This window comes from Cellulosimicrobium sp. 4261 (assembly GCF_040546915.1).
GTDB lineage: Bacteria > Actinomycetota > Actinomycetes > Actinomycetales > Cellulomonadaceae > Cellulosimicrobium > Cellulosimicrobium cinnabarinum.
Window position 1 is genome coordinate 1 of the sequence record NZ_JBEPOQ010000007.1, and the last position, 57671, is coordinate 57671.

Sequence of the window (57671 nt, forward strand, 5' to 3'; positions counted from 1 at the left end):
AGCATGGATCCACGAGTACAACCACCACCGCCCCCACACCGCCTGCGGGAACAAGCCACCGATCACCCGATTGACCAACCTGTCCGGTCAGTACATCTAGCGCGCCACCGCCGGCCCCGGGGCGGTCCGCGCACCGAGCGGGCGGACGCCGCAGGCCCGGGGACGTTCGACCCGGGACGGCGCGGGCGGCCCCCGATAGGCTCGCCGCGCACCCGCCGTCCCCACCGGTCGCGCGCGTGCCGACGACGCCCGACGAGGTGAGGAGCCCGCACGTGAGGATCGGTGTCCCCCGCGAGGTGAGGGACGGGGAGCGGCTGGTCGCCGCGACCCCGCGCACGGTCGAGCGCCTGCGGGCGCTCGGGTACGAGGTGGTCGTCGAGCACGACGCGGGCGCGGGGGCCACGTTCTCCGACGCGGCGTACGAGGCCGCGGGCGCCGCGGTGGTCGACGCCGCGACGGCGTGGGGGGCCGACGTCGTCACCGCCGTGAACGCGCCCACCGACGCGCAGGTGGCGCTCCTGCGCCCGGGCGCGACCCTCGTCGCGATGCTCGGTCCCGCGAACGACCCGGGCCTCGTGCGGCGCCTCGCCGACCACGGCGTGACCGCGCTCGCGCTCGACGCCGTGCCCCGCATCTCGCGCGCCCAGGCCCTCGACGTCCTGAGCACGCTGTCCAACGTCGCGGGCTACCGCGCCGTCGTCGAGGCCGCGGCCGAGTACGGCGGCATGTTCGCGGGGCAGGTCACCGCCGCGGGCAAGACGCCGCCCGCGAAGGTCTTCGTCATCGGCGGCGGGGTCGCGGGCCTCGCCGCGGTCGGCGCGGCCGCGAGCCTCGGCGCGCAGGTCCGCGCGTTCGACGTCCGGTCCGAGGCGGCCGAGCAGATCGAGTCCATGGGCGGCACCGCCGTGCGCGAGCCCGCGGCGCAGCAGGGCATGTCGGCCGACGGCTACGCGAAGCCGCTCACGCCCGAGCAGGAGGCCGCGGCCCTCGCCGTCTACGCGCGCGAGGCTGCCGACGCGGACGTCGTCGTCACGACGGCGCTCGTGCGCGGCCGGGCGCCGCGCACCCTCACGGCCGAGGCGGTCGCCGGGATGCGGCCCGGGAGCGTCGTCGTCGACCTCGCGGCCTCGGGCGGCGGCAACTGCGCGCTCACCGTGCCGGGCGAGCGCGTCGTCACCCAGAACGGCGTCGTGGTCGTCGGCTGGACCGACCTCGCGGGCCGGCTCCCCCAGCACACGTCGCAGCTCCTGGGGACGAACGTCGTGCACCTGCTGGAGCTGCTCACGCCCGGCAAGGACGGCGTGCCCGTGCTCGACCTGGACGACCCGGTCCAGCGCGGCATGACCGTCGCGCGCGCCGGCGAGGTGCTCTGGCCGCCGCCGCCCGTCGCGGTGAGCGCCGCACCGTCCCCCGCCGCGCCACCGCCACCGGACCCCGCCCAGGAGGCCGCGGACCGCGAGCGGGCCGCCGCGGAGGCCGCCGCGGCCGCGAGCCTGCGGCGCCGCCGTCGGACCGTCGGTGCCGCGCTCGCCGCGGTGCTCGTCACGCTCGCGCTGTCGTTCGCCCCGCCGTCGCTCGTCGGGCACGTCACGGTGTTCACGCTGGCGGTGATCGTCGGGTACTACGTCATCTCGAACGTCACGCACTCCCTGCACACGCCGCTCATGGCCCAGACGAACGCGATCTCCGGCATCATCCTCGTCGGTGCGCTCCTGCAGCTCGGCTCCGACGACTGGGTCGTCACGACGCTCGCGCTCGTCGCGGCGACGCTCGCGAGCATCAACGTGTTCGGTGGCTTCCTCGTCGCGAACCGCATGATCGGCATGTTCCGCAAGGACGTCCCCGCCCGCGCGCAGGGGGTGGCCCGATGACCGCCACGTCCGTCGCCCAGGCCGTCTACGTCCTCGCGGCCGTCCTGTTCGTGCTGAGCCTCGCCGGCCTGTCGAAGCAGGAGTCCGCGCGCCGCGGCAACGTCCTCGGCATGGTCGGCATGGTCCTCGCGCTCGCCGCGACGATCGTCCTCGCGCTCGGCACGAGCGCCCGCCCCGTGCTCGTCACCGCGCTGCTCGTCGCCGTCGTGCTCCTCGTGGGCGCCGCCGTCGGGACGTGGCGGGCCCGCCGCGTCGAGATGACGCAGATGCCCGAGCTCATCGCGATCCTGCACAGCTTCGTCGGGGCCGCGGCCGTGCTCGTCGGCTTCAACTCGTACCTCACCGCGCAGGCCGCGGGGCACGACGACGTCGCGCACCTCGTCGAGGTCTCGCTCGGCGTGCTCGTGGGCGCCGTGACGTTCACCGGCTCGGTCGTCGCGTTCCTCAAGCTGTCCGGCCGCACGCGGTCGGCGCCGCTCCAGCTCCCCGGCCGGAACCTGCTCAACCTCGCCGCGCTCGTCGCGAGCCTCGGGCTCGTCGCGTGGTTCGTCGTCGCGCCGTCGGTGTGGCCGCTGCTCCTGCTCACCGTCGTGTCGCTCGCCCTGGGCTGGCACCTCGTCGCGTCGATCGGGGGCGGCGACATGCCCGTCGTCGTCTCGATGCTCAACTCGTACTCCGGCTGGGCCGCCGCCGCGGCGGGCTTCATGCTGGGCAACGACCTGCTCATCGTCACGGGCGCGCTCGTCGGCTCCTCCGGTGCGATCCTCAGCTACATCATGTGCCGGGCCATGAACCGGTCGTTCGTGTCCGTCATCCTCGGCGGCTTCGGGGCCGAGGAGGGCACGGCCCCCGCGGGCGGCGAGGGCCCGCAGGGCGAGCACCGCGAGGTGAGCGCCGACGACGTCGCGGCCCTCCTGCGCGACGCCCGGAGCGTCGTCATCACCCCCGGCTACGGCATGGCGGTCGCCAAGGCGCAGTACCCCGTCGCCGACCTCGTGCAGATCCTGCGCGACGGCGGCGCCCAGGTCCGCTTCGGCGTCCACCCCGTCGCGGGCCGGCTCCCCGGGCACATGAACGTGCTGCTCGCGGAGGCGCGCGTCCCGTACGACATCGTGCTCGAGATGGACGAGATCAACGACGACCTGGCGGGGACGGACGTCGTGCTCGTCATCGGGGCGAACGACACCGTGAACCCCGCCGCGCTCGACGACCCGGGCTCGCCCATCGCGGGCATGCCCGTGCTGCACGTGTGGGACGCGAAGCAGGTCGTCGTCTTCAAGCGGTCCATGGCGGCCGGCTACGCCGGCGTGCAGAACCCGCTGTTCTTCCGCGAGAACACCGGGATGCTCTTCGGGGACGCCAAGCAGCGGGTCGAGGACATCGTGGCGGCGCTCCGCGTGGCCTGAGGGGCCGCGGGCGACCGGGACGGCGCGGGGCCCGCGGAGCGCGCGCCGGCGATCAGCCGGGCACGCGCTCCCGGGCGGGGGCGAACGTCAGCGACGGCAGCGTTCCGAGGGTCCGGTGGGCGGCGACGTAGTCCTTGAGGTCCCCGCGGAAGACGACGCGGCCCGGCAGGTCGAGCAGCGTCTGGGGCCGCACCTGCCACCGCTCGACCCCGAGGTCCCACACGCCCGCGCCGTGCAGCACGTGGTAGACGAACTCCGAGCAGAAGAACCGGTCCTCGGCCTCGTGCCCGCGGCCGAACCGCGCGCCGACGAGGCCGCGCACGTTGTACGAGAACGCGTGCGAGTCGAGCAGGAACTCGGTGATCCGGACGCGGATCGCCTCGTGCTGCTCCGGGGTCACGGGCACCGCGAGCACGACCCCCGGCACGACGTCCATGCCGCGGTACAGGCCGTCGTCGAACCGCTCGCGCCGGAAGCAGCCGACGAACGGGTTGCCCGCCCGGCGCCGGCCGAAGCTGAACATCAGGTCGAGGCCCTGGTCGAGCGCGAGGGAGGAGTGCGTGAACTCGTCGCGGGTCGCCAGCGCGATCGTCCGGGACAGGACCGTACGACTGCGGGACAGGACGACGTAGACGTTCACGCGAGTGACCATACGATGCCCGAGCCCGCAAGCGGAACGGGCGGAGCGGGGTATTTGTCCGGTCGGCCGCGCTCGGGCGCCTCCGGCCCGGCCCGCGAGCGCGGGCTCCCCCGCGCTCACCCGTCCGACGGCACCCGGCTGAGGACCGCCCGCGCGTGCCGGAGGACCGGCTCGTCGACCATGCGGCCGTCGAACGTGAAGACGGCGCCGGGGCCGCCCGGGTTCGCGGCCGCGGCGTCGAGCAGCGCGCGGGCGTCGGCCACCTGCTCGGCGGTCGGCACGTAGGCGGCGCGGATCACGGGGACGTGGCTCGGGTGGATGCACGCCGTCGCGGCGAACCCCGACGCGGCCGCGTCCTCGGCCTCGGCGCGCAGTCCGTCGAGGTCGCCCACGTCGAGGTGCACCGCGTCGACCGCGGCCTTCCCCGCCGCGCCGGCCGCGAGCAGCACCGCGGCGCGGGCGTGCCGCGCGACGTCGCGGTACGTGCCGTCCGGGCGGCGGCTCGACGTCCCGCCGAGCGACGCGACCAGGTCCTCCGCGCCCCACATGAGCGCGACGACCTCGGGCCTGCGGGCGAGCTCCGGCGCCGCGACGACGCCGGCCGCCGTCTCGCACAGCGCGAGCACCCGCACCCCGGGCAGCGTCGTCGCGAGCGCCCCGAGCGACGCGAGCAGCTCCGGCCCGGCCTTGGCGACCATGACCGTGCGCAGGCGCGTGTCCGCGAGCGCCGCCACGTCGAGCGCGTGCTCGGGCGTCCCGACGGGGTTCACGCGCACGACCGTGCGCGCCGGGTCCAGCGTCACCGACGCCTCGACGACGGCACGCCGCGCGGCGTCCTTGGCGTGCGGGGCGACGGCGTCCTCGAGGTCGAGGATCACGGCGTCGGCGCGGTCGGCGGCCTTGGCGAACCGGTCGGGACGGTCGCCGGGGCAGAACAGCAGCGCGGGCCCGAGGCCGAACCCGCCCCCCGGCGGGACGGCGCGAGCGTGCCCGACGTCGTCGGTCACCACGCGCTCTCCTCGTCGCCGCGCTCGAGCACGGGCTCGTGCTCCCCGCCCCGTCCCGACCCGGGCTCGGCCGCCGCCACGGCCGCCCCACCGCCGTCGGGCGACGACCCGTCGGGCATGGAGCGGGCCGCGTCCTCGTGCGCGGCGCGCGTCCAGAAGAGCGCGGTGCGGACGGCGCGCGCGACGAGCACGCCGTCCTGGTTGAGGCCGCGGTGCTCGAGGGTCACGACGCCCTGCCCCGGCCGCGACGCGGACAGCCGCTTCTCGACGACCTCCGTCTCGGCGTAGAGCGTGTCGCCGTGGAACAGCGGCTTCGGGAACTCGACCTCGCGGAAGCCGAGGTTCGCGACGATCGTGCCCTGCGTGACCTGCCCGACGGACAGCCCGACGAGCGTCGACAGCGTCATCATCGAGTTGACGAGCCGCTGCCCGAACGGCTGGGTCGCGGCCCACGCGGCGTCGAGGTGCAGCGCCTGGTGGTTCATCGTGAGCGTGGAGAAGACGACGTCGTCCGCCTCCGTGAGCGTGCGGCCGGGACGGTGGCGGTAGACCACGCCCGTCTCCAGCTCGTCGTAGTACAGGCCCCGCTGGACCACCTCGCGCATGCTGCTCCTCCCCTCGTCCCTGACGTCGCCAGCCGCCGACCACGAGGTTGCTGTCGGGATGACCGTCAGAACGACAGCAACGTCGTGGTCGGCGTCGGTGCCGCGCTAGCCGTCGAGTCCCAGGCTCCTCGCGATGACCATGAGCTGCACCTCGGTCGTGCCCTCGCCGACCTCGAGCACCTTGGCGTCGCGGTAGTGGCGCGCGACGGGGTTCTCGTTGAGGAACCCGTAGCCGCCGAAGATCTGCGACGCGTCGCGCGCGTTCGCCATCGCGGCCTCGCCGCCGACGAGCTTCGCGACCGACGCCTCCGCCTTGAACGGCTTGCCGCGCACGAGCTTCTGCGCGGCGTCGAGCCATGCGAGGCGCGCGGTGTGGACGCGCGCCTGCATGCGGGCGAGCGTGAACGCGACGTGCTGGTTCTCCCCGATCGACCGCCCGAACACGACGCGCTCGCGCGCGTACCGCAGCGCCTCCTCGAGGCAGCCCTGCGCGGCGCCGGTCGCGAGGGCGGCGAACGCGATGCGGCCCTCGTCGAGCGCGCGGAGGAAGTTCGCGTACCCGCGGCCGCGCTCGCCGAGCAGGTTCCCGGCGGGCACGCGCACGTCGGTCAAGGTGAGGGGGTGCGTGTCGGAGGTGTGCCAGCCGACCTTGTCGTACGACGGCCCGACCTCGAGCCCGGGCGTCCCCGCCGGGACGATGATGCTCGACAGCTCCTTGCGCACCTCGCCGTCCTGGCTGACCGTCTCGCCCGTCACGGCGGTGATGGTGACGAGGCTCGTGATGGGCGTCCCCGAGTTGGTGATGAACTGCTTCGACCCGTCGATCACCCACTCGTCGCCGTCGAGGTGAGCGGTCGTGCGCGTCCCGCCCGCGTCGGACCCGGCCCCGGCCTCGGTGAGCCCGAACGCCGCGAGCGCCCGCCCGGCGAGCAGGTCGGGCAGCCACCGCTCCTGCTGCTCGCGCGAGCCGTGCCGGTAGAGCGGGACGATCCCCAGCCCGACCCCCGCCTCGAGCGTCACCGCGATCGACTGGTCGACGCGCGCGAGCGCCTCGACCGCGAGGCACAGCGACACGTAGTCCTGGCCCTGGCCCCCGACGTCGCGCGGGAACGGCAGCCCGAACAGCCCCAGCTCCCCCATCTGCGCGATGATCTCCATCGGCAGGCGGCGTTCCGTGTCGTAGCGGTAGGCGGCGGGCGCGACGACGCTGTCCGCGAAGTCGCGCACCACCTGGCTGAGCTTCCGCTGCTCGTCGTCGAGCAGGACGTCGGCCTCGATCATGATGCTCCCTGGGTGTCGGGTTGCGGGACCGGGGCGGCGGGTTGTGCCGCACCGGAGTCGTGGGGGTGGACGACGGCGACCACCTGGTCCCGGCGCACGAGGTCGCCGGGGCGCACGCGCACGTCGGCGACGCCGTCGTGCGGGGCGAGGAGCGGGTGCTCCATCTTCATGGCCTCGACCGTGACGAGGACGTCCCCGGTGGTGACGGGCTCGCCGTCCGCGGCGGCCGACACGACCGTGCCGGGCATCGCGGCGCGCACCTCGGGGTCGGTCGCGCCGGGCGCGTCGCCCCGGGCCCGACGGCGGTCGGCCCGCGCCCGTGCGGCGCGCTGCTCCCGGTCCGGGGCGGCCAGGGCGACGGTCCGCCCGTCGTGCCACACCCACACCGTCGCGGGCTCGCCGTCGCCGGCAGGCGCGTCGAGGGCCAGCCGCACGCGCTCGCGGACGCCGTCCACCGTGAGCCACCACGCGCCGTCGGCCCCGGGGTCGCGGGCGAGCGACGCCCGCACCGCGTGGGTCGTCGAGCCGGGCCACGCACCGTCGTCGGGTGCCGGCACGTGCACGACGGTGTCCCCCACCACCCCGGACACCCGCACCTCGTGCGCGCCCCCGCCGGCGTCGATGAGCAGAACCCGCCGCGCTGCCGCGTCCCCGTTGAGCCGCCACCCGTCCCCCACCCGCCAGGGATCGCCGTCACGACCCCCCGTTCCCTCGCCGAGCATGCGGTTGTGCCCCGTCCCGCCCCCAGGACGAGCCACAACCGCATGTTCGGCGAGGAACAGGGCTGCCGCGGCGAGGGACCGACGAACGTCCGCACCCCCCGGTCCCTCGTCGGGCCCCGTCACGGACCCCGAACCAGGCACCGACCCCACGAGACGATCGATCAGGCCGGTGTCGAGCCGACCCGCACGGACGTCGTCGTCCGCGAGCAGGGACCGCAGGAACGCCGTGTTCGTCTCGACACCCAGCACGACCGTCCGCGCGAGCAGGCCGTCGAGGCGCTCCACCGCCTCGTCGCGTGTCTCGGCCCACGCGACCGCCTTGGCGAGCATCGGGTCGTAGTGGCCGCCGACCACCGTGCCCGCGCAGATGCCGGAGTCCAGGCGCAGCGGGGACGCGCCGGGCCCCGACGGGGCGCCGCCGTCGTCGTAGACGAGGACCGACCCGGTGGCCGGGAGGAAGCCGCGCTCGGGCGACTCGGCGTAGAGGCGCGCCTCGACGGCGTGGCCGCGGAGCACGACGTCGTCCTGGGCCAGGCCCAGCGGCTCGCCCGCGGCGACGCGCAGCTGGAGCGCGACGAGGTCGAGGCCGGTGACCATCTCGGTCACGGGGTGCTCGACCTGGAGGCGCGTGTTCATCTCGATGAAGAAGAACTCGTCCGGACTCGCGGCGGGGACGAGGAACTCGACCGTCCCGGCGCCCACGTACCCGACGGACCGCGCGACCTCGCACGCGGCCTCGCCCATGCGGGCACGCTGCGCGGTGGTGAGGAGCGGCGACGGCGCCTCCTCGACGACCTTCTGGTGGCGGCGCTGGAGCGAGCACTCGCGCTCGCCGAGGTGGACCACGGTCCCGTGCGTGTCGGCGAGCACCTGCACCTCGATGTGGCGCGGCGCCTCGACGAGCCGTTCGAGCAGGAGCGTGTCGTCGCCGAACGACGACGCGGCGACCCGCCGCGCCGACGCGAGCGCGCCCGGCAGGTCGGCCTCCGCGCGCACGACGACCATGCCCTTCCCCCCGCCCCCGGCGGACGGCTTGACGAGCAGCGGGAACCCGACGGCGCCCGCGGCGGCGAGGAGGTCGTCGTCGGACATCCCGGGCTCGCCGGCCCCGGGCACGACAGGCACGCCCCGCGCGCCGACGATGCTCTTCGCGGCGAGCTTGTCGGCCATCGCCTCGAGCGCGTCGACGCCCGGCCCGACGAACGCGATCCCGGCGCGCGCGCACGCCCGGGCGAGCGCGGGGTTCTCCGAGAGGAAGCCGTAGCCGGGGTGGACCGCCTCGGCCCCGGTCGCGACGGCCGCGGCGACGACGGCGTCGACGTCGAGATAGCTCTGCGCAGCCGGCGCGGGCCCGAGCCGGACCGCGACGTCGGCCTCGCGCACGTGGCGAGCGTCGGCGTCGGCGTCGGAGAAGACGGCGACGGACCGCACGCCGAGGTGGCGCAGCGTGCCGATGACGCGGCACGCGATCTCGCCGCGGTTCGCGACGAGGACCGTGCGGAACCCGGGACCGCCGGTCGGGCGGGCGGTCGCGTCGTGGAGGGTGCGGGAGGTCATCGGCTCACATCCGGAAGAGGCCGAACCGGTCACCGGTCCAGGTCTCGGCGAGGGGCGTGCGCGCGCACACGCCGAGGGCGAGGCCGAGCACGCGGCGCGTGTCGGCGGGGTCGATCACGCCGTCGTCCCACAGCCGCGCGGTCGCGTAGTAGGGGCTGCCGTGCTCGTCGTAGTCGGCGCGGATGCCGGCGGAGAACGCGGCCTCCTCGTCGGGGTCCCACGCCTCGCCGCGCGCCGCGAGCTGGTCGCGCTTGACCGTCGAGAGCACGGACGCGGCCTGCGGGCCGCCCATCACGGAGATGCGGCTCGCGGGCCACGACCACAGGAAGCGCGGCGAGTACGCGCGCCCGCACATCGAGTAGTTGCCCGCCCCGAACGACCCGCCGACGATCACGGTGAGCTTCGGGACGCGCGTCGTCGCGACGGCCGTGACCATCTTGGCGCCGTCCTTCGCGATCCCGCCCGCCTCGGCGTCGGTGCCGACCATGAAGCCGGAGATGTTCTGCAGGAACAGCAGCGGGATGCCGCGCTGGTCGCACAGCTCGACGAAGTGCGCCCCCTTGAGCGCCGACGCCCCGAAGAGCACGCCCTGGTTCGCGAGGACCCCCACCGGGTGCCCGTGGATGCGCGCGAAGCCCGTGACGAGCGTGTCGCCGTACTCGCGCTTGAACTCGTCGAACCGGCTCCCGTCGACGAGCCGGGCGACGATCTCGCGCGGGTCGTAGGGGGCCTGGACGTCGACCGGGACGGCGGCGTACAGATCCTCCCCCGGGTCCTGTACGGCGGCCCCCGCCACGCGGGGAGGCTCGCTGGTCGCGACGTCCCACGCGGGCTCCGGGTCGGGCGGGAGCGTCGCGACGATGCGCCGCACGGTGTCGAGCGCGTCCTCGTCGTCGTCGGCGAGGTGGTCGACGACGCCGCTGCGGCGCGCGTGCAGCTCGCCGCCGCCGAGCTCCTCGGCCGTGACGACCTCGCCGATCGCCGCCTTCACGAGGGGCGGCCCGCCGAGGAAGATCGTGCCCTGCCCGCGCACGATGACCGTCTCGTCGCTCATCGCGGGCACGTAGGCGCCGCCCGCCGTGCACGATCCGAGGACGGCGGAGATCTGCGGGATCCCCGCCGCCGAGAGGCGCGCCTGGTGGTAGAAGATCCGGCCGAAGTGGTCGCGGTCCGGGAACACCTCGGCCTGCCGGGGCAGGAACGCGCCGCCCGAGTCGACGAGGTAGACGCACGGCAGCCGGTTCTCCAGCGCGATCTCCTGCGCCCGCAGGTGCTTCTTCACCGTGAGCGGGTGGTACGTGCCGCCCTTCACGGTCGCGTCGTTGCACACGACCATGACCTGCCGCCCGCTCACCACCCCGACCCCGGCGACGGCGCCCGCGGCCGGCCACGCGCCGTCGTCCACGCCGTACCCGGCGAGCGGCGCGATCTCCAGGAACGGGCTGCCCTCGTCGAGCAGCCGGTCGACGCGGTCGCGCGGGAGCAGCTTGCCGCGCGCCACGTGCCGGTCGCGCGCCGACGCCGGGCCGCCGCGCGCGACCTCCGCCGTGCGCTCGCGCAGCTCGTCCGCGAGCCCGCGCTGCGCGGCGTCGTTCGCCCGGGCCGCGTCCGACCCGGGCTCGACGGCGCTCGTCAGGACGGTCACGCGACCACCTCCTGCCGGCTCCCGGCGAGGAGCGCGAGCGCCGGGTCCTCGAGCAGCGCGCCCAGGTCGGCGAGGAAGCGCGCGCCCTGCTCGCCGTCGACCACGCGGTGGTCGAACGACAGGCTGAGCGTGACGACGTCGCGCAGAGCGACCTCGCCGTCGTGCTCCCAGGGCCGACGCCGCACCGCCCCCAGGCCGAGGATCGCCGCCTCGCCGGGGACGAGGATCGGGGTGCCCGCGTCGACGCCGAACACCCCGACGTTGGTGATCGAGATCGTCCCGCCGGTCAGGCGCTCGGGCGTCGTGCGACCGTCGCGCGCGGTGGTCGTGAGGTCGGTCAGCGCGGCGGCGAGGTCGGGCAGGTCGAGCGCCTGCGCGTCGGGCACGTGCGGGACGACGAGCCCCCGGTCGGTCGCGACCGCGATCCCCAGGTGCACCCGCCGGTGCCGCACGATCTCCGCCGAGCCGTCGGGGAGGTCGCGCCACGCGCTGTTGAGCGCGGGGTGGCGCGGCAGCACGAGGCACAGCGCGCGGGCCGCGAGCGCCAGCACGGTGATCCGCGCGCCGCGCGCGAGGCGGTGGGTGCGCAGCCGCTCCAGGAGCTCGACGCTCCGCGTCACGTCCACGGTGAGGAACACCGTCGCGTGGGGCGCCGTGAACGCGCTCGCCACCATCGCCGCCGCGGTGTGCTTGCGCACGCCCCGCACGGGCACGACCTCCGGGTCGAGGCCGGCCGCGCGGTCGGCGGCCACGCCCGCCGCGGCACCCGGCGCCGAGAGGGGAGAAGTGGCCCCGGGGACGCGGTCCGGAAGGGCCGGTTCTCGCTTCTCGCCGCTCGGTGCCCCCGGGCCGGCGGCCGGCGCGGGGTGGACGCTCGCGCTGTGCTCGTCGCGCGGTCGGCGCGCGACGTCGCGGTGGCAGCTCACCGCCGCGAGGACGTCCTCGCGCGTGATGAGCCCGTCGCGGCCGGACCCCTCGACCCGGTCGATCCGCACGCCGAGCTTCTTCGCGAGCGCGCGCACCGGCGGCGTCGACCGGGGCCGCTCGCCGGTCACGGTGGTGCGGCGGGGCGCCTCGGCGAGGTCGGGCGGTGAAACCTGGGTTTCAGTCACCGCCCGCCGGGGTCGACGCGCGGGCCGCCCGACCCGGTCGGGGCGTGCCCCGTAGCCGACGAGGTTCGGCTCGGGCTCGTCGGTGGGCTCGGCCGCAGTGGCGGCCGGGGCGACCCCCGACCCGGCGACCGCCCCGACCAGGGCGGGGACGGCGTCGGGCACCCGGGCCGGGACCCCGGCGGACGAGCCCTCCGGACCGCCGCCGGACGCGGTGGCCGCGCCGTCGTCGACCTCGAAGGTGACGAGCGGCTCGCCGACGCTCACCGTCTGGCCCTCCTCGGCGTGGAGGGACGCGACGACGCCCGCGTACGGGGACGGGAGGTCGACGAGGGCCTTCGCGGTCTCGACCTCGGCGATGACCTGGTTGAGCTCGACGTGGTCGCCCGCGTGGACGTGCCAGCTGACGATGTCGGACTCGGTGAGGCCCTCGCCCAGGTCGGGGAGGCGGAACTCGCGCAGCGCCGTCATCGGGTCACCTCCGCGACGGGACGCCCGGACGCCGGCACGAACGGTTCCACCCGCCCCAGGACGCGGTCGACGCCGTCGAGGATGCGGTCGAGGTCCGGGAGGTAGTGGCCCTCGAGCTTCGCGGGCGGGTACGGGATGCCGTGGCCCGTGACCCGCACGGGCGGGGCCTCGAGGTGCTCGAAGCAGCGGTCCGTCACGGTCGCGGCGATCTCCGCGCCGAGCCCCGCCTGGCGGGGCGCCTCGTGCGTGACGACGACCCGCCCCGTCTTGCGGACCGACGCCGCGACGGTGTCGTGGTCGATCGGCGACAGCGAGCGCAGGTCGATCACCTCGACGGACACGCCGTCGTCCGACGCGGCGACGGCGGCGTCGAGCGCGGTCCCGACGAGGCCGCCCCACGTGACGAGCGTGACGTCGTGGCCCTCGCGCACGACGCGGGCCCGGTCGATGGCCGGCGGGTCGACGGGGTCGAGGTCGACCTCGCCCTTGAGGTGGTAGCGCCGCTTGGGCTCGAAGAAGATCACCGGGTCGTCGCACGCGACGGCCTGGCGGAGCACGGTGTACGCGTCCTGGGGGTTCGCGACCGACACGACCCGCAGCCCGGCCGTGTGCGCGAACAGCGCCTCGGGCGACTCCGAGTGGTGCTCGGCCGCGCCGATGCCGCCGCCCACGGGGATGCGGATCGTGATCGGCAGGCGCACCTTCCCGCCGGTGCGGGCGTGCATCTTCGCGAGCTGGGACAGGATCTGGTCGAACGCGACGAACACGAAGCCGTCGAACTGGATCTCGCACACCGGCCGGTAGCCGCGGTACGCGAGCCCGACGGCCGTCCCGATGATCCCCGACTCCGCGAGCGGGGTGTCGAGCACGCGCCGCGGTCCGAACTCCGCCTGGAGCCCGTCCGTCACGCGGTAGACGCCGCCCAGGCGGCCGACGTCCTCGCCCATGACGACCACGCGGTCGTCGTCCGTCATCGCGCGGTGCAGCCCGGCGCCGAGCGCCTTCGCGAGCGTGAGGGTCGTCATCGCGCCTCCTCCCCGTCGAAGCCGGCGAGGTAGTGCGCGTACTCCGCGCGCTCGCGGTCCAGCGCGTGGTGCGGCTCCGCGTAGACGTGGTCGAAGAGCGAGAGCGGCGGCGGGTCGGTGAGCGCGACGCACCCGGCGCGCAGCTCGGCGGCCGCCGCGTCGGCGACCTCCTGCACGTGCGCCGCGCCCGCGTCGTCGAGCACCCCGACGGCGCGCAGGTACGCCTCGAAGCGCGCGATCGGGTCGCGGCGCGTCCACTCCTCCACCTCGGCCGCGTCGCGGTACCGCTTCGGGTCGTCGGCCGTGGTGTGCGGGCCTATGCGGTAGGTGACGGCCTCGATCAAGGTGGGGCCGCCGTCGTTCCGGGCGCGGTCGAGGGCCGCGCGCGTCACGGCGAGCACCGCGAGGACGTCGTTGCCGTCGACGCGCACGCCCGGCAGGCCGAACCCGCGGGCGCGCTCCGCGAGCGGGACGCGCGACTGGAGCGCGACCGGCTCGGAGATGGCCCACTGGTTGTTCTGGCAGAAGAACACGACCGGCGAGCGGTACGTGGACGCGAAGACGAACGCCTCGTTGACGTCGCCCTGGCTCATCGCGCCGTCGCCGAAGTACGACACCCCGACCGGCAGCCCGGCGCCGGCGTCGACGCGGCCCGCGTCGACGTCGTTCTGCACGCCCATCGCCCACCCCGTCGCGTGCAGCGCCTGGGCGCCGATGATGACCTGCGGCGACGCCATGCCGATCGCGTACGGGTCCCAGCCGGAGACGGCGACGCCGCGCCACACGCGCACGAGGTCGACGAGCGCGGCGCCGCGCACCCGCGCGACGGCGTGCTCGCGGTAGGAGGAGAAGACGAAGTCGTCGTCGCGCAGCGCGCGCGCCGAGCCGACCTGCGCCGCCTCCTGCCCGAGGAGCGGCGGCCAGAGCGCGAGCTCGCCCTGCCGCTGGAGCGCCGTGGCCTCAGCGTCGATGCGACGCGCCACGACCATGTCCTCGTGGAGCCGCAGCAGCGCCGACCGGGCCGACGCGCGCGCGGCGTCGTCGGGCGCCGTCGGGTCGAGGTCCGCGAGCCACCGGTCCAGGTCCGGGTCGCGGTGGCGGGTGCCGCTCTCGTCGAGCACGCGCAGGGTCGGCGTCGGCCCGGCGCCCGGGTCGGGCGGGTCCTGCCGCGGCGCGTCCTTGCGCACGTCGCGCACCACGTTCTTCCGGTCTGCTCGTGCGTCGCGCGGGGTTGCCGCCCGGTGACCGTCGTACGCCTTCGGCGGGGTCGCCGCCGTCGGTCCGGTCCGCACCGCAGGTTCGCTGGGCATCGTCGCCACCTCACCTCGGGGAGCCGGTCCTCTCCGTCGAGGACCGAGGTAGGGGGAACGTAACCCGCGTCACGCACATGGCTCCACCGACGCCTGACGCACCGTGCACTGTGACCGCCGTCACTCGGTTAGGGTGAGCACCATGCACAGCGCCGACGCTGTCGACCTCGACCTCCTGCTCGCGCTCGCCGACGACCCGCGGGCCACGATCGTCGCGCTCGCCGACCGGCTGCGGCTCTCCCGCAACACGGTCGCGGCGCGGCTCGCCCGCCTCGAGGCCGAGGGCGCGTTCCTCGACCTCGACCGGCGCATCGACCCGCACGTGCTGGGGCACCCCCTCACCGCGTTCGTCGAGGTGCAGCTCCGGCAGAAGGAGCTCGCGCGCATCGTCGACGACCTCGCGCGCATCCCCGAGGTCGTGCAGGCGTTCGGGCGCAGCGGCACCGCGGACCTGCGCGTCACCGTCGCGTGCCGCGACACGGACCACCTGTTCCGCATCGACGCCGCGATCCTCGCCATCGACGGCGTCGAGCGCACGGAGACGTCGCTCTCCATGGGCGAGCTCATCCCCTACCGGCTGCGGCCGCTCATCGAGAAGCAGCGTCGCGGCCCGCGGTGACGGGGACGGGGACGAGGGCTGTCAGCTGAAGCCGATCGCACGCTGCGCGACCCGGTAGGCCAGGACCGACACGCGCCGTCCCGCCGGACCGGGAAGGTTGGCGATCTGCCCGAGTCCCGACCAGCGCACCTGGTGGTAGAGCTGGGGGTCCTGGGCGCGCAGGCGTGACCAGAGCCGCTCCTTCTCCACGAGGCACGCGGGCGTCCCCGCGCGCACGAGCAGGATGGACGACACCGCGCAGATGATCTCCACGTAGTGCAGGAGGTAGCGGCGCAGGCGCCGGTCGGCCACCGGGGTCCGGGAGACGTGCTCGAGCATGAGCCAGTTGACGCGGAGCTGCTGGTCGAGGCGCTTGAGCATGACCGCCTCGTGCACCGACTGGTCCTCGCGGCCGATGAAGTACCGGTAGAGGTCGACGTCGAGGTAGTACAGCGTGCGCACGTGCGCGAGCGGCACCAGCGCGTACAGGTTGTCCACGTAGAACGTGTGCTCGGGGAGCCGCAGGCCGGCGTCGCGCAGCACCTGGGTCCGGTACATCAGGGCGTGCATCATCATGTACTGGCGCTTGGCGAAGCGTCTCGTCTGCGACCACGTGAGCACGCGTCCGCGCGGCAGCGCGCCGCGGTACCGGACGGCCGTCTTCACGCGCTTGCCGACCTTCTCGTACACGAAGTTGCTCACCAACAGGTCGACGGGCTCCCCGCCGGGGGTCCCGGCGTCCACGAACCGGCGCACGAACCCGCGCAACGTCGCGAGCACCTGGGCGAGCGCGGCACGGTCCACCCAGTCGTCGGCGTCCACGACCTTGAGGTACTCCCCTCGCGCGTGGTCGAGGCCGGTGTTGATCGCCGACCCGTGCCCGCCGTTGGCCTTGCGCAGCACGTGCACCTCGCCCGGGTACCGGTCCGCGTAGCCCTGGGCGAGCGCCGCCGTCCCGTCGGTGGAGCCGTCGTCGACGACGAGCACCTCCACCTCGGGACCGAACCCGACGAGCGAGTCGAGCGCGCGCGCCAGGTACGGCTCGGCGTCGTACGCCGGGACCACGACGGTCAGGAGCGGGGTCACGACGCACGCACCTCTCCGGCGTGCTCCGCCTCCGGCGTGGCCGGCGTCTCGGGCACCTGCTTGAAGATGACCTTGAAGATCGGGAAGAACACCCAGAACGAGATCGCGGCGTTGATGATCATCGTCGTGAAGTCCGCCAGGGTCTCGCCGGCGCCTCCCAGGCCCCACGTGTCGATGAACAGCTCGTAGATCGGCGTCTTGTACAGGCCCTGCGCAGCGGCGGCCGCGATCGAGATGACGACGTACGCGATGGTGTACCAGAGCGCGGCCTTCGCGACCGACGAGTTGGACTTGAACGTGATGGTGCGCTGAGCGAAGAAGTTGATCACCTGCGCCACCAGCAAGGTGATCTGCACGGCGAGGAAGTATGCCAGCCCCCCGCCGCCGCCCGGGAGCGGACCGGCGGCGTAGTCGAAGACGTAGTAGGCCGACCCGTCCGGGTTGGCCCCGACCGGCCAGACCTGGAACGCCACGTCCACCAGGGCGGTCATGCCGAAGACCCACTTGATGAGGGGCATGAGCGCGAGCTGCAGCACGGTGATGCCGTTGCTCAGCACGAAGAACACGACGAACTGCGCGGTCCCCGGTCGCTTCTCGGAGAACCGGCGCCAGGCGTCGCGGAGGCGGGTGAGCATGGGTCTTCCCTTTCGAGCGGGTCAGGAGTCGCCGCGGAGCGCGCGGGCGGTACGGCGGTCGGCGCGGCGGTTGCGGACGAACCCGCGCACGACGGCGCCGGTGCCGCGGAAGAGGTGGCCGTTGACGATGCGGACGATGCCGTCGACCATCGCGTCGTCGACCATGCCGCCGGTCATCTTCCCGATGGCCCGGAACGGCATGTTGAGCAGGAACAGGACGTTGAGGTCCGGCGCGCCCTTGCGGTCCGCCGCGTCGCGCCGCCAGGACAGGACGCGGAACGCGAGCCGGGCCAGGGGCGAGCGCGCCTCGGCGAGGCGCGAGAGCGGGTCGTTCACGCCGAGCCCCCCGGACCACGCCGCGGTCGGGACCGGTCGGCCGAGGAGCGCCGCGAACTGCGCGTCCGACACGTCGTGGACGCGTCCGGTGCGGTACGGCTCGGGCAGGTCGTCCTCGGTGCGCGGAGGCACCGTGCCGTCGAGCTCGACCGTCGCGCGCAGCGGGAGGTCGTCGACGTGGGGGCCGACGAGCACCGACCAGGCGCCCTCCTCGACCTGCCACGCGCCGGTCGCCACGTCCCAGTGCCGGAACGCCGCGTCCCCGAGGGGGACGGTGACCGTGCGCGACTCGCCCGGGTCGAGCTCGACGCGCGCGAACCCCGCGAGCGTGCGGTCCGGGCGGTGCACGCCCGGCGTCTCCCGACGCACGTAGACCTGCACGACGTCCGCCCCCGCGACCGGCCCGGTGTTGGTGACCGTGACCGTCACGTCGACGGCTCCCGCGTCCGCGTCGACCACGAGGTCGGAGTGCGCGAACGTCGTGTACGACAGCCCGAAGCCGAAGGGGAACGCGACCGGGACGTCCGCGCTCGTGTAGTACCGGTAGCCGACGTACAGGCCCTCGCGGTAGACGGCGGTGCGCCCGGTCGCGGGGAACGACGCGGCGGTCGGGGTGTCCGCGAGCCGCACGGGCAGCGTCTCGGCGAGCCGTCCCGACGGGTTGACGGCGCCGGTGAGCACGTCGAGGACGCCTCCGGCCCCGGCCTGCCCCCCGAGGTACCCGTGCACGAGCGCGCGGGCCGCGCCGAGCCACGGGGTGGAGATCGCGCCCCCGCCCGCGAGGACCACGACGGTCGCGGGGTTGACCGCGGCCACGGCCTCGAGGACCTCGACCTGCGCCGGGTGCAGCGCGAGCGTCGTGCGGTCCAGACCCTCGGACTCGGCGATCTCGTCGAGACCGAGGAAGAGCAGCACCGCGTCCGCGCCCTGCGCGGCCGCGACCGCCTCCTCCCGCAGGGCGGCGTCGGGCGTGCCGTCGCGCCGGAAACCGGGGGCGAACGTCGTCAGCTCGAGCCCCGAGCCCTCGATCACGTCGAGCACGCTGTCGAGGCGGGTCGGGTTCACCGCGGAGGAACCGGAGCCCTGGTAGCGCGGGGTGCGCGCGAAGTCGCCGACGACCGCGACCCGGGTCCCCGCGGCGAGCGGCAGGATCGCGTCCTCGTTCTTGAGCAGCACCGCCGAGCGCGCCGCGACCTCGCGGGCCAGCGCGTGGTGGGCGTCGGCGTCCACGGCCGGGGCGGTGCCCGGCTCGCGGGCCGCGGCGACGAGCCGCAGCACCTCCTCGGCGCGCGCGTCGAGGTCGGCCGCGTCGAGGCGGCCCGACCGCACCGCGTCGACGAGCCGGCGCGCCGAGCTCAGGCCCGCCGCCGGCATCTCGAGGGTGCCACCGGCCGCCGCCGCGGCGACGACGTCGTTCGAGCCGCCCCAGTCGGAGACGACGGCGCCGTCGAACCCCCACTCCCGGCGCAGGACCTGGGTGAGGAGGAAGGGGTCCTCGTGGGCGTAGACGCCGTTGACGAGGTTGTACGACGACATGATCGTCCGCGGGCTCGCCTCCGCGACGACGATCCCGAACGCCGTGAGGTAGACCTCGCGGAGCGTGCGCTCGTCGACCACCGAGTCCGAGACCATGCGGCGCAGCTCCTGGGAGTTCACCGCGAAGTGCTTGGGGCACGCGGCGACGCCGCGGGACTGGATCCCGCGCACGTAGCCGGCGGCCATCCGGCCCGCGAGCAGCGGGTCCTCGGAGAAGTACTCGAAGTTGCGCCCGCCGAGCGGCGACCGCTTGATGTTGAGGCCCGGCCCGAGCAGCACGTCCACGTCCTGCGCCGCGGCCTCCGCGCCGAGGGCGGTGCCCACGCGCTCCGCCAGCTCGACGTCCCACGTGTTCGCCACGGCGGCCGCCGTCGGGAAGCACGTGGCCTCCTGCGAGGCCGCGATGCCGAGGTGGTCGGCCGCGCCGAGCTGCTTGCGCACGCCGTGCGGGCCGTCGGCCAGCCAGAGGGAGCGGACGCCGAGCCGCGGGAGGTCGTGCGTCTCCCACACGGTCTTCCCCGTGAGCAGGGCCGCCTTCTCCAGGAGCGTCAGGCTCGCGGTCGGGACGACGCCGGTCGTCGCGGGCGTCGTGCCCGGGGCCGCGGCCGTCTCGCCGGCCGCGGCGGTGGTCTCGCCGTGGAGCTGCACGGTGCTCTCCTTGCGTGGTCGTGGGGTCGTGCGGGGTGCGTCCGAGCGGTCCCGGGCATGCCGGGGCCGGCCGTCGGCGGTGCGCCGCGGACGGCGGCTGCTCGCGACGTGCGGTGGGGGCCCGGTGCCGGACGGCGGTCCGGGCCCCGGCGTCGGGCCGGCGGTGGTGGGCGCCACCGGCCCGACGGCGCCGGGTGCCGGGTCTCCCGGGCGGTCGCCCGCCCGGGAGACCCGTGGTCACCGGCTACCGGGCGGCGGGGACCGCCGGCTCGGAGGCGGGTGCGGCGACCTCCTCGGCCGCCGACCGGTGCCGGCGGACGCGCCGGACCACGAGGAAGGCGCCGACCAGGACGAGCAGCCCGAGGAGGACCGACACGCCGATCTGGACGTAGACCCAGGTGGGCGGCGTGTAGGTGACCGTCGCGCCGGGGGCGAGCCCGTTCATGGCGTTCGAGTTGGCCACCGTGAACAGGATGTTGTGGGTCGCGTTGCGGATGTCCGTGACCGCCTTCGCGGACGTCGTGTCGCCGAACGACTTCGACGGCTGGAAGGTGAGCGTCAGGTCCGTACCGCCGTCGAGGCCCTCGTTGGGGTTCATGTACGGGTACAGGTTGAAGTCCGTGATGGCGAAACCCTCGAAGCCCCACTCCCCGCGCAGCACGTCCGTCATGAGCGGCTTCGAGCCGCCCGTCCACGTCGCGCCGATGCGGTTGAACGAGCTCATGATGCCGAGCGCGCCGACCGTCGTCTCCTCGATCGTGCCCTCGTCGTCCGCGATGTACCGGACGTCCAGGGAGACGTCCTTGATCGCGAGCTCGAACGGCTTGAGGTAGATCTCGCGGATCGTCTGCTCGGTCGCCCAGGTCGCGGGGCCGTTGTCGACGCGGTTCGTCTCCTGCTCGTTGAGCGCGAAGTGCTTGAGCATCGTGTAGACGCCCTTGCTCGCCGCGCCGTTCGACACGGCTGCGGCCATCCGGCCCGAGAGGAGCGGGTCCTCCGAGTAGTACTCGAAGTTGCGGCCGCCGAACGGCGAGCGGTGCAGGTTCACCGCGGGCGCGTACCAGCCGTTGAGCCCCTTCTGCAGGGCCTCCTCGCCGATCATCGTGCCCATCGCGGTGCCGAGGTCGACGTCCCACGTCTGCGCGATGAGCACCTCGGACGGGTAGGCGACGCCGTTGATCGACGAGTTGATGAAGGACGAGAAGCCCGCCGGACCGTCCGGCTCGACCGTCTGCGGCTTGGCGATCGAGGCGATCGCGGCCGTCTGGTACGCGCCGTTGAGGAGCATGTCCGTCATGTCGCCGACCGTCAGGGAGTCGAGCAGCTCCTCCCACCGCGGGTCGTCCTTGGGCAGGCCGCGCAGGTCGACGAGCGTCAGGTCGGAGCGCTCGCCCGTCGCCGGCATCTCGCCGTCGAACGCGGCGGCCTCGGCCTCGTGGTCCCAGGCGGCGAAGCCCTCCTGGGTGGCCTCGTCCGCGACCGACTGCTCGGCCGTCGGGGCCTGCGGGAACGTGCCCGCGAAGTCGGCGCGGGACATCGGGACGACCGTGCCGTCCGCGCCGTCGGCGCTGAAACGCGCGGAGACGTCGTCGAACCGGTTCGTCACCTCGGCGAGGTCCGACGCGCGGTGCTCCTCGCCCGTGTACACGACGTCGGACGCGACCGGGTAGGTGATCGGCTCGGTGCCCGCCGCGACGGTGTGGGAGTCGGTGCGCAGGCTGAGCGTGTAGTCGCCCGCCTCCAGGACGTACGCCTTCGCGCCCAGGTGGTCGTAGGACGCCATGTCCTCGACGGCGAGCTCGAGGGTCACCGTCTCGCTCGCGCCCGGCGCGATCGTCCCGGTCTTGGCGAAGTCGCCGAGGACGACCTCGGACTTCTCGATCCCGCCGGGCGTGTACGGCGCGGAGTAGTAGAGCTCGACGACGTCGCGTCCGGCGACCGTGCCCGTGTTCGTCACCTCGACCGTGACCGCGACGGTCCCGTCGACGTCGCCCGCCTCGGTGCCCGTGACCGCCCACGCGAAGTCGGTGTAGCTGAGGCCGTAGCCGAACGGGTAGACCACCGCGTCGTCGTAGTCGATGAAGCCCTCGGCTGCCGCGGTCTCGTAGTAGCGGTACCCGACGTAGATGCCCTCGCTGTAGTTCACGAACGGCGCGTTGCTCGTGACGGTCGCGTTGGAGGTCGCCTTCTCGACCGCCGAGACGGGGTAGGACGCCTCGACGTTCGAGTAAAAGAAGCTCCCGAAGTTGGCGAACGTCGGGTCGGCCGTGAAGTCGGCGGCCCACACGTCGACCGTGCGGCCGGACGGGTTGACCTCGCCCGTGAGGACCGACCCCAGGGCGTTGAAGCCGGTGGCGCCGGGCGAGCCCGCGAGGAGGATCGCGTCGACCTCCGGGTCGGCCTGCAGCTCGCCGAGCTCCAGGGTCGTGGACGCGTTGACGACCACGACGACCGTCTCGAAGCTCGCCTTCGCGAGCGCGATCAGGTCCTTCTCGTCCTTGTTCAGCTCGAGCTGGTGCTGACCCGGCTCGGCGTGGTCGTCCCAGCCGGTCATGTCGCGCGTGAGGTCGCCGCCCTCGCCGCCGGGGCGGCCGATCGTGACGATCGCGGCGTCGCCGAACTCGGCGAAGGTCCCGGACCGCGCCTCGTAGTCGCCGACGGGCAGCTCGCCGACGGTGTAGCTCGACGCGTCGGGGTTGTCCATCTCGATGTGGCCGCGCGGGTTCTCCGCCGCGAACGCCTCGATCGTGGCGTAGACCTCGTCGTTGACCGTGAGGCCCGCGTTCTCGAGGCCCCCGCGGACGGTCACGGCCGAGTTCGTGTCGACCGAGCCGGAGCCCGATCCGCCGAACACCGGGTCCGCGGACGCGCGGCCCAGCATGGTCACGCGGGCGTCGGGCGTGAGGGGCAGCGCGCCGGCCTCGTTCTTCGCGAGGACGATGCCGCCGGCCGCGATCTCCTCGACGAGGGTCTTCGCGGCCTCGTCGACGGACTCCTGGCTGTCGTGCTCGGCCGTGTAGTACGCGGTGTCCCAGCCCGAGGACTCCTCGGAGTTGGTGAACGTGTAGGTGCCGGACCCGAGCTGGGACGCGACCCAGCCGCCCGCGACGTTGAGCGCGACGTTCGCGACGACGACGAGCACGGTCACCGTCGCGAGCACGGGGACCCAGATCCACAGGAACTTCTTGTTCGACATCGGTGTCCTGGCACCGTCGGCGTTCTTCGCCCTGGCGTTCACTGCATTCCTCCTCGAGTGCGGCCCGTTCCTCAGGCTAGGAGCGGGGTACGGCGCCGCCCGCCGCGGCTGCACGATCGGTCGTTTCTGCGGCACGGACGGTCGTCCGTGCTCGACCCGTGCCGTCCGGTGCCCCCGCCGTCCGCCTCGCCGTCCGCCCGGCGAGGCGGGCGGGGAGGCGGACGGCGGGGAGCGGTGCGGCTACTCCCCGGCCGGGGTGATGGTGCCGTCCTGGTCGATCTGCCACGTCTCGCCGGTCTCGGCGGAGTCGGCCTCGATCGTGTACTTCCCGTCCTTGATGTCGACCGTGCCCTGGACGCGCGAGGCGGCGTCGGAGGGGACGAACGGCACCACGAGGAGGCCGTACTTGACCGTCGGCTCCTTGACGTCGCTGGCGAGCATGATCTGCGCCCAGCTGTCGTCCTCCGCGAGCGCGTCGGCGACCGCCGTGCGCGCGTTCTCGAGGTCGGTCGCCACGTCGACGTCGGTCGCCTGGCTCTCGGACGACGACGGCCCGGCGGCGGAGTCGTCGCCGTTCCCGCACGCCGTCAGCCCGAAGGCCCCCGTGACGGCGACGAGCAGCCCGATCCCCGTGGTCAGCGCCTTGTTCCGCTTCACTTCCTGCTCCTTGGTTCGTTCGTGCCGCGGGCCCACCCCGCGGCGTGGTCGGGGTCGGACGGCGCCGGACGGGCGCCGTCCGCCCCGGGCGGGCGGCCGCTCGTGCGACCGCCCGCCCGTGCGGTCCGTCAGTCCGTGATCGGCCCGCCGTAGCTCAGCCCGAAGCCGTAGTCGTAGGCGTTGCCCGCGGCGTCGGTGTAGGGCGTCATGTCCTTCGCGACGTCCTCCTGCTGCGCCTCGACCGTGTCCATGTCCTTCGGGAACTGGACGGGCAGGCGGCCCTGGGGCTCGTGGAGGCCGAGCACGACCTCGAGGAGCGCCTGGTCGCTCGTGCCGAAGCCGACGACGATCGCGTCGGACGCGGCCTCGAACTCGGCCGGCACGATCGGGTTGGTCGCCTTGAGGACGGTGACGACCGGGATGTCCTTGCCGGACGCTTCGACGGCCGCCACGGCGCGCTCGAACGCGTCGAGGTCCGACTCGTTCGCGATCTTCGACGTGCTCCCGAAGTAGGAGCGGTTCTGGCGCGTGCCGTCCGGGAGCAGGTCGCCGGAGATCGAGGTCTGCCGCACGTTCGGGCCGTCCGCGGTGTACGGGCGGTACTGCAGCGACAGCGGGTACCAGGTGTCGTTCTCGAGGTCGTGCCCGATGTTCGAGAACGTGCCGCCGTTGTCCGGGCTGTCCATGCCCACGAGCACGAGGTCGACGTCCGACAGGTCGGGAGCGGTGTAGCTCGTGACCTTGTCGTCGGCGTCCGTGACGGCCTCGTCGGTGAGCACGGTGCCGAAGTACTGCTCGGCCACCTCGAGGTCGATCCCGGCGCCCTCGGTGTACTCGCCCGGACCGAACGAGCTCGCGAAGCCGGTGTTGTCGCTGCGCGGGATGTAGACGGTCTTGTCCTTCCACGCCTCGGCGTCCGCGGCGGTGACGGTCTCGCCGTCGTTCTTCAGCAGGACCACGGAGTCGAGCTGCGCCGCGTAGCCCGCGTCGACCTTGTCGTCGCTCGCCAGGATCGACGTGGACTCGTCGAGGTCCAGGTACGCGTTCTCGTACAGGCCCGGGTTGAAGAACATCGTGAGGATGCGCGCGCCGGACTCGCGGAACCGCGTGTCGGCATCGACGTCGTTGGTGCCGGCCTCGAAGTCGGCCTGCCACATCTCGTGGGCCGCGAGGACCGGCGCGACGTCGTTGTTGCCGCCGAACATGTCGTGCCCGGTCTTGAGGATCTCGTAGTGGCGCTGCTCCTTGGTGAGGTCCTCGGCGCCCCAGCCGGTCGCGATGACCGCGCCCTCGTCGTTCATCCCGGTCGTGACGCCCCAGTCGGTGACCACGACGCCCTGGTAGCCGTTCTCCTCGCGGAGCAGGTTCATGCGCGTGTCGTCGTACGCCGTGCCAACGCGCTCGCCGAACAGCGGCTCGCCCGCGCCGTCGAGCGCGATCGAGTACGCCGACATGACGGCCGCGGAGTCGAGCGACCCGAGGAACGCCTCGGTGTGCGCGTCGAAGTTGCCGCCCGGGTAGACGCCGTACTTGCCGGCGTCGGTGTGGGCCTCGCGGCCACCCTCGCCGGGGCCGTCGCCCGCCCAGTGCTTGATCATCGCGTTGACGGACTCGGGGCCCCAGCCGTCCTGGCCGCTCGTGCTCTGGTAGCCGTCCACGTAGGCGGCGGCCAGCTCCGTGTTCTGCTCGACGTCCTCGCCGAACGTGCCGCCGACGCGCAGCCACCGCGGCTCGGTCGCGAGGTCGATCTGCGGGCTGAGGGCCGTCGTGATGCCCAGCGCGCGGTACTCCGCGGAGGACATCTCGGCGAAGTTGTCCATGTGCTCGACGTCGAACGTCGCGGCGAGGCCGAGGTTCGACGGCCACCGCGAGATGTCCGCGCCCTCGGCGTTGTAGCCGCCGGAGCCCGCGGTCGAGCGCGGGTCGGAGGCGAAGTTCACCGGGACGTACGGCTCGTCGGCGGTCGCGAGCGACTCGGCGTAGGCCTGCATCTCGTTGGCCCACGTGACGGTCGCCTCGACGTCGCTCGGGCCCGCGTGCAGGACGTTGCGCAGGTGGGAGTCCGTCAGGTACTCCTTCTGGGCGTCCGTGAGGCCGTCGGCCTGCGACCGCTCGTGCGAGCTGAAGAGCATGAGCCCGGCGATCTGCTCGATCGTGAGCTCCTCGGCGAGGGCCGCCGCGCGGTCCTCCGCCGGCTCCCGCCAGTCCTCCCACGTGTCGAGCGTCCCGTTCGCGTTCATGTCCTTGAACGCGAGCTCCTGGCCGTCGACCTCCTCGGTGAGGAGCTCGACGGCGCTGTCCTTCCCGTAGGAGAGGGTGGGCCCGTCGCCCGGGTTGTCGACGACCACGAAGGACGTGGTCCCGTCCGTGACCTCCCGGGTCGTGAACGCGTCGGCCGCGCTCTCGTCGTCCGTGGTGCCCGCCGTGCATCCCGCCGCGGCCACGAGCGCGAGGCTCGCGAGCACCGCCGCTCCCTTGACGCGGCCCGCCCGGTTGTCGCGGTGTCCCGCCGTTGTCGTTGTCTTCATCGACCTTCCCTTGTCGTCTCCGCGCCCACCCGCTCCGCACCGACCCCGGCGACCCACCCGGAGGCGCGTGCGTGGCGCAGCGAGCTCTGCGAACCCGTCGAGGCCCGGGACGTCGTGGTCCCTGAGCCGCGCCGTCACGCTATGGACGCCGGGGGCGGCCGGGGCGGCCGGGTGCACGAACCGTCGCTTTGCGTCCACGAACGGTCGCCGAGGTCACGGCGGGGTCACGGCGGACAGGCCCCAGGTCCCGCCCGGACGGGTCGTCCGTCGGCCTCCGGGGCGGTGGCCCGTGGCCGTGCGACGGCCCGTGACAGCCCGGCAGGGCCCGTGGCCGCGGGGCGCAGGTCTACGCCGGGTGCGTGGCCGACGCCGCCTGCCGGGGCGAGCCCGTGGGCGGGCGGTCCTCCGGCATGGGCAGCAGGACGCGGAGGAGGAACCAGCGGTCCTCGGTGTTCACGGTCATCGACCCGCCGTACTTCTCCGCGGTGTACCGGATGGACTTGAGCCCGTAGCCGTGCCGCGTGCGGTCGGCGCGCCGGGTGACGATGTCCCCGCCCTCGGTGCGGAGCTCGCCGGAGAAGTAGTTCTCGACCGTGAGCAGCACGAAGCGGTCGCGCGCGTAGACCGCGACCTTGATGATGCGCCGCTCCGGGTCGGGGACGGCCATGACGCCGTCGATCGCGTTGTCCAGGGCGTTGCCGAAGACCGCGGCGACGTCCATCGCGGACATGAAGTCGAGCAGGGCGCCGTCGACCACGCACGTGAGGTCGATGTCCCGCTCCGCGCACTCCTGGCTCTTGGTCGTGAGGATGACGTCGAGCACGCCGTTGCCCGTGTCGGCCTGCCGGGCGTGGCCGGAGATGCTGGCCTCGAGGTGGTCGAGGTAGGACGCGCGCCGTCCCGGGTCCGCCTCGGCGCGGATCACCCCGATCTGGTGCTTGAGGTCGTGGTACTTGCGGTGGACGATCTGCATGTTCCGCTTCGACTGCAGGTACTGCTCGTGCTGCCGGCGCAGCATCTCGTCGATGGCGCGCACCTCGGACCGCGCCTGGTGCTGGAGCCGTTGGCCTTGCTGGGCGTAGAGGGCCACGAAGCCGCACAGGTCGACGAGCGTGCGGATGTAGAAGATCTCGAGCCCGAGGCGCCCGCTGAACGGGGTGTTGGCGTTGAGGAAGCTGATGTTGCTCATGAAGAACGTGACGAGCGCGATCGCGACCGCCGACGCCAGCTCGCCGACGGTGACGTCGAGCTCCTGGTCCGGGCGGAAGTGGCGGGACTCGACGACGAACGCGACCCCGTACCCCACCGCGTACACGAGGACGAAGAACGCGGCCTGCCAGGCCGTGCCGGGGCGGCCGTCGGGCAGGAAGAAGAAGCAGTGGACCTGCCAGTGCAGCGCCGCCACGAGCTCGGCGAGCACGAGCGCGCGCGCCGCGAAGTAGCCCGCGTCGCGCGCCGAGACGCGCGCCGCCGCGACGATGAACCCGTACATGCACGCGACCGCGGCGGCCATCCCGACGGTCCACAGCTGGCGCGGGAGCAGGTCGGCGAGCGCCTGCACCCCGACCTGCGCGGCGAGGGCGGCGGCGGCGAGCGCCACGAGCCGGGACCGCGGCAGGCGGGGTCGGCGCAGGAGCACGTAGACCAGGCACGCGAGCCACTCCGCGAGGCCGGTCAGGGCGCGCGGGATGTCGGGCAGGGTCGCCATGAGGTCGGTCGCGGCGCTCATGCCCGTCGCGCCCCGAGGTAGTCGGTGAGCGCCGCGAGGAACGCCTTCTTCCGCGCCCGGCTGATGAGCAGGTCGTGGCCACCGACGAGGAGCACGCTGCTGCCCTGGACCGCGAGCACGTGCCGCAGGTTCACGAGGTAGCCGCTGTTGCTCCGGAAGAAGTCCCGGCCCTCCAGCTGGGCCTCGAGCGCCTTGAGCGGCCCGACGACGGAGTGCCTCCCGTCCACCGTGTGCACCGTGGTGCGGTGCTTCGCGCTCTCGAGGAAGACGATGTCGTCGGTCGCGACGCGGGCCAGCCCGCCGTCGACCGCGAGCAGGAGGTAGTCGGCCGACCGCCGTCGGAGCCGGGCCACGGACCGCTTGAGCTCCTGGGAGAACGCGAAGTACCGCAGCGGCTTGAGCATGTAGCTCAGCGCGTCGACCTCGTACCCCTTGATCGCGTGCTGGGTCATGTTGGTGATGAAGATCAGGACGACGTCCGCGTCGACCTGACGGATGCGCCGGGCGGCGCTGAAGCCGTCGAGGTTCGGCATCTCGACGTCGAGCAGCAGGATGTCGAAGTCCGGTCGGTACCCGGCGACCACCTGCTCGCCGTCGGCGAAGAGCGCGACGGCGAACTGCTCGCCGTGCTCCTGCTCGTAGCGTCGCAGGTACTCCACGAGCAGCGCGCTGCTCGCGGGGTCGTCCTCCACGATGCCGATCCTGATCACGATGCCGTTCTCCAGGGACTGCGCCCCCGGGGCGTGGCCCGACGACCGGACACCTCCGTGTGCCGTCGCGGCCTCGCCCCCGCCTGCGTTGCCGATGAGCCCGCCGTCGTGCGGCGGATCCCGAACATTATGGGCCACCCGGCGGAGAAACGGGCCACATGGTAGGGATTATGGTCAGCGCAGGTCCCGGACGTACGCGGCGGCGCCGTCGTACGCGGCGATCCGCCGCTCGTAGTACGTCGCGATGATGAGCAGCAGGCCGCCCGCCGCGGCCAGCGTGAGCATCCACGGCCCGGCGGAGATGCGCGTGCCGAGCTGCGAGACGAACACCACGAGGATCTCGACCGGCAGCACGGCGACGCCCAGCAGGAACGGCGCCGCGAGGTGCTTGCGCGTCCCGACGAGGACCGCCGCGAGCGCGAGCACGACGACGAGCATCGCGCGCCACGTGCGCGCGTCGGTGTACGTCGCGAGCACCGACGGCCCGACGAGCGCGAGGAGTCCGGGTGCGAGCGCGCGCCACGACCCGACGACGCCGACGGGCCAGCCGCCGAGGGGCCGGGCCGTGCGCGGGGGCACGGCCGGGAGACCGCCCGGTCCGCCCGCGGCCGTGCCCGCCGAGCCCACGGTTCCCGCCGAGCCCGCCGAGCCCGCGGTGCCCGCCGTGCCCGCCACGAGCGCGAGGTAGCCCGCGACGAGGAGCCCGGCGCCGAGCGGGAGGGAGAAGACCTCGACGCGCAGCTCGCGCGGCGACCACGCACCGATCGCGGCGACGAGGGCGAGCAGCCACAGGAACCACGCGGGCGGGAGGTCCAGCCGCCCGTGCACGGCGCGGCGCACCGCCACCACGAGCACCGCGAGGAGCGCGACCTCGACGAGCCAGACCGCCGCGATGACGCCCCACACGGGCCGCACGTTCGCGACGGCGCCGACCACCACGAGCCCCAGGGCGGGGGCGACGGCCCAGCGCCGCGCGACCGCGGCACCTCGTCCCGAGGCCGAGCGCGCCGCCACGAGCCCGGCACCGAGCGCCACGCCACCCGCCGCGAGCGCCCACGCGAACCCGAGGACGAACAGCGCACCGCCGCCCGGGACGTGCGCGACGTGCAGCGACTCCACCGTCCCGGCGACCGCGGCGAGCACCGCGGCGCCGGCGAGCCGGAGCGCACCGGCACGCCGCCACGCGCTGCGGGTCGTCGCGGCCGGAGCGACGCCACCCGCCGTCGTCCCCTGCCGGAGCAGCACCGCACCGGCCACCGCCACCGCACCGGCGACGACGAGGAGCGACGCGCGGACGTCCCCCGCGCCCGGGGCAGCGCCCAGGACGAGCACCGACGGCACGACGAGCAGCACGAGACCCGCGCTCGCGATCTCCCACCAGCGCCGCGCACGACGGGCGAGGAGCGCGCCCGTGACGACGGCGGCGAGCGCCGGCGGCGCGGTGTACGCCTCGACGAGCCCGACCTCGGCGGCCGCGAGCGCCGTCCACAGCGCCGCGGTGCCGAGCGCGGCGGCGAGCCACCACTCGCCCCGGCGGTCGCGGTCGCGCGCGGCGAGCCCCGCGCCGGCGCCGAGCAGGAGCAGCACGGCCACGGCGACCGTCGGCCCCGCGGCAGGGCGCCCGTACGCGAGCCCGACGGCGATGGCCCCCGTCACCGCCGCGCTCGCCTCCACGGCGACGCGACCGGCCCCGAGGTCGAGCCGTGCCGCGAGCGGCCGGGCCCCCGCGAGGGCCGTCGCGACCAGGACGGCGACGACGGGCAGGACGACCGGCGAGCCGCTGCCCGGGAGCACGAGCGCGCCCGCGCTCACGACGGCGACGGCCGCCGTCGGGAGCACGAGGGCCGCGGCGAGGACGCGCAGCGCCGTCACCGAACCGGGACGTCGGGAGCCGACCAGGACGACCTCGAGCGCGAGCATCGCGAGGCACGCCGCGACGGACCAGGTGCTGCGCTCGTCCACGACGGTGAGCACCCCGAGCCCGAACGGCACGGCGGTCACGCCGAGGACCGCCCACCACGAGCCCCGGTCGACGCGTGGCGCGAGCGTCACCGCGAGCGCCGCGAGCGAGGCGACGCCGGACACCCCGCACAGGACGACGACCGTCCCGGCCCCGCTCCAGGCGAGCGTCACGCCGAGCACGAGCAGCGCGTACCCGTACGCGACGCCGACGAGGGGCGCGTGCAGGGACCGCGGCGCGGCGGCGCGCGCCGCGAGCAGGAGCAGACCGACGACGACGGCCCCGACGGTCGCCGTCGGGCGCGCGACCCAGGAACCGGCGACGAGGAGGACGAGCGCGAGCACGGCACCCACGACGGCGGCGGCACGAGCGGCTCGCCGCTCGGACCGGCCGCCGGGGAGCAGACCGTGGCGGACGGCGGTGCGCGGGCCCGGCACGAGACGCGCGACGGGGCGCAGGGCGCGTCCGAGCCCGCTCCGGACGGCGCGCACGACGGTCCCGGGCGACGGGGCGCCCGCAGCGGCCGCCGCCGAGCGATCGGTCCCGACGGGCGCAGCGACGGTGGCCGGCCGCGCCGTCGCGACGAGCAGCGCCGCGGCGAGCAGCGCGAGCAGGACGAGCGACGTGACGCCCGCGAGCCGGGGGTCGAGCACGAGGGTGAGGACGAGCGCGAGCGCCGCCCACGGGGCGAGCCCGCGCCCGGTCACGACGAGCGGTGCCGTCCCGAGCCGCGGCGCCCCACCGAGGAGGGGCGGCGCGGTCCGCGGCGTGCGCAGCGGGAGGCGGGCCGCGACGAGCAGGACGACGAGCACGGAGAGGAGCCCGACGAGCGTGCCGTCGAGGAGCGTGGCGCCGACGGTCCCGCGCGCCGTGCCCTCGCCCGCCAGCCCGGCGGACAGGATGCCGACGCCCAGCGGTGCGTCGTCGAGCGCGGCGCTCGTCCCCGCGGTCGGGGTCACGAGCACCTCGGCGGCGCGCAGGCCGGCGAGCGCGAGGGCGGGACCCGCCATGACGAGCACGACGACGGCGCCCCCGAGGAGCGCGTCCGAGCGGCCCACCGCGGGGACGGGCACCCGGAGCGCCCTCGCAGACACGCGGCGGCCGGTGAGCACCAGCACGACGACCCACGCGAGCGCGCCGAGCGCGGGCGCGAGGCCCACGAAGCCGACGCCGCCGCCCGTGCCGAGCAGCGCGCCGGCGAGCACCGCCGCGGCGCCGCCGACCGCGTACCAGCGCCGCTCAGCCGTCGTGACCCGGAGCAGCGTCGCGACGAGCGCCGCCCCGAGCGCGACGAGCGCCGCACCCGCGCCCGTGGGCAGCCCCGGCGGCGCGGGGACGGTGAGCCCGACGAGGACCGCGAGGAGCACGGCGCCCGTGCGCACGACACCCAGGAACCTGCGCTCCGCGCCGAGGCGACCGCCCACGCGCGCGCCCGCCGCCGCGGCGACCGGGCCCGCGACCGCCGTCAGGCACGCCGTCACGAGGAGCGCGACCGCCCAGCCCCACGACGCCTGCGCCGCGGGCGCAGCGACCAGCGGCACGAGAGGGCCGAGCACGACCGCACCCGTCACCCAGGCCCGGACGCGTGCCCGCTCGCCCACGACGCCGAGACCGACGAGCACGACGGTGAGCAGCGTCGCGCGCGCCGCGGCGGCACCCACCGGGTCGAGCGCCCACGCGCTGAGCGCGAGCTCGACGTCGACCAGGGCGAGCACGACGGCCAACGCCGCGACGGCCTCCGCGGACGACCGCAGGCCGCGCGACCGCAGGAGCACCGCGGCCCCGACGGTGAGCGCGGTGACCACCCCGGTGACGAGGGCGCGCAGGGCCAGGTCGTCGGCGAACGTGAAGAACACGAAGACGACGGCGGCCACGGCGAGCAGCCCGGCCCCCGCCCCGGCGAGGACGGGCTGGAGGCCGACGGACCGCGCGGGGGCCGCACCCGGACCGACGCCACCGGCGCGCGCGTCCGCAGGCCCCGGCACCGGCACCGGCACCGGCGCGATCGGGCCGGCCGCTCCGGGACGCGCCGGCCCGCCCGGTCCGGCCACGGGCGACAGGGTCGACGAGCGAGGCCCCGCCGCGCCGCGCCCGCTCGCGTCGAGCGGACGCATCGGCGGCGGGCCGGCCGGGGTTGCCCAGCCGCCGCCCGCTGCTGCGCCCGGCCGGCCACCGCGCAGCGTGCCGGGGAGCGTGCCGGGCGGGGCCGCGACGGCGGCACGGGCGGCCCACGCGGCCGCCTCGGGCTGGGCGGCCCGGAGAGTGTCGAGGGCGGTCTGGCGCCGCCGGAGCGCGTCGGCCGCGTCGGTCGACGCCGCCGCCACCTCGAAGGCGAGCGGTCCGACGAGGTCGAGCAGGCACCGGTCGCACCGCGACGACCGCAACGGCGCGGCGCACGCGGGGCAGGAACGCGTCTCGGGCAGCCGCGTCAGCGCGACGTCGACCCACGGTTCTCTCATGACGGACATCCTGGCGAACCTGTGAGGCGCCTGGGGACGTGTCCACAGGGGGTCGCGTGGCGGTCCGGTGAAGAGGACCGGCTTCAGCGGCTGCGCTCAGCCCCGCAGCCGCTCGACGAGCGCGCGCGTCAGGGGCGCGTCGACCCCCGCACGGTCGGCGGCGCGCACGATCGCGCCGCCGACCGCGTCTGTCTCGAGCGGCCGGCCCGCCTCGGCGTCGCGCAGCATCGAGGACTTCGCGTCGGGCCCGAAACGGTCGTAGAACCGCAGGGTGCGCTCGGGGTCCGACGGCGCACCGCTCGCCGCCGCGACGGCGGCGACCTCGCGGACGAGCGCCTCGAGCTCGGCCCGGTGCGTGGTCCGCACCTCGCCGATCGGGGCGCGGTGCGCCGTCGTGAGCAGCGCGAACGGTGCGAGGAAGCCGAGCTTCGCCCACATCAGCGCCGTCTCGTCGTCGTGCACGGTGGTGGGGATGCCCGCCCGGTCGAGGAGCGCACGCACGGCCTCGACCCGCTTCGGGTCCACGCCCCCCGGCGCGACGTCGACCTCGACGAACGCGCTCGTGTGCTCGATCTCGCCCGGCGCGACGCGCGTGGACTCGACGCGGACCGTCGCGGGCAGCACGCGCGCGGTGCCGTACCGCGCGCGCAGCGCGTCGAGGTGGTCGAGGCCGTTGAGCATCGGGACGACCACGCCGTCGCCGAGCACCTCGGGCGGCACGCGGTCGAGCGCGTCGTCGAGCGCGGTCTGCTTGACCGCCACCACGACGACGTCGACCGGGGCGTCGAGGCGCGTGGCCGCGCGCACCGGGACGTGGAGGTCGCCCAGCTGGCGGCTGCGCACGTGGATGCCGCGCTCCGTGAGGGTGGCCGCCGTGGCCTCGCCCGCGAGGAACGTCACCCGCGCGCCCGACCGGACGAGCAGCGCGCCGACCAGCCCGCCGACCCCGCCCGGCCCGAGCACCGCCACGTCCCGGCCGTCCCGGCCGCTCGATCCGCCCGTCGTCCCCGTCACCGTGGTCCTCTCGTCGTCGCGCCGGCAAGCCCCGGTCGTCCCGCCCGCGCGGGCGGGCGCCCCGCCGTCAGGCCGCGGGGACCTCGACCCTACCCACGGGGACCGACCGCGCCGACCCGGCGCCGGGCACGGTGAGCGCGGCGATGCCCGTGGTGATGGGGATCGCGAGGACGAGCCCGATCGAGCCGACGAGGGTGCGCACGACCTCCTCCGCGATCTCGCCCGACGTGAGGCTGGTCGCGAGGTTCTGGTCGGAGAGGTAGACCGCCATGAGGAGCGGGAGCGCGGCGCCGACGTACGCGAACGCGATCGTGTAGACGGTCGAGGCGATGTGGTCGCGACCGATGCGCATCGCGCGCGCGTACAGCTCGCGCCGGGTCGCGAGCGGCGCGACGGCGCGCAGCTCCCACACCGCGGACGCCTGCGTGATCGTCACGTCGTTGAGCACGCCCATGCCCGCGAGCACGATCCCGCACAGCACGACGCCCCGGATCGAGAGCTCGGGCGCGTACTGCGGGATCCACAGGGACTCCTCCGACGTGAGGCCCGTGATGTTGGCCGCCCCGGACCCCCACCAGCCCAGCACGGCCGTGAGCGCGAGGCCGACGAGCGTGCCGAGCAGCGCCGTCGACGTCCGCGCGGTGAACCCGTGGGCGACGTACAGCACGACGAACATGACGAGCGACGACGTCACGAGCGCGACGCCCAGCGCGTTCTGCCCGGTGAGGAGCGCGGGCAGCGTGAACGACGTGATGACGACGAACGCGCCCGCGAGCCCGGCGAGCGCCGCGAGGCCGCGCCACCGCGCGACGGCGAGCACCACGACGGCGTACGCGACCGCGAGGAGGCCGATGGGCAGCCCGCGCTCGAAGTCCATGAAGACGTACGGCGTCCCGCCCGCGCCCGCGGCCTCGGCGATGTACAGGACGCGCAGGCGGTCGCCCTCGTCGAACCCGTAGGCGACGTACTCGGGCGGTGCGTTGACGGTGATCGCGTCGCCCCCCACGTCCTCGCCGCCCGCGCGGGAGCCCGCGTCGAGCCGGGCGGGCACCTCGCTCGTCGCCTCGTCGACCGGCCCGGTCACGGTCGCGCGCAGGACCGTGCTGCCCTCGGCGGCGACGGGGATGCGCGCGGGCACGTCCGCCGCGGCGGGCCACAGCGCGACGAGCCCGGCGAGCGTGACGAGCAGGGCGGGCACGAGGAGGGCGGCGAGCGTGAGCCGCACGCGACGGGTCGCGGGCGCCGCCGGGCCGTGGGCGTGCGCGTGCCCGTGGGCGTGCGCGGTGCCGCGCGTGAGGACGTCGGGCACCCGCCGGGACCGCGTGCGGCGCTCGCCGTGCCCGGGCGTCTCGGGAGGGGTCGGTGCGCTCACCCGAGGATGCTGCCACGGCGGCCCGACGGCGCCCGGCGGCACGCGCCGTCGGGCACCGAACGCGCGGGCCGGGCCGTCCGGGGCCCGACGCCGCCCCTCCGGCTCACTCGGGGAGCGTGACGTGGCCGCGGCGCACGCCCGCGACGAGGCGGCGCGGCAGGGTGACCTCGCGGCCGTCGACGACGACGGTCACGAGCTCGGGCACCTGCGCCTTCCACTGCGAGCGACGGGCACGGGTGTTCGAGCGGGAGAGCTTGCGCTTGGGCACGGCCATGAGGGGTCCTTCCGGTGGGCGAGCGACCAGCCTACCAGTTCGTGAGAACGATTCTCAAGACGGTCGCGCTGTCGGTACGGCCCGGCGGTAGCATCCCCGGGGCCGCGCGCACCCTGCCACGACCCGCCGGACCCGGCGCGACTGCCGCACCCGCCACCACGACGCACGAGGAGCCCTCATGGCCACGGTCGACTACTTCCTCTCCGGTGACCCGGAGGTCGCCAAGCAGCACCTGCACGCCGCGCTCCAGGAGCAGGGCTTCACGGTGACCACGCGCCCCACGGGCCAGTGGGCCGCCGAGCGCGGCAGCAAGCAGAAGACGTTCTGGCTCGGCGCGTTCGCCGGCAAGGCCCAGCACCTCGTCTTCACGGTCGACTTCATGGTCCACGGCGACCAGCTCGTCGCGCGCATCGACCGCCCGACCGGGCACGGCGCGATGGCCGGCGCCGTCGGCGTCGCGCGCTCGAACAAGGCGTTCGGCGAGGTCGACCAGGCGATCGGCACGCGCCTCACGCAGCACGGCATCCTCGCGAACGTCGTGCACGCCTGAGAAGCGCAGGTCGCCGATCACGAGCCTCCTCGCGGTCGAGCACGAGGTCGGTGGCGCCATCACGCCGATAACGACGTCAACCCCGTGCTCGGCGCAGGGGGTGCGACGCACGAAGGCCCGGATCCCCTCACGGGGGTCCGGGCCTTCGTGCTGCTGACCGGGCCGGCGACGGCCGGTCAGCGGGACGTCACTTGGCGACGGCCTTCTTGAGCAGGCTGCCGGCGCTGATCTTCACGCCGTAACCGGCCGGGATCGAGATCTCCTCGCCCGTACGGGGGTTGCGGCCCGTGCGGGCGGCACGCTCGACGCGCTCGACGGACAGGAGGCCCGTGACCTTGACGGCCTCGCCGTTGCCCAGCGACTCGATGAGCACCTCCTGGAAGGCGTTGAGAGCCTTCTCGGCGTCCGCCTTCGACAGGTCGGCCTTGCTGGCGATGGCCGAGACGAGCTCGGACTTGTTGAGCGACATGCGAATCCCTTCTTCGGTTCACGACGCGCGGTGGTCACCACCCGTCGTCACGGTCTCAGTGTGCCAGCCGCGGGGCCGTGCACCGGGGACAACACTAGGGAACACGCGGAGTTTCGCGCGACTTCTCGCGGCTCTCGTCGTCGCGTGTCCTCGCTCAGCCGTCCTCGTGCTCGTGGTCGTGACCCTCGTGCTCGTCGTGCGCGGGCTCGTCGTGACCGTGGTGGCCGTCCTCGTGGGCGTGCTCGTCGGCCTCGTGGCCCCCCGCGGCGGCCGGCTTCCCGGTGACGCCGTTGAGCTCGTTCGGGACGACGTCGAGCTCCGCGCTCTTCCACACCTCGCCGCCCACGTAGTCGACCGCGTGGATCGCACGACCGGCCGGGTCCGTGACGTAGGCGATGCCGTCCTGGACGAACAGGGCCGGCCGCGGCTCCTGCCACTCCTCGGGCTCCTCCCACGCGTCGACGACGGGGACGGACCGCACGACCGTGCCCGACTCCGGGTCGATGACGTGCAGCGCCCCGTCGGTGCCGAGCACGAGCGCCTCGCCCGCGTCGCCCCGCCCGAGCGAGCGGAACGTGTAGCTCGCGGGCAGGTCGACGAGGCGCAGGCTCGCGTCGCGCGTGTCCACGAGGGAGACGCGTGTGGGCCGCTCGAGCTCCGCGTCGGGGTCGGACTTGTAGTCGCCGAGCACGACGGGCGACGCCTCGCTGCCTGCCTGGTTGCCGATGCGCCCGTAGGCGTCCGGGGCCGCGACCTTGGTGATCGCGCCTCCCGCGACGACGAGCACGCCGTCCTCGCAGCCGATGACGACGGCCTCGTCCGCGGCGACGGCCTCGCCGTGCACGCCGGGGCACTGGTCGTTCGCCGCGACCTCGGCGCCCGCGGCGTCGAGGAGGCGGACGCCGGTGCGCGCGTCCTCGGTGCCCTCGGAGACGACGAGCGCGCCGTCGGACAGCTCGACCGCGACGCCGTGGTGCGCTGCGGGGGTCGTCAGGGTGCGCGCGTCGTCGATGCCGTGCGGGTCGGCCACCGTGGCCGAGTCGAGCACGGTGATCTCGCCCGTGCCGTCGTCGAACAGCGCGGTGCGGCCGTCGTGCACGACGACGTGCCCCGGCTTCTCGGCCGCGTACGTCACGTCCGTGAGGACCGGGTCCGCCGTGTAGTAGTGCGCGTGGTCGCCGTGCGGCTCGGCCCACGTCCCGGCGTCGAGCACCTGGAACCCGCCGGACGTCGAGACGAGCAGGTGCCGCCCGTCGCCCGCGGGGTTGAGGCGGTTGAAGCCGTCGAGCTCGAGGTCGTCGACGACCTCGAGCGTCGTCGCGTCGAGGACCTGGACGCCGCCGTCGTAGGTGATCGCGAGGCGGGGGGTGAGCGCCGCGGCCTCGCTCACGTCGGACGTGGCCGACGGCGCGGGCTCGGCCGCGTCGCCCTGCTCGCCCTCGGCGCCCGCGCCCTGCGCGCACGCCGCGACGAGCGTGAGCGGGAGGGCGAGGCCGAGCGCGAGGGCGAGCGGGCGGCGTCGGGCACGGGCGCCGGGAGGGGCCGTCACCCGGGCGGGATCGGCAGCGGCGTCGGTCGGGTCGGGTGCGGTGTGGTGCATGCGTGGTCGGCCGCCCGGACACCCGGGCGGCCGCTCCTCTCCGGTGGTGGTGGTGCGCAGGTCAGCCCTGACGGGCCTTCCAGCGCGGGTTGGCCTTGTTGAGGACGAAGGTCTTGCCGTGCCGGCGCACGACCTTCGCCCCGGGCTTGTCCTTGAGCGAGCGGAGCGAGGCGCGGACCTTCATCGCGCGCTCCCGCCCTGCGCGCCGCCGCGGGCGCCGTAGCGCTGGCGGAACTTCTCCACGCGCCCGGCGGTGTCCACGACGCGCTGCGTGCCCGTGTAGAACGGGTGGCTCGCGCTCGAGATCTCGACGTCGACGACGGGGTAGGTGTTCCCGTCCGTCCACGTCACGGTCTCGCGCGGGACGCCCGGGCCTTGCGGGTGGTCGCCTGCGAGGGTCGAGCGGGTCAGGAACGAGAGGTCGGCGGACTTGTCGCGGTAGACGACGGGCCCGTAGACGGGGTGGATGTCCTTCTTCATGGTGGTTCTCCTCGCTGGGCCGGTGACGGGTGGGGGGCCGCCGCGCTGGGCGGCCGCCGTCACCAGCTCGACTTCGTGACTCCGGGCAGCTCGCCGCGGTGCGCCTGCTCGCGCAGGCGGACGCGGGAGAGCCCGAACTTCCTCAGGTAGCCGCGCGGGCGGCCGTCGACGACGTCGCGGTTCCGCACGCGCGTGGTGCTCGCGTCGCGGGGCTGGCGCTGGAGCTCGCGCACCGCGGCCGCCGTCTCCTCGGGCGAGGACGACGGCGACGCGACGACGCGCTTCAGCTCGGCGCGGCGCTCGGCGTAGCGGGCGACGACGGCCGCCCGCTGGTCGTTGCGCGCGATCTTCGACCGCTTCGCCATCAGCGCTCCTCGCGGAAGTCGACGTGGCGGCGGACGACGGGGTCGAACTTGCGCAGGACCATGCGGTCGGGGTCGTTGCGGCGGTTCTTGCGGGTCACGTAGGTGAACCCGGTGCCCGCCGTGGACCGGAGCTTGATCACGGGACGGAGGTCGGTGCGGGTAGCCATCAGAGCTTCTCCCCTCGGGCGAGGATCCGCGCCACGACGGCGTCGATCCCCTGGCGGTCGATGGTCTTGATGCCCCGGGCGCTGACGCGCAGGGTCACGTGGCGACCCAGCGACGGCACCCAGTAGCGCTTCTTCTGGACGTTCGGGTCGAAGCGACGCTTGGTCCGCACGTGGGAGTGCGAGATCGCGTGGCCGAACCCGGGAGCGGTGCCGAGCACCTGGCAGACGGCGGACATGGCGGTTCCTCTCGGGGTCGGTCGGGGCGACGGGGACGACATTAGATAGTGAGAATCATTCCCGTCAAGACGCTATGCTGACCCGCTGTCGAGAACAGTTCTCAGGAGCAGGTTGTTCCCGGGTCGGCCGAACGAACCGCCCGGGACGCCCCAGACCACGGATCGGAGCGCTTCATGCCCCTCTCGTCACGCCCCTCGCCGGAACCGTCGCCCGACGACACCCGCGTCGCGCTGAGCGTCCTCGCGACGATCGACCCCGTGCTGCGCGACAGCGCGGTGTTCGGGCTCGTCGTCGGGGCGCCGCGCGTCGTCGCGCTCCGCCACGACATCCGGGCCGCCGAGGGCGCGCTGCGCCGGGTCGTCGTCGACGCGACCGGCGTCGTCGAGGACGAGGTCGTGCCGCTCGAGCACGCGTGCCTGTCGTGCGCGGTCCGGGAGGACGCCGTCCCGACCCTGCGCCGGCTCGCCGAGGACGGGCGCTGGGACCACGTGGTGCTCGCCCTGCCCGTGGCCGCCGAGTCGCTGCCCGTGGTCCGCGCGCTCGCCGCGCAGACCGCCCCCGGCGCCGAGCTCGAGCGGCTGCGCCTCGCGACCGCGCTCGCCGTCGCCGACGTGGACACGCTCGAGCACGACCTGCTCGACGACGACCTCGTCTCCGAGCGCGGCGTGGGGCTCACCGAGGACGACCAGCGGGCCGTCGGCGAGGTGCTCGCCGCGCAGCTCGAGCACGCCGACCTCGTCGTGACGACCGGGGACCCCGTCGCCGCCACCACCGGGTCGGGGCTCGTCGACCGGCTGCGTGGCGTCGGGACGCGTCGCATCGACGGCCTCCACGCGCTCGCCGCCGCCGACCTCGCTGGGCGCACGCACGACGCCGGAGCCGGCGAGCGCCGGGCGCACCCGCTCGGCGTGCGGGGCCCGCTCCCCCGGCACGCCCGCCGCACGGGCGACCGGAGCTGGACGGTCGAGCTGCGCTCGGCGCGCCCCTTCGACCCCGAGCGGCTGCTGCGCCGCATCGAGGACCTGGGTACGGGGCGGGTCCGGTCGCGCGGGGTGTTCCACGTCGCGAACCGCCCCGACTCGCTGTGCGCGTGGGACGGCGCGGGCGGCCAGCTCTGCATCGGCACGCTCGGCACGTGGGACGACGCGACCACGGCCGAGGGGCGGCCCGTCGAGCCGCACACGCGCGTGGTGGTGGTCGGCGCGACGCCGCCGGACGGCGATCCCGGCGACGGCGTGCGCGAACGGGTCCTCGACGCGTTCCGCGACGTGCTCGCGACGCCGGACGAGCTGGCCGACGGCGGGCTGCGCTGGCTCGGGCGCACCGACGTCCTCGCGCCCTGGCTCGGCGCGCGCACGGACGCCGCCTGAGGTCGGGGCCGCTGCCGCCGGGACGCGAGGGCGGGCCGGAAGGACGGAAGCTCTTGAAGACGGGAGAACCGGTGGCGATCCGCCGCGAGAGCTCCCCCCAGCGAAGCTCTCGTCGCGGACCGCCACCGGTCCAGGTGTGTCGCCACGTGACCCGTCGTGGCGACGTCCCCCACCAGTGCAAGAGCACCGGGGTGCCCGTTCGTGACGCGCGTTGCCAGTGATGTGGATCACAGTACGACCGGAAGCGCACCGGCGCGCGCCGACGTGACCCGCCTCACCTGCGAGTTCGCGTCATGGCCCGTGCCCGGGCGAGTCCTCTCGTGCGGACCTCCTGGACGCGCGCCCAGATCGCCGGGCGCGCGCTCGACCACCGAACGAAGGACGCACTGGTGCACCACGGCACGCGACGGCTCGGCACACGACGGCACGACAGGCGACGACACACCTGGCGACGGCTGTGGGCGGCGGCCCTCGCGGTCACGCTCGCCGCGCCCCTCGCCCTCGCCGGGGCCGCGACCGCCACGGCGGCGGACGGCGACCCGCAGTACCTCGAGGTCAGCAAGCGGGTCGACCACAAGACCCTGTCCCCCGGCGACGTCTTCACGTACAGCGTCGGGGTCACGTGCTCCGAGACGACGTGCGTCGACGCCCTCCTCACCGACGCGCTCCCCGCAGAGCTCGCGGGCTACGAGCTCCAGGCCGTGCGCACCACGACCGGTCCCGTGCACGACGTGTCGTGGACCGAGGCCGGCCAGCCCGTGAGCCAGCCCGCCGTCGTCGGCGCCGCGACCGCCGTCCACGTCGCGTTCCGCGACGAGACCCCCGCGGGCGTCGGCCTCACGCCGGGGGCGACGTTCACCCTGACCCTGACGCTCCAGGTGCCCGACGACGCCCGGCCCGGTGAGACGGACATCGTCAACACCGCCACGACCACCGCGGCGAACTCCGCGCCGGACAGCGCGAGCGCGACCGTGCACCTCAGCGTCCCCGTCGAGACGGGCGTCGACCTCGCGAAGTCCTGGGCCCCGGCGGCACGGACCTTCGAGGCGGGCGCGCCGTCGACGGTCACGCTCACGGCGACCAACACGTCGAACGTGCCGGTGGGCACGCTCGTCGTCACCGAGCCGCAGGCGTCGACCGACGGCGCGGGCGCGCTCGACCCGACCAACCCGTTCACGCTCACCGACCTCACGGCGCTCGCCGCCGACCCGCTGCCCGAGGGCGCGACGAGCGTCCAGGTCGACGCCTACGTGCGCTCCGACGCGGGCTCGTGGTCCTGGGTCACGGGCACCCCCGCCCCCGGCGCAGCGCTCCCCACCGGTGTGGACCCGACCGCCGTCGGCGGCCTCCGGCTGACCTACGCCGGCGAGATCGTCCCCGGGGCGACCGCCACGGCGCGCCTCGACCTCACGCAGCGTGCGACGGACCGGGACGGTGCCGACCTGTCGGCCGCGCCCCACGTCGTCGACAACGTCGCGACGGCCACCGCGACCGCCGAGGGCCGTGACCCCGTGACGGACACCGCGACGGCCCAGCACCGCGTCACGCCCGCGACCGTCGGCGTCGACGTCGTCAAGGACATCACCCCCGACCGCATCTCCGCGGGCGAGACGGCCACGGCCACCATCACGGCGACGAGCACGTCCGACGTCCCCGTCCGCTCCCTCACCGTCACCGACCGCGACTACTTCACCGACGGCGTCGTGCTCGGCGGCTTCAGCACGTTCTCCTGGCCCGAGGGCGCCGAGTCCGCCGACCTCGAGCTCCACCGCGCGGACGGCTCCACCACGACCGTCACCCTGGCGCCCGGCGAGACGCCCGACGTCCCGGACACCGACGTGACCGGCTTCTCGGTGACGTTCACCGGGGCGATCGTGCCGCGCGCCGCCGCGACTCTCGTCCTCGACGTCGTCACGACGGAGGACGCCGCGGGCGACGCCGTCTCGCGCGCCACCCGGAACACCGCGAGCGCCGAGGTCGCCGCCCCGAACGGGCAGACCGCGACCGACGAGGCGAGCGACACGCTCGAGCTCGTCCGGCCCGCGCTCGACGCGACGCTCGACAAGACGGTCCGGCCGGGCACCGCCGTCGAGCCGGGCGCGCGCGTCGTCGCCGGCCTCGCCGCGCGGGTCGTCGGGACCTCCGAGCACGTCAGCCCTCGGACGTTCGTCGTGGAGGACGCGTGGGCCGGCGGCGCCGGTGAGTTCTGGGACGCGTTCGACCTGTCGGGCGTCGCGCCGACGCAGGTCCCGACCGGTGCGTCGCTGACCGTGGAGGCGATCGGCTCTGACGGCTCCGCACTGCGCGTGGCGGCGTTCCCCGCGCAGGACGGACCCTTCGTCGCCGAGGTCACGGCGGACGATCTGGCTGCGGCGCTCCCCGCGGGCGTCTCCCCGTCGGACCTCACGGGCGTCCGGTTCGTGCTCGAGTCGGCCACGGGCCTGCCCGTCGACACGAGCTTCACGCCGTACGTCGTCACGCAGGCGCGCGGCACGCTGCGCTCCGGCGGTGACGTGACCGCGCGGCCCGACGAGCCGACCGCGTTCGTGAACACGGCGACGGTGCGGGCCGAGGGCGTGACCCGCGGCGGCACCACGCTCACCGACGACGCCGAGGACACGGCGACGGCGCGCGTCGTCACCCGCGAGGGCACCGGCGCCGTCGGGATCGACAAGTCCTGGCTGCAGAGCACGGTCCCGTCCCAGTCGGGCGAGCAGCGCAGCACCGCGCTGGACTGGCGCGTCCGCGAGGGCTTCTCGTCGGTGACGATCAGCGACCCGGCGGGAGACCCCGCCGACGTCGCCGGCACCGTCTTCGACGCGTTCGACCTGGTGCGCGTCGCGCCGGTCGACGCGAGCGACGTGCCCTTCAGCACCGGCTGGTACCTGCGCTACGACACCGTGACCGGGGTCGAGCTCTTCGTCGACGGCACGTGGACCGCCGTCGCGCCCCCGGCCGGGGGCTGGGTGCAGGACGGCCGGTTCGTCGGCCACACCCTGACCGGCGAGCAGCGCGCCGCGGCCACCGGCGTGCGGCTCGTCCTCGCGGAGGACGTCGCCGCGCGCGAGGCCGCCCGGCGACCGGGCGCCGGGTTCGACCCGTACGCGCCGCTGCCCGGCACGGGCGTCGCCACGAGCAGCAGCGACCGCCGCTTCGTGCTCGACTGGCAGGTGCGCTCCACGACCCGCTCGACCGGTGCCTGGGTGACCCAGGAGAGCGCCCTCGACGGCGACCGCCCGGGCAGCGTCGTCAACACGGCGGGCGTCGAGGCGGTCCCTGCCGCGGGCGGCGACCCCGTCCGCGACACCGACTCCGCGACCATCTCGCTCGTCGACCACGCCCCCGGCGTCGCGGTGACGAAGTCCGTGACCCCGACGCAGCCCGTCCACGTCCCCCGCGAGGACTCGGACGCGCCGCAGCCGACGGCGACGTTCACGATCCAGGCGCGCAGCACGTCCGTCTCGCGCGCGTCCTTCGTCCGCATCACCGACCCCGCCGCGTGCTCCGAGACCGCGAGCGGCGTGGCGGGCTGCGAGGTGCCCGGCACGGCCGAGGCCGCCGTCGGCGACCCGTTCACGGCCGACGTGGACTGGCTGGCGCCCGACGGCGCGGCCAGCGCGTTCGACCGCTACGACGTCACCGGCGTGCGTGTGGACGCGAGCCTCGCGCACGAGGTCGACCTCGCGCAGAGCGTCGCGTGGGTCCTGCACCGCACCGCGGACGGCGAGCACTCCAGCGAGCGCACGACGGTCGCCGACCTCGTGACGTGGGGGCCCGAGCGCCTCGCCGACGTCGTCGGCGTGAGCGTGACGTTCCAGGGCTCCGACCCCGCGCTCAGCGGCGGGACCATCTCCGCGGCGAACCGCCTCACGCTCACCCTGGACACGGTCCTGCGCACGCACGTGCGCAGCACGGGCGAGCCGATCGCGCTGCGGGCGGGGCAGACCACCGAGGTCCCGAACCGCGCGTTCGCGCAGTCGTCCGACCCGGTGCTCGCGCCGGGCACGTCCACGGGCGACCTCGACGACGTGCGGGTCGTGCTCACAGGCGGCGACATCGACGTGGCGCCGACGAAGTCCGTGTCCCCCGCGTCGCTCACCGAGCCGTCGCGCCGCACGCCGGTGACCGTCACGCTCGGCGCCGCCTCCAGCACCCGGCCCGTGAGCTCGCTCGCGCCGGCCGAGGTCTGGCTGCGCGACGACGTCGCGTCGTCCCCGGAGTTCTGGGACACGTTCACCTTCACCGGGCTCGGTGCGCTCACCGCACCGCACGGCGCCGACCGCGTGGCGGTCGACGTCTACGGGCCGTTCGGCACGGACGGCGCGCTCGCCTGGGCGGAGGGCGCCCCGACGGCCGTCGACGCACCGGTGCTGCCCGTGGCGGCCGACGCCTACCCCGACGTGCAGGGCGTGCGCATCGCCTTCTCGCGCGCCGACGGCGGCTTCTTCAGCCCGGACGTCCCCGCACCGGCCTGGGACGCGCGGGCCGCGTTCACGGTCGTGCTGCGCGACGCCTCCCGGTCCACGGGCGACCCGGTCGTCCTGGACGGCTCCGTGGACAACACCGTGACGGTGCGCAGCGAGCGCCCGGACGGCGAGACGTCCCCGGAGCGCAGCACGAGCGCGACCGTCTCCCTCTCCCCGGGCACGCACGAGATCGCGGTCCGCAAGGTCGCCAACGAGGGGAGCCGGACGGTCTCGGTCGGCGCTGCCGTCCCGTGGGACCTGTCGTTCACCAACACGGGCACGGGCTACCTCACGCTCACCGAGCTGCGCGACACCCTGCCCACCACGCTCGTGCACCCGGGCGATCCGGCGCCGTCGTACGCGACGTCCGAGGGCGGGCTGCTGTCCACGGACGTCGTCCTCGCCGTCGACGGCCGGGACCTGGTCCTCACCTGGCCCGAGGACGGCCGCGTCATGGCGCCGGGCGAGACGTTCCGCGTGCGGCTGTTCCTCGAGCTCCAGCCGGGGCTCGCCTCCGGCGAGCGCGCGACGAACCAGATGACCGTGCGGACCGACGAGCCGCTCGAGACCTGCACGGGCCTCGACGGTGCCGCGACGACCCCGGCCTGGGGCAGCGACCCGCGCACGTGCGGGACGACGGACTTCGTCGCCCCCGTCGACGGGCCGAACCTCTACAGCGTCAAGGGCGTGCGGGGCGCGGTGGACGGCGCGACGAACCCGTCCGCCCCGGCCACCGCGTGCCGTCCGACGCTCGAGGCGGCCGGCGGCGCCTGGTACCGCACGCCGTGCGTCGCGAACAGCGTCGTCGGCGGGACGGACGACTGGCTCCTGCACGTCGTCAACGTGGGCACGACCCCCGTGGAGGAGATGGTCCTGTTCGAGCAGCTCCCCACCGCGGGCGACCGCATGCTCCTGACCGGCGCGACGCGCGGGTCGACCTACCGCCCCGTCCTCACCGGCGTGCCGGAGCTCGCGGCGCCGGACGGCACGACGGCCGTCGTCGAGGTGACGACGAGCCCGGACGTGTGCGCGGGCACGTGGCGCGACCTCACGACGCAGGCGGTGTGCGAGCAGAACGGCGAGGTGTGGGCCGCGGCCGACGACGCGACCGACTGGTCGGCCGTGACGGGCCTGCGCGTCTCGCTCGACTTCCGCACGACCGCGGCCGGGCGCCTCGACAGCGGTGGGGCCGTCGACGTCACCTACTCGACGGTCAACCGCATGGCGTCCGACGTGACGCCGGGCGGGGTCGCACCCATCGCCCCGTCGGGCCCGGACGTCGCGTGGAACCAGTTCGGCGTCAAGTGGCGCTACACGGGCGAGACGACGTTCGAGCGGTTCGCGCCGAGCCAGGTCGGCGTCGCGCTCCCGACGGGCGCCCTCCGCGTCGACAAGCAGGTCACCGGCGACGCCGCGGGCTACGCGCCCGGCGCCTACCCGGTCGACGTCGTGTGCACCGTCGACGGTGTGACGCTCGACCTCGGTGACGCGGCACGGCTCTCCCTGACCGTCGAGGGCGGGCTCACGGCCCGCGTCGACGGCCTGCCGGTGGGGACGGAGTGCGTCGTGTCCGAGGGCGGGACCCTCGGCGAGCACGGCGAGACGACGCGCACCGGTTCGCCGGCGACCGTCGCGGTCGACGTCGCGGCGTCCCCGGAGGCCGACGTGCCGGCCACCCAGGTCGTCACGGTCGGCAACGACTACGCGTTCTCGGGCCTGTCCGTCACCAAGCAGGTCGACACCGAGGCCACGCAGGAGGAGCTGGGGCCGTTCGACTTCACGCTCGTCTGCACGGCGGCCACCGGCGCGCCCGTCACGTTCGACGCCGCCGGCTCGACCGAGCTGCGGTTCACGATCGGCGCCGGGGAGACGTTCACCGCACCCGAGGGCACGATCCCGGCACGCGCCACGTGCGTCGTCACGGAGACGACCACGGACGCGCCGCAGCGCGTCGTCGTCACGGGCGACGGCGTGACCGACCACGGGGCCGGCAGCGCGGACGTGCTCGTCGGCACGACCCCGGCGGAGGTCGTCGTCCATAACGGGTACGACGCGGGCGTCGTCCGCGTGACCAAGGAGGTCGACGGGGCGGGCGCCGCCGCGTACGGGGCCGGGCCGTTCGGGTTCGACGTCGTCTGCACGCGGGACGGCCGCACCGTGCTGGAGGAGTCGTTCGACCTCGACGCGGGCGGCAGCCGGACGTTCGGGACGTTCGTCGTCGGGACGGAGTGCGTCGTCGAGGAGACGACGGCGGGCGGGGCGACGCGCTCGGCGCTCGCCCCGGCCGACGGGCGGGTCGTCGTGGACGGCACCGCCGAGGCGGGGACGGTGTCGGAGGCCGTCGTCACGGCGACCAACACGTTCGACGTCGCGGACCTCGAGGTCGTCAAGACGGTCGAGGGTGCGGGCGCCGAGCTCTGGGGAGCCGGACCGTTCGAGGCGCAGGCCGTGTGCACGTGGGACGTGGACGGCGAGACGCGCACGCTGGCGCTCCCGGCCGACGGTCGCCTCGCCCTCACGGCCGACGGCGGCTACCGCGCCGCCGTGCGCGACCTGCCCGTCGGGGCAGGGTGCGTCGTGACCGAGACGCGCACGGGCGGGGCCACCGCCACCGCCACCAGCGCGGACGGCGCCGTCGTGGTCGGGGGCGAGGAGCCCGCCGTCGTGACCCTGACGAACACGTTCGACGTGGCGTCGCTGGACGTGACCAAGCGGGTCGAGGGCGCGGCCGACGCGCCGGGCGCCGAGGGGCCGTTCACGGTCCGCCTGCTCTGCACGCGCGAGGTCGACGGCGAGGCGGTCGCCCTCGACGTGCCCGGGGGCGGCGTGCGCCACCTCGGCGCGGACGAGACGGTCACGTACGCCGACCTCCCGCTCGACGCGGCGTGCACCGTCGAGGAGTCGGCGACCGGCGGCGCCGCCGCCACGCAGGTCGCGGTGACGGCGCCGGGCGAGCCGGGGACGACGGTCGACGGCACGACGGCGGACCTCACGGTCCGGCCGGGTGCGGCGGTCGTCGTGACGAACACGTTCGACGCACCTGCCGGGACGCCCGGCGGCACGACGGACGGCACCGGGACCGGGCTGGCGACGACGGGCGCGCGCCTCGGCGCGGTGGCCGCGCTCGCGCTGCTCCTCGCCCTCGGCGGCGCGGCGCTCGTGCTCGCGCGACGGCGCAGGGGCCCCGTCGCCTGACGCGGCCGCTCGGCCCCGGACCGCCTCGCGGTCCGGGGCCGAGCCGTCTCCTGCTCCGTCGCCGCCCCGCGCTCGACGGGGGACATCGCCGAGAACGTGGCGCTCTACCACGGGCGGATGGGTACCGAGCAAAGAACTGCCGTGCGGTAGGTTTCTACGCGGGTTATCACTGGTAGTCTGCAGAGTATGAGTGCTACGACCACCACGTTGAAGGTCCGGGTGAGCACCCGAGACAAGTTGCGGGAGTACGCCGCCGGCCAGGCGGTCACGCTTGACGTCGCGATCGACCGCCTGCTGGCGGAGCACGCCGAGCGTGAGTTCTGGGCGGCGATGGCCAAGCTCTCCCCCGGCGAGTACCAGGCCCAGATGCAGGCCGAGGGCCAGTGGCCGTCGGACGACGACTACGGGTTGGAGGACACCATGGCTCAGCCGCAGCCGCCGGCGCAGCCCGTGCCGGCACCTCTGTCCGAGGACGAGTGATGACCTCTTCTCTCCCGCGTCCCGACCAGATCACCCAGGGCCAGATCGTCTGGCTGAGCATGGACCCGACCCGGGGCCGTGAGCAGGCCAAGCACCGCCCGCACCTGGTGCTGTCCCTGCCCCCGACTCACCGCGCGACGCACATCCTGACCGGCGTGCCCCTGACGTCCACCCACCGCGGGTGGCCGATGCACGTGCAGTGGTCCCCCGGCTCGTTCGCGATGTGCGAGCAGGTGCGCTCGTTCGCCTACGAGCGCATCACCAAGGTGGAGCCCGACGTCCACGACGTGTCCGCGATCCTGCGGACCGTGGACATGCTGTGGGGTCGCGGCACGCCGTGACGACGTGACCTGACCGAGCGGGCCAGGGCAGCGCCGTGTGGAGGCGTACCTCACGCCCGGGACCGCGTCATGATCACGGCACTGGAGCGTCTTCCTCCCTGAGGGTCGCCGGACGGAGGCGGCCGGGACGGGAGCGGGCGTGCACACGCAGGACCTGACGGAGCTCGGCGACGAGCAGCTCGCCGACGCGGTGCGCGGGGGCCGCTCCGAGGCGTTCGCCGTGCTCTGGGAGCGGCACGCGGACGCCGGGCGCTCGGCCGCGCGCCGCCTCACGGCGACGTACGACCCGGACGACCTCGTCCAGGAGGCGTACCTGCGCGTGCTCGGCGCGCTGCAGTCCGGCCACGGGCCGACCGGTCCGTTCCGGCCCTACCTCTACACGACGCTGCGCCACGTCGCGGCGAGCTGGGCCCGGACGCCGGACCCGCTGCCCGTCGAGGACGTGCCGGAGGTCGTCGACCCGCGCGACCTGTCGACCGAGGTCCTCGAGCGCTCGGTGACCGTCCGCGCGTTCCGCCGCCTCCCGGAGCGGTGGCAGGCCGTGCTCTGGTACACCGAGGTCGAGGGGATGGAGCCGCGCGAGGCGGCGCCGCTGCTCGGGCTGTCGGCGGGAGCGACCGCCGCGCTCTCCTACCGCGCCCGCGAGGGCCTGCGCCGCGAGTGGCTCCAGGCCCACGTGAGCACCGACTCGGTGGCACCGGAGTGCCGCTGGACGGTCGAGCGCCTGGGCGACCACGCGCGCGGGACGCTGTCGCGCGCCGCGCGGGACCGGGTCGAGGAGCACCTCACCGGGTGCCTGTCGTGCTCGATCCTCGCGGAGGAGCTCGACGACGTCGCCTCGCGCCTGCGGATCGTCCTCCTGCCGCTCGTCCTCGGTGTCCCGGCCGCGGTCGACGCCGCGACGTCCGCGCTCGCGGCGACGACCGCCGCGCCCGGCACGACGACGGGCCCGGCTCCCGGCGCGACGACCGGCCCGACGGCCGGCACGGCCGGGGGCGGGGCCACCGGGGCAGCGTCAGGCGCCGGGGCCGCCGCCGCGGGGGTCGCGGCGCCCGGCGTCCTGGTCGGCGCGCTCGCGGCGGTGGTCGTGGCGGCCGTCGTCGGCGTGCTGGCCGTGGCGCGGCCGTGGTCCGCCGCCGAGCCGCCCGCCGCCGCGGCCGGGCAGCAGGCGTCCGCTCCCGGTCCTGCCTCGCCGCTCCCCGTCCCGCAGGAGGGCCGACCCGCAGAGAGCCCCGCCGACGACGCGCCGGTCGCGACCGAGCCGGACGTCCCCACCGGGGCGGGCGACCGCCCCGAGCCGCCGGACGCGGGCCTCGACGTCCCTCCCGCCTCGCGTCCGGACGGGCAGGGCGCGCCCGGCACCGGCGAGACCGCGCCCGAGGCTGCCCCGCCGCCGGTCGAGCCGGCCGCCCCGACCCCGCCGGAGCCCGAGCGGCCCGGGCCGGAGGAGCCCGCTCCCGAAGAGCCCGCGCCCGAAGAACCGGCACCCCCGGCGCCCGTCGTCGACGAGGCGCCCCCGGCCGGGACGCTCACCGTCTACCCCGCCCTGCGCGGCACCGGAGAGCCCGGGGCACGCGTGCGGGCGCTCGACGCGGCGGGGGCGGTCGTCGGCACGACGACCGTGGCGACCGACGGCCGCTGGGCGCTCGTCCCGACCGGGCTCGACGCCTCCGGGGAGCACATGCTCGACGTCGTCCAGGACGTCGACGGCGTCGCCTCCGCGGCCGCCGCGCCGCTCGGCCCCTACGTGTTCGACCTCCCGCGCGTGCTGTCGCCGGGTCCTGGCGAGACCGTCGTCGGCGCGCGCGAGACCGCACCCTGGGAGGACCCGCGCTTCTCCGTCCTCGTGACCTTCGCGGGCACCGCGGGCCTCGTCGTCGAGGCGTTCGTCGACGGGCGCCCGACCGGCAACCTCCACGAGCTCGGCGACGAGCCCGCGGTGCGCCAGGTGCGCGGCCTCGCCCCCGGCCCGCACACGTTCGGGCTCCGGTTCGTCGAGCCGGCGTCGGACGCCGCAGGGTTCGGGCCGACCGTGAGCGTCGGCTTCACCGTCGCGGGCCCCTGAGAGGGGGACCCGCGACGGCTGCGGACGTCACCCCCGCACGCGACGGCGGGACCACGCTCCGCCCGCGACGCCGACGACGCCCGCCCCGAGCACGACCGCCCCGACGAGCGGGCCGGTCGGTGTCGGGGACGCGCCCGCCGCGACGGGCGCGGGGGCGAGCGACGCCGCCGTCGCGACGAACGTGGGTGCCGGGCGGGCTCCCGCCGGGTCGGTGTCCGTCCACGCGTACGAGGCCCCGGACGGGCACTCCTGCACCGTCGGGAAGACGAACGCCTGACCGGGCTCCCCCGTCACGCGGACGTCGAGCGTGAAGGCCGCGCGCTCGCCGTCGGGCACGGGCTCGCCGGCCCAGGCGACGGCGTCGTCCGTCACCTCGGAGGTCCAGCCGGACGGCTGGCCCGCGCCGAGCGCCTCGACCCCGGCGGGCAGGGTGACGCGCAGGCCGTCGGTGGGCTCGCCGTCGCACCCGTGGTCGAACGTGAACGTGAGCCGCGCCGAGCCGTCGCCGCGCGGTTCGACCGTCTCGATGAGCACGTGCGCGGCGACGGGCGCGGCCGTGAGCAGCGCGAGCGTCCCGGCCGCGGCCAGGGCGAGGAGGGCGCGCGCTCCGCGGTGCGGCCCGGGCGGACGGCGGTCGGGGGTCATGAGGTCACCTCCACGGGGATGCGGACGATCGGGTTCTCGTACTTGGACGTCCGCACGCTCACCTCGAGCGTCCAGGAGCCGGGCATCGGCAGGTCGAGCGTCGCCTCGTACGCGCCCGGGCCGGTGCGTGTGAGCGGCCGCGAGAACGGGCCGAGCGCCGGGTCGGCGAGCGTCGTCGCCAGCTCCGGCACCGCGACGGGCTCGAACGGCGCCCCGGCGGCGTCGAGCAGCTCGACCTCGAGCGCGTTGACGCCCACGCGCCCCGGCATGACGCGCGCACGGAGCGTCCCTTCCCCGAGCTCCTCGACCACCTCGACGCCGGAGGTCGCGGCGTCCTGCGCGGACGGCGTCGTCGGGACGACCGGGCTGCGCGAGACCAGCACGCCTGTCGCGGCGAGCACGAGCACGAGCAGCGCCGCCTCCACGGCGACGGTCCGGCCGAGGCGGCGGCGCGCGGTCGTGGCGGTCGTGCCGCCCGCCGCACCGGCACCTCCCGGCCCGGCGACCTCCGGGACGAGCAGGTACCGGTTCCACGCCGCGATGCCGACGAGCACGAGCGCGACGCCGACCTTGACGAGCAGCGTCCGGCCGTACGTCGTCGAGACGAGCGCGTCGAGCGACCCGAGGATGCGCCACCCGAGGACGGTCCCGGTGACCGCGAGCGCGAGGACGACCCACGCGCCGAGCGCGGAGAACCGCGCCACGGTCACCCCGGCCCGACGGGCGTCCACGTGTGCGGACGGCGCGAGCACGAGCGCGAGCCCGACGACGCCGCCGAGCCACACCGCGCCGGCCGCGACGTGCAGCGCGTCCGCCGTGACGACGAGCCACGGCGGGCCGAAGGTCCGCGTGTGCCCCACGAGCACGAGCGACCCCAGCGCGAGCGCGGCGGCGCCGAGCACCGTGCCCGCGGGCCACGCGGCCCGGGTCTCGCGCGCGGCCCGGGGCGCGAGCAGCGTCGCGACGACGAGCCCCACGAGCCCGATCGCGCCCGCCACGGTGGTGTCGGAGGCGAGGCCCGCGGTCCACGTCGCCGGGTCGACGAGGGCGCCCAGCCCGCCGCCCGCCTGCCAGGCGGGCGTGAGCGGGACCGCGAGCACGGTCCCGACGACCGCGACGCCGAGCGCCCCGCGCCGGACACGCTGGAGCCGCCGCCGCAGCACGGGGGCCGCGCCGGGCGAGACGTGCAGCACGAGGAGCTCGAACGTGACGAGCCCTGCGACGAGGAACGTCCCGGCGTAGACGGCGGCCTGGTCGAGCGCCCGGACGGCGACGAGCGCCGCCGTCGGCTCGGCCACGCGTGCCTCGACCGCGGTCGCGCTCGGCGCGCCGACGGAGAACGTGAACGCCCCCGCCACGGGGTGCGTGTCGAGCGACACGACGCGCCAGCTCACGACGTAGGTGCCGCCGTCGAGGGTCGAGCCGGGCGTGACGACGAGCGCGTCGTCCACCGCGGCGACGTCCACGTCGACGGGCGTGCCGTCGGCCGCGAGGACCGTCGTGCCGCCGGGGACGACCTGGACGGGCTCGTTGAAGGTGATGGTCAGCGCGTCGGGCGGCGCGTCGAGGACGGTGCCGTCCTGCGGGTCGGTGCCCACGAGGACGGCGTGGGCCGCGGCCGGGCCGCTCGCGAGGATCGCGAGCAGGACCGCGGCCGCGGCACCGACGACGACGGCCACCGCCCGGCGCGGCGCCAGGGGGCGGCCCACCGGTCAGGCCCGCGGGCGCGAGCGCACGAACCCGAGCAGCCCGAGCACGAGGCCGGCCGCCGCGAGGACGAGCGCCGTCCACGTGACCGCGGGGGCCGGGCCGCTCGACGTGCTCGCGGCAGCCTCCGCCGCCTGGCCGTCCGCGGCGGCCGGCTCGGCGGTCGCGTCCGCCGCGGCGTCCTGGGTGCCGTGCGCGTCGCCGCCGGACGCGGCCGTCAGCTCGAACAGCGGGGCGGGCAGGTCGAGCTCCTCGCCGTCCTCGCCGTCGGCCGGGACCTGCACCCAGGCGCTCTCGCCCTCGGCGCACTCCTGGACGGTCGGGAAGACGAGCGTCTCGCCCGCCGCGTCGGGCAGCTTGAGCGACAGCACGAACGCGTCGCGGTAGCCGTCGGGCAGCGGCGCCTTGGCGGTGTACACGACCTCCGCGACGCGCTCGGTGTACTGGCCGCCGTGCCCGTCGTCCACGGGCTCGGCGAGGTCTTCCATGACCTTCTCGACGTCCCAGCCGGGGTTCACCGTGGGGGTCACGGTGACGACCTGCTCGGGGACCTGGACGGAGACCTTCGTCGTCGGGGAGTCGCCGCACCCGTGCGGGACGCCGAACGTCAGGAGGGCGTAGGAGCCCGCCTCGGTCGTGTCGGGCGTGACGGTCACGTGGGCGGACGCGGCGGCCGCGCCGGTCACGACGAGCCCGGTGGTCAGTGCGGCGGCGCCGACGGCGCGCAGGGTCTTTCGCATGGTGGTGCCTTTCGGGGAGAGCTGCGGGGAGAAGGACTGCGGCGCTCCGGCGGGCACGACGGCGCGCCACGCCACGGGTCGGCGGAGCCGGCCAACGGCGTGTGGGCGGTCGCGCGGGCGCGCGGGAGCGGGACGCCGTGGACGTCGTCGGGCGACGTCGTCCGCGGAGGCGTCCGGGAGCGGTCAGGCCGGGAGGGGCGGCCCTCGCCCGGGCGCGGCGCCGCGCGCGAGCAGGTCGCGCACCGTCGGCAGCGCGCCGACGGCGGGAGGTGCCGCGGGGACGACGAGGCGGCGCGGGCGGCCGGGGACCCGGCGTCCCACGAGCCACGTCCACAGGCGCCACAGCACGGCGTCGCCGTACCGCAGCACGAGCGCGACGGCGAGCGTCGCGACGGCGTGCGCGCCGAGCATCGCGAGCGGCGAGGAGGAGTGCGCGTGCGCGGCGGCGTCGGCCGGGGACAGCGCGGCGCAGCGGTCGAAGACGACGTGCAGCACGAGCTGGCCCGCGCCGAGCAGGCCGAGCAGCCGCGGCAGCCCGACCTCGCGCCGGGTGAGGGGTCGCACGGCGACGGCGGTGAGGACCGCGAGGACCCCGAGCGGGACCGCCCCGGGGTCCGTACCTCCGGCGAGGCCGTGCGCGACGACGGACAGCCCGACGACCGCGGCGGCGAGCAGCAGCACCCGCACGCCGCGGAGCACCCCTGCTCCGGGCGACGTCACGGACGCACCCTAGCGGGAGAAGGGGCTCCGGCGGCAGGGGCCGGCGCCGCCCTCTCCACGCGGGAGAGGGCGGCGTGCGCCGGCACGGTCAGCCCTGCGGGTCGTGCGGGGCGCCGTCGTCGGTGCCGGCGTCCGGGCCGGGGCCCCGACGGCGCAGCACGACCACGACGACGACCACCGCGGCCACGACGAGCGCGCCGAGCCCCACGAGCACCGGCAGGAGCGACGACGTGCCGTCGTCCGCGGTCTCGGCGGCGTCGGTGGTCGTGGTCGCGGACGGCTCGGTCGTGGTGTCGGTCGTCGGCTTCTCGGTCGCCGTCTCCGCGGGCGTCGCGGCGTCCGTCGCCGGGTCCTCCGTCGCGGGCGCCTCGGGCTGGGCCGCGACGGCGAACGCGAACGTGCCCTCGATCGGGTGCCCGTCGGACGAGACGACGCGCCACGCGACGGTGTACGTGTCGCCGCCGAGCGCGACGGCCGGGTCGAGCGCGAGGGTCGCGGTGCTGCCCTCGATCGTGGGCGCGCCCTGCGTGACGACCGTGCCGGCCGAGTCGGAGACGACGACCTGCGGCTCGACGGGGAGCGGCTCGGTGTTGAACGTCAGCGTGATCGCCGCGGGCGGGGCCTCGAGCTGCGCGCCGTCGGCCGGGTCGGAGGTGAGGAGCCGGTCGTGCGCGGACGCCGGGCCGGCCGTGAGCGTCGTGACCGTCGCGGTGAGGCCGAGCGTCAGGACCGCGGCGGCGAGGAGGGCGAGGAGGGCGGGCAGGGCCGACAGCGGTCGGCGCAGGGAGAGGTTCATGAGGTTCTTCCGTCCGAGGCGCGGCCGGTGGCCGCACGGTGGTGCCCCGGGACCCGGCCGTCGCCGGGTCGGCCTCGTCGGGTGCCGCGTCAGGACGCGGCGAGGGGGCGCAGCAGTGCTCCCGACAGGCCGTGCGACCGCGGCGGCCCGCGCGTCGGGGACCGGAGCGACCGCCACAGGCCGACGACGCGCACCGAGCGCACCGGCGCCACGCCGCGGCGGCCGAGGACCGCCGGGCGGGCCGGGAGCGGGAGCGCACCGCGCGGGGTCACCCACGTGAGGAACCGCTCGAGCGCCCGCTCGCCGTGCGCCAGCACGAGGGCGAGCACGACCGTCGCGGCCGCGTGGGCGGCGACCATCCACGCGCCCGACGCCGCGAGGTGCTCCGGGTGCAGCGGGGACGCCGCGCCGTCGGCCGACGGCACCGCGCACACGACCGCGCCTGCGGACGCCGCGAGGTGCGCACCGTGCCCGGCTCCCCCGCCGACGGCGTGGCACGACCCCGGGGTCAGGACGGTGAGCGCCTGGTGGAGCGCGAGCTGCGCGCCCCCGAGGAGCACGACGAGCCGGGCGGGCGTGAAGCGGAGGCGCGCGGCCGCCGTCGTGCCCGCGAGCGTGAACGCGGCGAGCGCCGCGAGGACCAGCGGGTCCGGGAGCGCGCCCCCGGCGACGCGGTGCGCGAGCGCCGTCAGCGCGAGCACGAGGGTCGCCACGAGCGCGGCGCGGGCGACGCGCAGCGGACCGACGACCGGGGAGGGCACGACGGCCACCCTAGCGCGAGGTGTCCGCGCCCTCGGCCCGGGACCGCTGCGACGCGGCGGCCGGGGCGGTCCGGCGCTCCGCGTACCGGCCGATCGCGGGGCCGGTGGGCAGGAGCCGGTCCAGCCCGACGATCACGAGCCCGAGCACGAGGAACCCCGCCCCGTAGAGCACGACGTTGACGAGCAGCCCGGTCCACCCGAGCGCGTCGAGGTCGACGAACCCGTACGGGTACTCGCTCCCCGGGCTGACGAACCCGCGGACGGTCGTGAACGCGAAGTAGGCGAGCGGGTACAGGAGCCAGCGCGCGGCGTCGAGGCCGCGCAGGCGTCGGTGCGCGTCGAGCAGGAGGAAGTCGGCGACCACGGCGAGCGGGAGCACCTCGTGCTCGATCTGGCCGTCGGTGAGCCCGAGGAAGACGGCGGGGGCGCCCGGGTCCTCGGGCGCGAGCACGAGCCACGACACGAGGCCGGTGATCGCGGCGAACAGCGTCACGCCGCCCTTCAGCCACCCCGGCGGCTGCCGGCGGCGCAGGAGGGACGCGCCGCCCGCCCAGGCGAAGACGACCGCGACGAGGAAGCCCGTCTGGTTCGTGAAGTAGACGAGGCCCTCGACGTCCCCGTCGCGCCAGATCGCGCGCGTCCCGACGAGGGCGAGGACGACGAGGAACAGCCGGAACAGTCCGACGACGACGTGCATGCGGGCTCCTTCGCGCGCGGTGTGGCTCCGGTCGAGAGCCTAGTCCCCGGGACCGGGGCACGACCGCCGTCGGGCGTCGTCGCGCGCGTCGAGGTCCGGGCACGCCGAAGGGCCGTGCACGAGGCACGGCCCTCCGGTGGAGATCGTCACCCGCGCCGGCGCGGGGCGCCGGGCGGGTGGGCGATCAGAGCGCCTGGATGTTCGTCGCCTGCGGGCCCTTGGGGCCCTGCGTGACGTCGTAGGAGACGCTCTGGTTCTCCTCGAGCGAGCGGTAGCCGCTCGACTGGATCTCGCTGTAGTGGGCGAACACGTCCGCGGTGCCGTCGGACGGGGCGATGAAGCCGAAGCCCTTCTCCGCGTTGAACCACTTCACGGTGCCTGTAGCCATGATGTCTTCTCTCGTTGAGACGACCGGCCCGCGTGCGCGGGTCCG

At 75.4% G+C, this 57671-nt stretch carries 46 protein-coding genes; 10 read left to right on the forward strand and 36 right to left on the reverse strand.

Translation table 11 applies throughout. From position 1 onward, the window contains the following. The 3 genes from ABIE39_RS10815 to pntB form a co-directional block, all read left to right on the forward strand. Nucleotides 1-100: integrase core domain-containing protein (locus ABIE39_RS10815; protein ID WP_354051852.1), on the forward strand; the 100-nt coding region annotated here is incomplete at its 5' end. Between the two features lie 172 nt (nt 101-272). Continuing rightward, nucleotides 273-1871 (forward strand): Re/Si-specific NAD(P)(+) transhydrogenase subunit alpha, encoded by a 1599-nt coding sequence (locus ABIE39_RS10820; protein ID WP_354051708.1) that lies wholly within the window; start codon nt 273-275, stop codon nt 1869-1871. Then, the gene (gene pntB, locus ABIE39_RS10825) at nt 1868-3277 is read left to right on the forward strand and encodes a Re/Si-specific NAD(P)(+) transhydrogenase subunit beta (RefSeq protein ID WP_209827975.1); all 1410 of its coding nucleotides are present in this window, start codon (nt 1868-1870) and stop codon (nt 3275-3277) included. Before ABIE39_RS10820 ends, pntB begins: the two co-directional genes overlap by 4 nt. A gap of 52 nt (nt 3278-3329) precedes the next feature. Here the strand turns inward: pntB and ABIE39_RS10830 are convergent, their stop codons facing one another. The 9 genes from ABIE39_RS10830 to ABIE39_RS10870 form a co-directional block, all read right to left on the reverse strand. Continuing rightward, entirely contained in the window at nt 3330-3917 is a 588-nt protein-coding gene (locus tag ABIE39_RS10830) for a hypothetical protein (RefSeq protein WP_354051709.1), read from the reverse strand. A gap of 116 nt (nt 3918-4033) precedes the next feature. Further along, on the reverse strand, nt 4034-4927 hold the full coding sequence (locus tag ABIE39_RS10835) for an HpcH/HpaI aldolase/citrate lyase family protein (protein ID WP_354051711.1): 894 nt from the start codon (nt 4925-4927) through the stop codon (nt 4034-4036). Beyond that, nucleotides 4921-5529: a MaoC/PaaZ C-terminal domain-containing protein gene (locus tag ABIE39_RS10840; protein WP_175008776.1), complete on the reverse strand. Its 609-nt coding sequence runs from the start codon at nt 5527-5529 to the stop codon at nt 4921-4923. The genes ABIE39_RS10835 and ABIE39_RS10840 overlap by 7 nt, the downstream gene beginning before the upstream one ends. A gap of 105 nt (nt 5530-5634) precedes the next feature. Then, complete coding sequence (locus ABIE39_RS10845) at nt 5635-6810, reverse strand: acyl-CoA dehydrogenase family protein (RefSeq protein ID WP_209827972.1); 1176 nt, start codon at nt 6808-6810, stop codon at nt 5635-5637. Then, entirely contained in the window at nt 6807-9089 is a 2283-nt protein-coding gene (locus tag ABIE39_RS10850; RefSeq protein WP_354051713.1) for an ATP-binding protein, read from the reverse strand. Before ABIE39_RS10850 ends, ABIE39_RS10845 begins: the two co-directional genes overlap by 4 nt. 4 nt (nt 9090-9093) lie before the next feature. Further along, complete coding sequence (locus ABIE39_RS10855) at nt 9094-10734, reverse strand: carboxyl transferase domain-containing protein (RefSeq protein WP_175008779.1); 1641 nt, start codon at nt 10732-10734, stop codon at nt 9094-9096. Then, nucleotides 10731-12314, reverse strand: a complete 1584-nt coding sequence (locus ABIE39_RS10860) for a dihydrolipoamide acetyltransferase family protein (protein ID WP_354051714.1) — start codon at nt 12312-12314, stop codon at nt 10731-10733. The genes ABIE39_RS10855 and ABIE39_RS10860 overlap by 4 nt, the downstream gene beginning before the upstream one ends. Beyond that, nucleotides 12311-13339: an alpha-ketoacid dehydrogenase subunit beta gene (locus tag ABIE39_RS10865; RefSeq protein WP_354051716.1), complete on the reverse strand. Its 1029-nt coding sequence runs from the start codon at nt 13337-13339 to the stop codon at nt 12311-12313. The genes ABIE39_RS10860 and ABIE39_RS10865 overlap by 4 nt, the downstream gene beginning before the upstream one ends. Further along, on the reverse strand, nt 13336-14649 hold the full coding sequence (locus ABIE39_RS10870) for a thiamine pyrophosphate-dependent dehydrogenase E1 component subunit alpha (RefSeq protein ID WP_354051718.1): 1314 nt from the start codon (nt 14647-14649) through the stop codon (nt 13336-13338). Before ABIE39_RS10870 ends, ABIE39_RS10865 begins: the two co-directional genes overlap by 4 nt. Nucleotides 14650-14791: 142 nt before the next feature. On the opposite strand from ABIE39_RS10870, the gene ABIE39_RS10875 reads away from it, so the two are divergent. Continuing rightward, nucleotides 14792-15268: an Lrp/AsnC family transcriptional regulator gene (locus tag ABIE39_RS10875; RefSeq protein ID WP_021482549.1), complete on the forward strand. Its 477-nt coding sequence runs from the start codon at nt 14792-14794 to the stop codon at nt 15266-15268. Between the two features lie 21 nt (nt 15269-15289). On the opposite strand, the gene ABIE39_RS10880 is transcribed toward ABIE39_RS10875, so the two are convergent. From ABIE39_RS10880 to rpmF, 12 genes are all read right to left on the reverse strand, one after another. Continuing rightward, nucleotides 15290-16333 carry a glycosyltransferase gene (locus ABIE39_RS10880; RefSeq protein ID WP_175008784.1) on the reverse strand — a complete coding sequence of 348 codons (1044 nt, stop codon included), beginning with the start codon at nt 16331-16333 and terminating at the stop codon, nt 15290-15292. Then, nucleotides 16330-16968 (reverse strand): hypothetical protein, encoded by a 639-nt coding sequence (locus ABIE39_RS10885; protein WP_175008785.1) that lies wholly within the window; start codon nt 16966-16968, stop codon nt 16330-16332. Before ABIE39_RS10885 ends, ABIE39_RS10880 begins: the two co-directional genes overlap by 4 nt. 21 nt (nt 16969-16989) lie before the next feature. Then, nucleotides 16990-19488, reverse strand: coding sequence for a glycoside hydrolase family 3 C-terminal domain-containing protein (locus ABIE39_RS10890; RefSeq protein WP_209827963.1), 2499 nt, complete (start codon nt 19486-19488; stop codon nt 16990-16992). 244 nt (nt 19489-19732) lie between these two features. After that, the gene (locus tag ABIE39_RS10895; RefSeq protein WP_354051719.1) at nt 19733-22726 is read right to left on the reverse strand and encodes a glycoside hydrolase family 3 C-terminal domain-containing protein; all 2994 of its coding nucleotides are present in this window, start codon (nt 22724-22726) and stop codon (nt 19733-19735) included. 198 nt (nt 22727-22924) lie between these two features. Continuing rightward, the gene (locus ABIE39_RS10900; RefSeq protein ID WP_086149441.1) at nt 22925-23341 is read right to left on the reverse strand and encodes a hypothetical protein; all 417 of its coding nucleotides are present in this window, start codon (nt 23339-23341) and stop codon (nt 22925-22927) included. A 128-nt stretch (nt 23342-23469) separates the two neighbouring features. Continuing rightward, complete coding sequence (locus tag ABIE39_RS10905) at nt 23470-25869, reverse strand: glycoside hydrolase family 3 N-terminal domain-containing protein (protein ID WP_209827961.1); 2400 nt, start codon at nt 25867-25869, stop codon at nt 23470-23472. Nucleotides 25870-26215: 346 nt separating this feature from the next. Further along, nucleotides 26216-27598 (reverse strand): ATP-binding protein, encoded by a 1383-nt coding sequence (locus ABIE39_RS10910; RefSeq protein ID WP_354051722.1) that lies wholly within the window; start codon nt 27596-27598, stop codon nt 26216-26218. Beyond that, nucleotides 27595-28308, reverse strand: a complete 714-nt coding sequence (locus ABIE39_RS10915; protein ID WP_074804780.1) for a LytR/AlgR family response regulator transcription factor — start codon at nt 28306-28308, stop codon at nt 27595-27597. The genes ABIE39_RS10910 and ABIE39_RS10915 overlap by 4 nt, the downstream gene beginning before the upstream one ends. Before the next feature lie 174 nt (nt 28309-28482). Beyond that, nucleotides 28483-32727: an SCO7613 C-terminal domain-containing membrane protein gene (locus ABIE39_RS10920; protein WP_354051724.1), complete on the reverse strand. Its 4245-nt coding sequence runs from the start codon at nt 32725-32727 to the stop codon at nt 28483-28485. Nucleotides 32728-32823: 96 nt separating this feature from the next. Next, a complete protein-coding gene (locus tag ABIE39_RS10925) occupies nt 32824-33741 on the reverse strand; it encodes a ketopantoate reductase family protein (protein WP_222592382.1) in 918 nt (305 codons plus the stop codon). Nucleotides 33742-33808: 67 nt separating this feature from the next. Next, nucleotides 33809-35113, reverse strand: coding sequence for a YibE/F family protein (locus ABIE39_RS10930; RefSeq protein ID WP_354051726.1), 1305 nt, complete (start codon nt 35111-35113; stop codon nt 33809-33811). Between the two features lie 103 nt (nt 35114-35216). Then, nucleotides 35217-35387 (reverse strand): 50S ribosomal protein L32, encoded by a 171-nt coding sequence (gene rpmF, locus ABIE39_RS10935; RefSeq protein WP_009864893.1) that lies wholly within the window; start codon nt 35385-35387, stop codon nt 35217-35219. Between the two features lie 178 nt (nt 35388-35565). Here rpmF and ABIE39_RS10940 point away from each other — a divergent pair, with 178 nt between their 5' ends. Further along, nucleotides 35566-35937, forward strand: a complete 372-nt coding sequence (locus tag ABIE39_RS10940) for a hypothetical protein (protein WP_021482679.1) — start codon at nt 35566-35568, stop codon at nt 35935-35937. Nucleotides 35938-36124: 187 nt separating this feature from the next. Here ABIE39_RS10940 and ABIE39_RS10945 read toward each other — a convergent pair whose 3' ends face one another. From ABIE39_RS10945 to rpmB, 7 genes are all read right to left on the reverse strand, one after another. After that, on the reverse strand, nt 36125-36406 hold the full coding sequence (locus tag ABIE39_RS10945; RefSeq protein WP_086149447.1) for an HU family DNA-binding protein: 282 nt from the start codon (nt 36404-36406) through the stop codon (nt 36125-36127). A 154-nt stretch (nt 36407-36560) separates the two neighbouring features. Then, nucleotides 36561-38006, reverse strand: coding sequence for a zinc metallochaperone AztD (gene aztD / locus ABIE39_RS10950; protein ID WP_354051728.1), 1446 nt, complete (start codon nt 38004-38006; stop codon nt 36561-36563). Between the two features lie 61 nt (nt 38007-38067). Continuing rightward, the gene (gene ykgO, locus ABIE39_RS10955; protein ID WP_021483271.1) at nt 38068-38190 is read right to left on the reverse strand and encodes a type B 50S ribosomal protein L36; all 123 of its coding nucleotides are present in this window, start codon (nt 38188-38190) and stop codon (nt 38068-38070) included. Beyond that, entirely contained in the window at nt 38187-38486 is a 300-nt protein-coding gene (locus tag ABIE39_RS10960) for a type B 50S ribosomal protein L31 (RefSeq protein ID WP_175008790.1), read from the reverse strand. Before ABIE39_RS10960 ends, ykgO begins: the two co-directional genes overlap by 4 nt. 59 nt (nt 38487-38545) lie before the next feature. Continuing rightward, nucleotides 38546-38851 (reverse strand): 30S ribosomal protein S14, encoded by a 306-nt coding sequence (gene rpsN, locus ABIE39_RS10965; RefSeq protein WP_175008791.1) that lies wholly within the window; start codon nt 38849-38851, stop codon nt 38546-38548. Then, complete coding sequence (gene rpmG, locus ABIE39_RS10970) at nt 38851-39018, reverse strand: 50S ribosomal protein L33 (RefSeq protein ID WP_021483268.1); 168 nt, start codon at nt 39016-39018, stop codon at nt 38851-38853. Before rpmG ends, rpsN begins: the two co-directional genes overlap by 1 nt. Continuing rightward, nucleotides 39018-39254 (reverse strand): 50S ribosomal protein L28, encoded by a 237-nt coding sequence (rpmB, locus tag ABIE39_RS10975; RefSeq protein ID WP_175008792.1) that lies wholly within the window; start codon nt 39252-39254, stop codon nt 39018-39020. Before rpmB ends, rpmG begins: the two co-directional genes overlap by 1 nt. A 174-nt stretch (nt 39255-39428) precedes the next feature. On the opposite strand from rpmB, the gene ABIE39_RS10980 reads away from it, so the two are divergent. From ABIE39_RS10980 to ABIE39_RS11000, 5 genes are all read left to right on the forward strand, one after another. Continuing rightward, nucleotides 39429-40625 (forward strand): GTP-binding protein, encoded by a 1197-nt coding sequence (locus ABIE39_RS10980; protein ID WP_354051732.1) that lies wholly within the window; start codon nt 39429-39431, stop codon nt 40623-40625. Between the two features lie 389 nt (nt 40626-41014). Then, nucleotides 41015-48286 (forward strand): DUF5979 domain-containing protein, encoded by a 7272-nt coding sequence (locus tag ABIE39_RS10985; RefSeq protein WP_354051734.1) that lies wholly within the window; start codon nt 41015-41017, stop codon nt 48284-48286. Nucleotides 48287-48505: 219 nt separating this feature from the next. Continuing rightward, on the forward strand, nt 48506-48766 hold the full coding sequence (locus tag ABIE39_RS10990) for a hypothetical protein (protein ID WP_209827945.1): 261 nt from the start codon (nt 48506-48508) through the stop codon (nt 48764-48766). Further along, nucleotides 48766-49107: a type II toxin-antitoxin system PemK/MazF family toxin gene (locus tag ABIE39_RS10995; protein ID WP_209827943.1), complete on the forward strand. Its 342-nt coding sequence runs from the start codon at nt 48766-48768 to the stop codon at nt 49105-49107. The genes ABIE39_RS10990 and ABIE39_RS10995 overlap by 1 nt, the downstream gene beginning before the upstream one ends. 139 nt (nt 49108-49246) lie before the next feature. Next, complete coding sequence (locus tag ABIE39_RS11000) at nt 49247-51172, forward strand: sigma-70 family RNA polymerase sigma factor (RefSeq protein WP_354051736.1); 1926 nt, start codon at nt 49247-49249, stop codon at nt 51170-51172. A 27-nt stretch (nt 51173-51199) separates the two neighbouring features. Here ABIE39_RS11000 and ABIE39_RS11005 read toward each other — a convergent pair whose 3' ends face one another. The 8 genes from ABIE39_RS11005 to ABIE39_RS11040 form a co-directional block, all read right to left on the reverse strand. Then, nucleotides 51200-51817 (reverse strand): DUF1775 domain-containing protein, encoded by a 618-nt coding sequence (locus tag ABIE39_RS11005; RefSeq protein ID WP_354051738.1) that lies wholly within the window; start codon nt 51815-51817, stop codon nt 51200-51202. Further along, nucleotides 51814-53526, reverse strand: a complete 1713-nt coding sequence (locus tag ABIE39_RS11010; protein WP_354051739.1) for a copper resistance CopC/CopD family protein — start codon at nt 53524-53526, stop codon at nt 51814-51816. The genes ABIE39_RS11005 and ABIE39_RS11010 overlap by 4 nt, the downstream gene beginning before the upstream one ends. A gap of 3 nt (nt 53527-53529) precedes the next feature. Then, nucleotides 53530-54264: a YcnI family copper-binding membrane protein gene (locus tag ABIE39_RS11015; RefSeq protein WP_354051741.1), complete on the reverse strand. Its 735-nt coding sequence runs from the start codon at nt 54262-54264 to the stop codon at nt 53530-53532. A gap of 183 nt (nt 54265-54447) precedes the next feature. Beyond that, entirely contained in the window at nt 54448-54984 is a 537-nt protein-coding gene (locus tag ABIE39_RS11020) for a hypothetical protein (protein ID WP_175008798.1), read from the reverse strand. 88 nt (nt 54985-55072) lie between these two features. Then, nucleotides 55073-55780 (reverse strand): copper resistance CopC family protein, encoded by a 708-nt coding sequence (locus tag ABIE39_RS11025; protein WP_354051742.1) that lies wholly within the window; start codon nt 55778-55780, stop codon nt 55073-55075. An 89-nt stretch (nt 55781-55869) separates the two neighbouring features. Next, entirely contained in the window at nt 55870-56541 is a 672-nt protein-coding gene (locus tag ABIE39_RS11030) for a hypothetical protein (RefSeq protein WP_354051744.1), read from the reverse strand. Nucleotides 56542-56551: 10 nt separating this feature from the next. Continuing rightward, nucleotides 56552-57238, reverse strand: coding sequence for a Pr6Pr family membrane protein (locus ABIE39_RS11035; protein ID WP_354051745.1), 687 nt, complete (start codon nt 57236-57238; stop codon nt 56552-56554). 184 nt (nt 57239-57422) lie between these two features. Further along, nucleotides 57423-57626, reverse strand: a complete 204-nt coding sequence (locus ABIE39_RS11040) for a cold-shock protein (RefSeq protein ID WP_108048261.1) — start codon at nt 57624-57626, stop codon at nt 57423-57425. Nucleotides 57627-57671: the final 45 nt, after the last annotated feature.

Coding starts and splice junctions, on each gene's coding strand:
- pntB (WP_209827975.1), top strand. CDS start 1,868: ATGACCGCCACGTCCGTCGCCCAGGCCGTCTACGTCCTCGCGGCCGTC.
- ABIE39_RS10840 (WP_175008776.1), bottom strand. CDS start 5,529: ATGCGCGAGGTGGTCCAGCGGGGCCTGTACTACGACGAGCTGGAGACG.
- ABIE39_RS10845 (WP_209827972.1), bottom strand. CDS start 6,810: ATGATCGAGGCCGACGTCCTGCTCGACGACGAGCAGCGGAAGCTCAGC.
- ABIE39_RS10850 (WP_354051713.1), bottom strand. CDS start 9,089: ATGACCTCCCGCACCCTCCACGACGCGACCGCCCGCCCGACCGGCGGT.
- ABIE39_RS10860 (WP_354051714.1), bottom strand. CDS start 12,314: ATGACGGCGCTGCGCGAGTTCCGCCTCCCCGACCTGGGCGAGGGCCTC.
- ABIE39_RS10865 (WP_354051716.1), bottom strand. CDS start 13,339: ATGACGACCCTCACGCTCGCGAAGGCGCTCGGCGCCGGGCTGCACCGC.
- ABIE39_RS10870 (WP_354051718.1), bottom strand. CDS start 14,649: ATGCCCAGCGAACCTGCGGTGCGGACCGGACCGACGGCGGCGACCCCG.
- ABIE39_RS10875 (WP_021482549.1), top strand. CDS start 14,792: ATGCACAGCGCCGACGCTGTCGACCTCGACCTCCTGCTCGCGCTCGCC.
- ABIE39_RS10885 (WP_175008785.1), bottom strand. CDS start 16,968: ATGCTCACCCGCCTCCGCGACGCCTGGCGCCGGTTCTCCGAGAAGCGA.
- ABIE39_RS10905 (WP_209827961.1), bottom strand. CDS start 25,869: ATGAAGACAACGACAACGGCGGGACACCGCGACAACCGGGCGGGCCGC.
- ABIE39_RS10910 (WP_354051722.1), bottom strand. CDS start 27,598: ATGAGCGCCGCGACCGACCTCATGGCGACCCTGCCCGACATCCCGCGC.
- ABIE39_RS10920 (WP_354051724.1), bottom strand. CDS start 32,727: ATGAGAGAACCGTGGGTCGACGTCGCGCTGACGCGGCTGCCCGAGACG.
- rpmF (WP_009864893.1), bottom strand. CDS start 35,387: ATGGCCGTGCCCAAGCGCAAGCTCTCCCGCTCGAACACCCGTGCCCGT.
- ABIE39_RS10940 (WP_021482679.1), top strand. CDS start 35,566: ATGGCCACGGTCGACTACTTCCTCTCCGGTGACCCGGAGGTCGCCAAG.
- ABIE39_RS10945 (WP_086149447.1), bottom strand. CDS start 36,406: ATGTCGCTCAACAAGTCCGAGCTCGTCTCGGCCATCGCCAGCAAGGCC.
- aztD (WP_354051728.1), bottom strand. CDS start 38,006: ATGCACCACACCGCACCCGACCCGACCGACGCCGCTGCCGATCCCGCC.
- ykgO (WP_021483271.1), bottom strand. CDS start 38,190: ATGAAGGTCCGCGCCTCGCTCCGCTCGCTCAAGGACAAGCCCGGGGCG.
- ABIE39_RS10960 (WP_175008790.1), bottom strand. CDS start 38,486: ATGAAGAAGGACATCCACCCCGTCTACGGGCCCGTCGTCTACCGCGAC.
- rpsN (WP_175008791.1), bottom strand. CDS start 38,851: ATGGCGAAGCGGTCGAAGATCGCGCGCAACGACCAGCGGGCGGCCGTC.
- rpmG (WP_021483268.1), bottom strand. CDS start 39,018: ATGGCTACCCGCACCGACCTCCGTCCCGTGATCAAGCTCCGGTCCACG.
- rpmB (WP_175008792.1), bottom strand. CDS start 39,254: ATGTCCGCCGTCTGCCAGGTGCTCGGCACCGCTCCCGGGTTCGGCCAC.
- ABIE39_RS10980 (WP_354051732.1), top strand. CDS start 39,429: ATGCCCCTCTCGTCACGCCCCTCGCCGGAACCGTCGCCCGACGACACC.
- ABIE39_RS10995 (WP_209827943.1), top strand. CDS start 48,766: ATGACCTCTTCTCTCCCGCGTCCCGACCAGATCACCCAGGGCCAGATC.
- ABIE39_RS11005 (WP_354051738.1), bottom strand. CDS start 51,817: ATGACCCCCGACCGCCGTCCGCCCGGGCCGCACCGCGGAGCGCGCGCC.
- ABIE39_RS11015 (WP_354051741.1), bottom strand. CDS start 54,264: ATGCGAAAGACCCTGCGCGCCGTCGGCGCCGCCGCACTGACCACCGGG.
- ABIE39_RS11025 (WP_354051742.1), bottom strand. CDS start 55,780: ATGAACCTCTCCCTGCGCCGACCGCTGTCGGCCCTGCCCGCCCTCCTC.
- ABIE39_RS11035 (WP_354051745.1), bottom strand. CDS start 57,238: ATGCACGTCGTCGTCGGACTGTTCCGGCTGTTCCTCGTCGTCCTCGCC.
- ABIE39_RS11040 (WP_108048261.1), bottom strand. CDS start 57,626: ATGGCTACAGGCACCGTGAAGTGGTTCAACGCGGAGAAGGGCTTCGGC.